The following is a 55542-nucleotide window of genomic DNA, read 5'->3' as shown; positions in this document are numbered from 1 at the left end:
ATTCCGAACCATGACTACCGATAAGTTGCACCTCGACCGGAAGTCGCGACAATGCCGCGAGATCTCGCAGTGCACGGCCGGAGATCACGGCGGCGGTCGTTCCGGTGAGACCGGCAAGCGCTCGTAGCGCGCTTACCGATTCCCGATGTGGAAAGGCTTTCGCCGGGTCGGACACGATGGGTGCGATCGTCCCGTCGTAGTCCGATGCGACCAAAAGCCGTGGCACGCGCGCGACCGTCGACAGTGCACGGCGAAGTTCCAGTGGCAGATCCTGTGCGCTCACGCATCCAACCTAGTGATCGGAGGAGTTTTTTCGGGGGCACGCGTGACAATACTGTGTTGAATTTGCCGCACCGAAGCGCGCCGCGTGGCGTGCGCAGTGTTGGATTTGCAGCGCCTGCGGCGCTGCGTGTTCGCGGCCCCCTGGTGGCTTGCGTCTGAGCAGCCGAGACTCGCGACTTCGTCGCATGCGCTTCGGCTGCTCAGACGCAAGCCGGGCCGCGAACGTCGCTCGTAGGACTCGCTCCGTGGTAGCTCGGTGCGCAGGAATGTGACCGAAATTATGGTGTACCGCGCTGTCTCTGTCAGAGAATTTTCCTGGTATACCGATCGTCGGCCTGTGGGATGGCTGGCTTTTGACCTTTTCGAGCGACCGGCAAGCGGTCGCTAGCGGCTACCGTCGCCGTTGTCGCCGAGCAGTAGATCCACGGTGAGTTCCAGTCGCTCGGTCACATCGGTGGCCGAGGCGCGTCTGGTCAGCCAGGCGACCAGATTCGACAACCAGACATCGCTTATCACCCGCGCGATCGCCAACTGGCGTTCGGTGGGCTCGCCGTCGTTCATGGCCCTGGCGAATACTCGGTCCATCACCTTGCCGACCCGGTCGACCTCCGCGGCGGCCGAGGCGTCGGCGAACATGAACGCGCGCGTCATCGCCTCGGTGAGCAAGGGGTCGCGCTGCATCATTCGGGTGATCTGGGTCAGCAGCAGATGCATGCGCTCGTTCGGCGTCTGGCCGGCAAGCGGTTTGCGTTTGCCCTCGATCTGCTCGAATTCCCGCGACAGCGCGGAAACGAGCAGATGCACCTTGGACGGGAAATACCGGTACAGCGTGCCGACCGCGACATCGGCGCGTTCGGCCACCGCGCGCATCTGCACCGCGTCGTAACCACCCTTGGAGGCCAGTGCGAGCGTCGCGTCCAGAATTCGCTTACGCCGTTCCCGCTGCGCGGCCGAGCTGAGTTCGTCCTCGGTCAGCGTCGTGACCGTCGCGGTGGCCGATGCTTGCCCGGCCGCATTCGAATCGGCTGGCTGCGATCGGGAGGGACTGGCCATTGATGAGAGTCCTTTCCTGCATTCCGGCAACGGGCATCGGTCGTCTCTTGACTTCCGCCCAGCTAGGATATTAGAACATGTTCTAGGTGTGGGAGTCACGCCGGAAAGGCGGTACGGACTGTGACCATCGCCACCACTGACGAGCATAAAGCCGTTCAGGAGTCGATGCGCGGATGGGCCGGATCGGTACGTCCTATTGCAACAATGCGGGATGAGCCGACGGACTTCTGGCGCGCTTATTGGCCGGGGTTGGCGGACTTCGGAATTTTCCGGGTCGCCATTGCCGAAGCGGCCGGTGGCCACGGTGGATCGGTCGCCGACCTCGCGGTATTGGTCGAGCAGGCGGCGCACGATCTGGTCGGTGGGCCGGTGCTGTCGACCGCATTGGCGAACCTGGTCACCGCGGGCGCGCTCGCCGAGGATATGCCGTGCGGTGTCGCGCTCGACTTCGTTGTCGGGGACATGGTGAGCTTACCGGCTGCATCCGATGAGTTGTTGCTCACGGGTGTCTGGGAATCGGTGCTCGGCGCCGCGCCGGGCACCTCGGTGCTGTTGCCGGTGCAGACGCCGGATGGGTTGCGCTGGTGCGTGATCGGACCCGATGCCGAGGGTCTTCGCATCGAGGCGCTGGCACCTGCTGACCTGAGTACGCCACTGGCGCGGGTGCACTGTGCAGAGGTGCGAGTGCCCGCGGACCGGGTGTTCGAGTCGCCGCATGCGGTGGAAGATCTTCTCGCGGTACTGGTTTCGGCCGAGCTCGCCGGTGTGGCCGGCTGGTGTCTGGAGACGGCCGTCGAATACGCCAAGGTGCGTGAGCAATTCGGGCGCAAGATCGGCTCTTTCCAAGCTCTCAAACACATTTGCGCGTGGATGCTCTGCCGGGCCGAGCTGATCCGTTCCGTCGCGGCCGATGCCGCGGCCGCGGTCGACGAGGGCGGTGCGGAACTGCCCATCGCGGCCGCCATCGCCGCTGCGATTTCGCTGGACGCCGCGGTCGAGACCGCCAAGGACTGCATTCAGGTGCTCGGTGGCATCGGTTTCACCTGGGAGCACGACGCGCACTTCTACCTGCGCCGGGCCACCGCGCTGCGGCAACTGCTCGGCGGATCGGCGCGCTGGCGGGCCAGGGTCACCGAACTGACCAGGGCCGGGCAGCGCCGGACCACCGGTGCGGACCGGGTGTTCGCCTCTGCGACGCGAGCGACGGCCCCGGAGGAGGCAGCGCAGCGCAGCGAATCGAACATAGCCGGCGTCGAGGTCGACGACGGCAATGCGAACGAGCTGGCCGCCGAGGTGGCCGCGATCGCCGCGCTGCCTGCCGATCAGCGGCGCGATGCTTTGGTCGACGCCGGGCTCGCCATGCCGCACTGGCCCGCACCGTACGGCCGTGGCGCGAATCCCATGACGGGCCTGGTGATTTCGGAGGAACTGCGGCGCGCGGGCCTGGAGGCGCCGGATCTGACGATCGGCGGCTGGGCTGTTCCGACCCTGCTGCAGCACGGCACCCAGGAGCAGATCGACCGCTTCGCGTGGCCGACGCTGCGCGGCGAGGTGCTCTGGTGTCAGCTGTTCAGCGAGCCGGAGGCCGGTTCGGATCTGGCCGCGCTGCGCACCACCGCCAAGAAGGTCGACGGCGGTTGGGTGCTGCGCGGACAGAAGGTGTGGACGTCGCTGGGTGATCGGGCGAATTGGGCGATCTGCCTGGCCCGCACCGACCCGGACGCACCGAAGCACCGCGGTATCAGCTACTTCCTCGTTGATATGCGCAGCGCCGGACTCGAGGTGCGTCCGCTGGTGCAGATCACCGGGGAGGCGCGCTTCAGCGAGGTCTTCCTCGACGATGTGTTCGTGCCCGAGGACGGTCTTGTCGGCGCGCTGAACAACGGCTGGAAGATCGCCCGCTCGACCCTGTCGACCGAACGAGTCGCCATGGGCGGCAACGGGATCGGGCCGGTACTGGAGGAGCTCATCGCCAAACTGCCCGCCACCGGGCCGGGTGCGGAGCTATTGAACGATCGGCTCGGCGGCTTCGTCGCCGATGCGATCGCTGGACTGTTGCTGGAACAGCGGGCCGCGGTTCGGATGCTGGCGGGCGGTGATCCGGGAGCGCAGAGCAGTGTGCGCAAGCTCGTCGGTGTCCGGCACCGCCAGGCAGTGGCCGAATTCGCGGTGGAAACGGCAGGTCCAACCGGTGCGCAGGACTCAGAGGTGGTAAAAGAGTTCCTGCTCACGCGCTGTTTGTCGATTGCTGGTGGAACCGAGCAGATTCTGTTGACCGTGGCCGGTGAGCGAATCCTCGGACTGCCTCGCGACGCGGACAACTAGTCGACCAACCAACTGGGAGTAAAGCGTGGACTTCACCCGGGACGAGGGCCAGGACGCCGTGGCCGAGGTCGTCGTGAGTTTGCTGGAGCGTGAACCGGCACGCGATATCGAGCTGTGGCCGAGTCTGATCGAGACCGGACTGCTCTCGCTCGCGCTGCCGGAGCGGTTCGGCGGTGACGGCATGGGCCTGCCGGAGGTCTCGGTCCTGTTGACCGAACTGGCCGCCGATGCGGTGGCGGTGCCCGCCCTGCCGACCCTCGGCTTCGGCCTGCTGCCGCTGCTGGCCGGCTTGCCGGACAGCGTCGCCGAGCGGGTCTATCCGGAGGTCGCCAAAGGTGCGGTGCTCACCGCCGCGCTCAGCGAGCGTGCGAATCCGTTCGTGGTCAAGCCGGAGACCACCGCGGTTTCCGACGGCGACACCGTGCGCATCACCGGTCACAAGGTGGCGGTGCCGTATGCGGAGCAGGCGCGTTGGCTCTTGATTCCGACGAATTCCGGTATCGCACTGGTTGAATCGGATTCGGCGGGGCTCACCCTGACGCCGTCACCGGTTTCCGGCGGGATTCCGGAATGTTCGGTGCGCCTGGACCAGGTCGAGATTCCGGCCGAACAACTGCTGCCCGGCGGCATCGGTGAACTGCACCGGTTGGCCATCGCATCGATCGGCGCGACCGCGGACGGACTGCTCAAAGGTGTGCTTCTGCTCACCGCCGAACACCTGCGGACCCGGCGGCAGTTCAATCGGCCGCTCGCCGAATTCCAGGCAGTCGCACAGCAGATCGCCGATGTGTACGTCATCTCGAGGACCCTGCACGCCGCCGCCGTTTCAGCGAACTGGGCACTGGCACAGTCCGATTCGACCCCGCTGCATCAAGAGCGCATCGATGACGACCTCGATGTGCTCGCCTACACCGTGGCCTCGGAACTGCCCGCCGCCATGCAGAAATGCCATCACCTGCACGGTGGCCTCGGGGTCGATATGACTCATCCGATGCACCGCTACTACTCGCAGGCCAAGGACATCGCCCGCTGGCTCGGCGGCGAATCGTTCCGACTCGATCGATTGGGGGCCAGATGTTCATCGATCTGACCGCGGAGCAGCGCAAGCTGCGCGATGAATTGCGTGCGTACTTCGCCGATCTCGTCACTCCCGAGGAGGAGGCCGAGATGGCGATCAACCGCCACGGCGACGCCTACCGTGCGGTGGTGCGCCGCATGGGTGCGGACGGTTGGCTCGGTGTCGGTTGGCCGAAGGAGTTCGGCGGCCAGGGTTTCGGGCCGATGGAACAGCAGATCTTCTTCAATGAGGCGGTGCGCGCGGATGTTCCGCTGCCGCTGGTCACCTTGTTGACGGTCGGGCCGACGCTGCAGAGCTTCGGCACCGACGAGCAGAAGGCGAAGTTCCTGCCCGGAATCCTTTCCGGCGATGTCCATTTCGCAATCGGCTACTCCGAACCGGAGGCGGGCACCGACCTCGCCGCGCTGCGCACGAGTGCCGTGCGCGACGAATCCGGCGATTGGATCGTCAACGGGCAGAAGATCTTCACCACCGGTGCGCATGAGGCCGACTATGTCTGGCTGGCCTGCCGCACCGGCTCGGTCGAGTCACGGCACCGGGGCATCACGATCCTGATCGTGGATACCACCGATCCCGGTTACTCCTGGACGCCGATCATCACCTGCGACGGTGCGCACCACACCAACGCCACGTATTTCGACAATGTCCGGGTGCCCGCCGACATGCTGGTGGGCGAGGAGAACAAGGGGTGGCGACTGATCACCACCCAGCTCAACCACGAGCGGGTGAGCCTCGGCCCGTCCGGCAAGATCGAACAGCTCTACGACCGGGCGCGGGAATGGGCCCAGTCGCGCGGTGTGCTCGCCGAGGCCGATGTGCGCCGTTCGCTCGGGCGCATCCACGCCATGGCTCGGCTCAACGAACTGTTGAACTGGCAGGTCGCGGCGACCGGCGACGGTGACCAGGCCACCGTGATCGCCGATGCCTCGGCAACCAAGGTGTACTCCACCGAATCGCTGCAGGAGGCGGGCCGGTTGGCCGAGGAGATCGTCGGGCATTACGGCGATCCGGCCGATCCGGACACCGCCGAACTGCTGACCTGGCTGGACCGCAGAACCAAACAGAATCTGGTGGTGACCTTCGGCGGCGGCGTCAATGAGGTGATGCGTGAACTGGTCGCCTCCTCCGGGCTGAAACTGCCTCGGGTGCCTCGATGAATCCGCGCCGATGCGCGGTACGGACGACAACAAGGAGCCGCGCGTGCCGGAAACCATGACTCCGGAAGCGATTACCGAAGCCGCCGAGAAGATCATCGCGGCGGGTGATTGCGCGCCACGCCTCGGGCGTGACCCCGTGAATCAGCCGATGATCAACAACTGGGTGGAGGCGCTCGGGGATCGGAATCCGATCTACGTCGACGAGGAGGCCGCGCGGGCCGCCGGACATCCCGGCACCGTGGCCCCACCGGCCATGGCGCAGGTGTGGACCATGTTCGGGCTCAACGGTTCTCGTCCGGCCGATGATCCGATGGCACAGGTCACCGAGCTGCTCGACAGCGCGGGCTATACCTCCGTGGTCGCGACCGACTGTCAGCAGACCTATCACCGGTATGTGAATGTCGGTGAGCAGATCTCGGTGACCAGCCGGCTTTCCGAGATCCGCGGGCCGAAGAAGACCGCGCTCGGTGATGGCTGGTTCGTCACTTTCCAGACCAGCTGGCACGTCGGTGACGAAGTCGTCGCCGAAATGCTGTTCCGGCTACTCAAATTCGCGCCCGGCAGTGTTGTTTCGAGCGACCTGCAAGCAGTCGCTAGCGGTGGCACCGCACCGAAAGCGCCCGTTGGCGACCGGGTCAAACCGCTGGTCTCCTGGGATACCGAATTCTTCTGGGAGGGCACCAAGGTCGGGGAGCTGCGGATCCAGCGGCTGCCGGACGGCACGCTGCGGCATCCGCCGATTCCGGCGCTGTGGCAGGACAAGTCGGAGCAGACCGACTATGTCGTCGCCTCCGGCCGCGGTGAAGTGTTCAGTTACGTCGTGCATCACGCGCCGAAAGTGCCTGGGCGGCAACTGCCTTTCGTGGTCGCGCTGGTCGAATTGGAGGAGGGTGTGCGGATGCTCGGTGAACTGCGCGGCGTCGATCCGGCCGATGTGAAGATCGGCCTGCCGGTGCGGGTGGAGTTCGAGAAGCTCGACGACGAGGCCGTGCTGCCGGTTTGGCGGGTTATCTCATGACCTACGTCGAACCGGCCACGATCGAGGTCGGCACCGCGCTGCCCGAGTTGGTCATTACCGCCGATCCGACCTTTGTCATCAGTACGGCCTTGGCCACCAGGGACTTTCAGGATGTGCACCACGACAGGGACAAGGCGGTCGCCCGCGGTTCCAAGGACATCTTCGTCAATATCCTCACCGACACCGGGCTGGTGCAGCGCTTCGTCACCGACTGGGCCGGACCACGCGCCATCGTCAAATCGGTCGCGCTGCGCCTGGGGGTACCGCTGTATGCCGGTGACACCCTGACACTTTCCGGCACCGTCTCCGCGATCCACGGCGACGACATCCACATCGATATCGTCGGCCGCGACAGCCTCGGTGACCACATCACGGCGAAAGCCGTCATCGCACTGCGGAGGCCATGATGACCGCTGACAGCAACACCGGGATTTCCGGCCGCGCCGCCATTGTCGGCATCGGCGCCACCGACTTCTCCAAGGACTCCGGCCGCAGCGAATTGCGTTTGGCCGCCGAGGCGGTCACCGCGGCGCTCGCCGACGCGGGCCTGACACCCGCCGATGTGGACGGCCTGACCACCTTCACCATGGATACCAATACCCAGGCGGCCGTGGCCCGCGCCGTCGGTATCCCGCAGCTGAAGTTCTTCAGCCACATCGGATATGGCGGCGGTGCCGCCTGCGCCACCATTCAGCAGGCCGCCATGGCGGTCGCCACCGGCGTCGCCGATGTGGTCGTCGCCTACCGCGCCTTCAACGAGCGTTCGGTATCGCGCTTCGGCCAGTTCTCCACCGCGCTGGCCACCGCGCCGACCTCCTCGGGCATCGATGCGGGCTGGTCCTATCCACAGGGGTTGGGGACACCGGCCGCGCAGGTGGCCATGGTCGCCCGCAGGTATATGCACGTCTACGGCGCGACGAGCGCGGACTTCGGCCGCGTCGCCGTCGCCGACCGCAAACACGCCGCGGTCAACCCGGCCGCCTTCTTCTACGGCAAGCCGATCACGCTCGAAGATCACCAGAATTCGCGCTGGATCGCCGAACCGCTGCATCTGCTCGACTGCTGCCAGGAGTCCGACGGCGGTGTCGCGATCGTGGTCACCAGCGTCGAGCGGGCCCGGGATCTGCCGCAGCGCCCGGCCGTAATCGCCGCCGCCGCACAGGGTTCCGGTGCGGACCAATATGTCATGACGAGCTATTACCGCGATGCCCTCACCGGTCTGCCGGAGATGGGTCTGGTCGGCGATCAGCTCTGGGAGCAGAGTGGTTTGCGTCCGGAGGATATGCAGGCCGCCATCCTCTACGACCACTTCACCCCGTTCGTCCTCATGCAGCTGGAGGAACTCGGCTTCTGCGGACGCGGTGAGGCAAAGGACTTCATTGCCGACGGCGCGATCGAAGTCGGTGGGCGCCTGCCGCTCAATACCCACGGCGGACAGCTGGGCGAGGCCTATATCCACGGCATGAACGGGATTGCCGAGGCGGTCCGGCAGATCCGCGGCACCTCCGTCAACCCGGTGACGAACCTGGAGAACATCCTGGTTACCGCGGGCACAGGAGTCCCGACCTCAGGGCTGGTGCTCAGCGCGAACTGACGACTTCGGCGTAGGTTGGAGCGGCGCAGGAGTGGGAGGAGTCCGATGGCCGAGCGACATCTTGTCGACGTGCACATCTTGCTCGTGCGCGACGGTGAGCTGTTGCTCAGCAGGCGGCGCAGTGCGGACGAGTTCGATGGGCTGTGGCATCTGCCCGCGGGGAAGTTGGAGTCCGGCGAGTCCGCGACGGCTGCTGCCGCGCGTGAGGCGGGGGAGGAGATCGGGGTTGTCATCGACCCGGCGGATCTGCGGCTGATTCATACCGCCCACGTGATCGGCTCGGGGCGGGAAGCCCGGCTCGGGCTGTTCTTCCATGCACTGCGCTGGGTGGGTGAGCCGGCGAATCGGGAGCCGGATAAAAGCTATGGGCTGCAATGGTTTTCGCTCGACGCGCTGCCGGAAGAGTCGCTGATCCGCTATTCCGATGCCGGAATCCGCGGGTTCGCGACGGGCACGCCCTATAGCGAGTGGGGCTGGGTGAGATAGCGGGACAACACGGCCGCGAGCTGGTCGACGCTGTCCCGGGTGCCCGCCGGAAGGTGCGCCCGCGCGCCCGCGAATCTATCGAAGACCGCGCCTTCGACCACCGCGATGAAGTCTGCGGCTGATGCATCGGGATCGGGAAAACCCAAGGTGTGGAATAGTTCTCGCGCCCGATCGGTCGAGAACAGGCTGTGTGTCAGCCGCCGGTGCAGTTCCGGGTCGCCGAGCAGATCGATGATCAATGCATGCCGGACGATCAGGTGATTGCGACGGTCGACGAGTAGGCGGTCGAGCCAGCCGGCTGTGGCGTTCGCGATGTCATCGGGGTCGATGGGGGTGGACGGGGCGAGCCCGGCGGCGGCGAAGTCGTCGCGGGAGCGGGTGGTGATCCGGTCCGCGATCGCCTCGATGAGCGCGCGTTTGGTGCGGAAGTAATAGGAGGCCGACCCGCCGGGCAGCGTGAGTGCGGTATCGAGGGCGCGGTGGGTGAGCGCTCGAATGCCCTGGGTGGCAATCACATCGATGGCGGCGTCGACGAGTGCCGCGCGTCGGTCGGTTGTGGACATCATCACCTTCTCTGGCGGCCGCATCCGCTGATCCTCTACAACTGTAGAGGATCAGGAGGGTGTCATGGAAGACAACGTCGCACTGGATGCCGACCAACTCCGGGCTCGCGCACGCTTGCTCGAACTGCTCGACCGGCACGGCAGGCCGATGAAGCGACATCGCGGGATCTACCTGCACGGCAGACCCGGTCGCGGCAAAACCATGCTGATGGACGACTTCTTCGCGGGCACAGCGTCGAACCGCAAGCGCCGCTTCCACTTCCACAGTTTCTTCGCCCAATTGCACACCGCGGCACACGAATCGGGCTCCATCGACAAAGCCATAAACAAGCTGCTCGGTCATGCCGAACTGGTCTGCTTCGACGAATTCCACGTGCACGATATCGGCGACGCCATGCTGATCGCGCGCATGCTGGACGCGCTATTCGCCCGCCGCATCGTCCTGGTGGTGACCTCGAATTACCCGCCGGAACAACTGCTGCCCAACCCGCTGTTCCACGACCGCTTCCTGCCGACCATCGCGCGCATCCGCGCGCACCTGGATATCGTCTCGGTCGACGGCCCACTCGACTACCGCACCCGCGCCGCGCACAGCGGCACCGGTTTCGCCTCCGGGTGTTACCGCATCGACGACGCGGTAGGCGTCGGCACCTCAGTGGTTGTTGTCTCGGGTGCCCGCGAGATCCACGCCGGCGCCGTCGACGGCTCCGCCATCACTTTCGACTTCGCCGCCCTGTGCGGCACCGCCACCGCCGCCTCGGACTACGTCGAACTCGCACAGCGCTTTCGCCGCTGGACCTTGCGCGACGTCCCACCCCTGCGCGAGGTACCGCCCGACTGGGCCATGCGCTTCGTCAATCTGGTCGACGTGCTCTACGACGCCGATCTCCAGCTCGTCCTCGAGGCCCGCACCTCGCTATCCGACCTGGTTGCCGACGTCCCTGCCGTCCCCGACCTGGCCCGGACCGCAAGCCGCCTGAGTGAACTCCGTCAGCCCGAATCCGCCGCGGTCACCAGCTGCGCACCCCGGTAAATGCACGGCCGGTTACGGATAAAAAGGAGGCGATCCTAAGTATTCGATTCACTCCCGAGCGGACCACTCGGCATGTAACTATGTGCCTGTTCAGAGCTGTACTCAGATGTGGTGGTAGCAAGTGGCCAGGGCGGGAGCGCCGATATGGCGCGTGATCGTGCTGATCACGCTACTGGCGTGTGCCGCGATCGCGCTGCGCGGCCACATTCCCGGGGCCCATGATTCCGGCGATCACCGCACGGTGCCATCGGCGATTTCGGTGGTATTGATGCCGGTACTGCTCACGGTATCGGTGGTGATCCTGATCGCCGGGGTGATCGCCAGCCAGCATCGACTGCCGCTGGCCATGCCGGAGGTGGATCGTGATTCCGAGCGCAGAGATGGACTGCTCGGCCGTACCGGACTACTGGTGCTGGCCGCGCTGGCGGTCGTTTCCTTGATCGTCGCGGCGGCGTCGGCGGTTTTCTTCGTCGGATTCGGTCGCGAGGGTGAGCCTGTGCCGTCGTCGGGGCCGCGCGGTAGCACCACCCGCACCCCGCAGGAGGCGGTCACCGGCCCGCCGACCCCCGACAGTGCGCCCACGCAGCACCTCACCGGGACGGCACTACTGGTGGCCATTGTCGCTGCCGCCGTGCTGGTCGGCGGGGCATTGATCGGGCTGATCGTGGTCGCGGTGGCGGGGCAGCGCAAGCCGCGTGCGGTGCCGGTCCCGGTGCCCCCGGCCCCGCCGACGGTCGCGGGTTCGCTGGCCAGGGCGGCCGAGATGGGTCTGGCCGCCATGAATGTGCCCGGTCAGGATCCGCGCGAGGCCATCATCGCCTGTTATGTCGCGATGGAACGTGGGCTGTCCTTCGATCGCGCCGCCGCACCACTGGCTTCGGATACCCCGATGGAGGTGCTGGCCCGTGCCTTCGAGCGCGGCGCACTGCACGACGCGTCGGCCAGGGAATTGGTCGCGCTCTTCGAGGAGGCCAGGTTCAGTCCGCATTCGATGCTGGAGTGGCAGCGGATGCGGGCCGAACAACTGCTGCGTATCGTGCTGGCCGATCTGCAAGGGGAGATGGTATGAACCGCGCGATCGTGATCGGTGCGCTGATCCTCATCGTGCTGATCGAGCTCATCACCCTCGGCAAGGCCCGCGGCGCATTGCTCATCGCCGCCGCAGTTCCGGTGGCGCTGGCCATGATTCAGCTCATCTGGTCGTTGACCGGCCGTTCGGCCATCAAAACCGATGCCGAATCCGACGATATCGATAACGGTCCCGCCGAGATGCTGCGGCACTGGCATGCCAGAGCGGAGATGCTCGCCGATCGCGCGGACGGCACCAGGGCCGATTGGGATCGGCATCTGCGTCCGCTGCTGGCCAAGGAGTTCGAGTTGTCCACCGGCTTGCGGGTCGCCAAGAACCGAAAGGCGACCGAGGCCGCCGGAATTTTGCAATTCGGCCCGGAGCTGTGGCGCTGGGTCGATCCGGCGAACTCGGCACTGCGGGATCAGACGACTCCCGCACCGGGGCGGGCGGCGCTGGATGAAATCCTGCGCTGCCTGCAAAAGATGTAACCGACCCGGCATGAGCGAACGAAGTGAGCGAATCATGACACAGCGCGCAACGCGCATGCCGGAGCCGAGCGCCGGCGAGGCGCAGGCATGAGCGGTCAGGCCCGGAGGAGGCAGCTTGCGTAACCAGGTAGGCCCCCGATCATGCCGAAGTGAATACGGTCTTAGGAGAATGGGTTTGAGGCAAGTGCGAGTAGACATATGACGATGCCGATGGATACGACCATCCAGCGCAGCGAGGCGGTGCTCCGGGAACTGTCCCGGGTGATCGTCGGCAAGCGGGATGAGTTGCAGCTGATCATGATCGCCGTACTCTCCGGCGGTCACATCCTGATCGAGGATCTGCCCGGCCTCGGCAAGACGCTCATCGCCAGGTCCTTCGCCGCAGCGCTCGGCCTGGACTTCACCCGCGTGCAATTCACGCCCGACCTGCTCCCCGCCGACCTGCTCGGCTCCACCATCTACGACATGTCCACGGGCCGGTTCAATTTCCGGCGCGGACCGGTCTTCACCAATGTGCTGCTGGCCGACGAGATCAACCGCACCCCACCGAAGACCCAGGCCGCGCTGCTGGAGGCGATGGCCGAGGGCCAGGTCAGCATCGACGGCGAAACCTTCCAGCTGCCCCAGCCTTTCGTCGTGCTCGCCACCGATAACCCGATCGAATACGAGGGCACCTATCCGCTGCCGGAGGCGCAGCTGGACCGGTTCGCCATGCAGCTGCGGCTGGGCTATCTGTCCGAGAACGACGAACGTCAGATGATCCGCCGCCGCTTGGAGCGCGGTTCGGCGACACCGCAGGTGGTGCAGGTGGTCGATGCGAACGGACTGCTCGAGATGCGGCAGTCCGTCGAATTCGTCACGGTGCATCCGGATGTGGTCAGCTATGTGGTCGCGCTGGCCGGTGCGACGCGTGCGCATCCGCAGGTCGAGGTGGGTGCGAGTCCGCGCGCCGAACTCGATCTGGTGCAGATGTCGCGGGCCCGTGCGCTGCTGCTCGGGCGCGACTATGTGATTCCCGAAGACGTCAAGGCGCTCGCGGTTCCGGCCATGGCACACCGGATCACCTTGCGGCCCGAGATGTGGGTGCGCCGGATCCGCGGCGAGGACGTGATCACCGAATTGCTGCGCCGTCTGCCGGTTCCGCGCGCGTCGGTGACATGACCCGGTGGGAAAGGGCATGACCCAGCCGGACACCACGGCCCCCGTCATCCAAGGGATCGCGGCGGCCAATGCCGCGGCGGCGCGACCGCCGACCCGGGACGAGCCGATGGCGGGCGGGCCGCGGCACCGGGATATGAGTGCCGCCGTCGAGGCCGAATTGCGCTGGCGTCCAGCACCGTTGGTGTTCATGCTGGCGGTGAGCGCGGCCGTGGCGCTGCTTATCGCGGTGGTGCTCGGTCGCTGGCAGTTGGTCGTCTTCGCGGCTCCACTGCTCGGCGTGCTGGCCACCGCGCCGTGGCAGCAGTCCAAGACCCGGATCCAGGTGGACGGCGGCGGCACGCTGCGGTGTTTCGAGACGGAGGAGGTCGTGACGACGATCGGTGCCTTCGTAGAATCGGGTCACGCGTTGCTTCGGTTGAAGCCGGAGAAGTTCGCGGGACTCGGGATCGACATGGAGGAGGCGATCGATTCCGGGACGGCGCCCGCCGGGCTGCGGTTGGCTCTGACGGCGGACCGCTGGGGTCGCTATCCGCTGTCGGTGCGGGTCACCGCGCTGAGCCCGGCGGGACTGTCCGTGGCCTCCGCGGTGCTGCCCGCGGGGCAACTGTTCGTCTACCCGATCACCGACCCGCAGCGAATGAAGTTGCCGCGCACCGAACTTCCCGAACGGCTCGGCACCCACCTCACCCGCAAGCACGGTCCCGGAGTGGAGTACGCCGATATCCGCGCTTACGCGCCCGGTGATCAGCTCCGCATCGTGAACTGGCCGGTGAGTGCGCGGCGCGGGCGCCTATACGTCACCGAGCGGCTGACCAACCGATCCGCGGATGTGGTTGTGCTGGTGGATACTTCGCAGCAGGCGCCGGGCCCGGCCACCGATTCGCTCGAGCTGTCGGTGCGCGGTGCGGCGCAGGTGGTGCAGTCGACGCTGCAGGCCGGTGACCGCACCGCGGTGGTCTGCCTCGGCCAGTCCCCGCGCTGGCTGCGCCCGGATATCGGCCGGCGGCAGTTCTATCGGATCGTGGATACCGTGCTCGATGTCGGCGATGAGCACATTCCGACCACCGGCACCTTGGCGCCGCATGCGGCCGTGCCACTCGGTGCGATCATCGTCGCGTTCTCCACACTGCTGGACACTCAGTTCGCGCTCGCACTGATCGATCTGCGCAAGCGCGGACATGTGGTGGTGGTCGTCGATGTCCTGCGCGGCACCCCTTTCCACGAACATCTCGATCCGACCCTGGCGCGGATGTGGAATCTGGAGCGCGCCTCGATGTATCGGGATATGGGAACCGTCGGCGTCGATATCGTGGCTTGGACCGAAGACGCCCGACTGGATCAGGTCATGCGATTGATCCCGGACCATCGCCGAACCGTAAGGGTGCGCCGATGATTCGATTCCTCGCCATTCTGTCCGGGGTCCTGCTGGTGACCTCGGTGACGTTGATGACGCCATGGGCCGGGATTCCGGCGGTGGCGCTCGTTGTGGCGGGCTGGTGGTTCCGGCTGCCTGCGGTCGGCGCGGTACTCCTGGCGATCGGGGTGCTTGCCGCAGCGGATACGGGCGTACTGGCCGCTGCCGCAACCGGTTTGGTGGCCACGGCCTATCTGCTGAATACCGCGACCGTGTCCGCGCCGGTTGGGGTTGTCCCCACCACGGTTCCGTCCGTCATCGGTGCGGTGGCATTTTCTGCGGTGGCTGTCGGTGCGGCGCTGCTTCCGTTGCGCTTGGCCTGGGTCCCGATCGCCGCCCCGATCCTGGTGATCCTGCTGTACGCCCTGGTCATTCAGGGCGTCGCAATCAAACGGGCACGCAACGACGGGACCACGAGCGTGCCCAGCTGAGGTCCAGGTCGCATCCTGCGACCTGGACACCGAGGCTCCCCACGCCTCGAGGATGCATTGGCGCAGGGTCCCTCGGCCGACGCAAAGCGGCCCGCCCAGGCCTCCCTTGTCCCGAAAATGTACTGGTGGAGGGGTGCTCTCGGCGTTTGCCTCCACCAGTACATCGTGATCAGACGTCCAGTGCTCAGGTGAAGCGCAGGCTGACGTCGGCGAGGACGGGGGCGTCGGCGCGGTCGGCGACGGTGGCGCTGATGATGAGCTCGCCGTCGGTGCGCCAGATTCGGGTGCGGATGGTTTCGCCGGGGTAGAGGACACCGGCGAAGCGGGCGCGGAAGCCGGTGACGCGGCTCGCGTCCGAATCGAGCACGGTGTCGGTGGCGGTTTTGCAGACGATGCCGTAGGTACACAGGCCGTGCAGGATCGGGTCGGGGAAGCCTGCGGCGCGGGCGAATTCGGGATCCGAGTGCAGGGGGTTGCGGTCGCCGCACATGCGATAGAGCAGGGCCTGCTGCGGGAGGGTCGGGGTGTTGACGTCGAAATCCGGTGCGCGCTCGGGGAGTTCGGCCTTGGTGCTCGGGCCGCGCTCGCCGCCGAAGCCGCCCTCACCCTTGGCGAAGATGGATGAGCGTGCGGTCCACAGCGGTTCGCCGTCGGAGCCGGTGATCGTATGCTCCTGCACCACGACGGCGGCGGAGCCTTTATCCCAGAGTTCGGTGATGCGCCTGGTGATGGTCGCCTTGCCCGCGGCCGGAATCGGGCGGTGCACTTCGATCTCCTGGTGGCCGTGCACAACCTTCGCCAGATCGATATCGATGCCGGGGAACTGCACTTTCGGCGGCTCGGTGTCGTGGAAGGTGGGTGCCACGGTCGCGAAGGTCGGCAGCACCTGCGGGGCGCGGTCGTCGACGTAGCGTAGTTCGGCCGGATCCGTCCAGCGTCCGCCCGCCCCGAGACCCAGGTGGTACAGCTGCACTTCGGACGGCGTCCAGGCGAACTCCCCGCTGGGAAGTTCCGCACCGAGTGCGATTTTCGGGTCGATGGGCATCGAGTTCTCCTTGTGAATGCTTGTGGACAGATCGCCCGGGCATGCGGGCGACCTGTCGTGGGCGTATCCCAGCGATCCGAGGCCGCGGCGGCAACTGCCTCGGATCGATCGTGCGGCGGCGGCGCCGCGGCTGGCAAGGTGGCGTCCGCTGCGTGAGACGCCAGGCCACGCCTACGCCTCGGCGGTGGCCTTGGCCGACTGCTGCTTCTTGCGCTCGGCGATATCCAGTACCGCCAGGTAGCCGAAAGTGATCGCGGGGCCGATGGTCGCGCCCGGACCCGCGTACGTATGACCCATCACGGGGGTCGCGCTATTGCCGGAGGCGTACAGACCCTCGATCACGGTGCCGTCCTCGCGCAGGACCCGCCCGGCGGTGTCGGTGACCAGGCCACCCTTGGTGCCGAGGTCGCCCGGCACGATCTTGGCCGCGTAGAACGGACCCTGCTCCAGCCCGGCCAGGCACGGGTTCGGCTTCACGGTCGGATCGCCGTAGTACCGGTCGTAGTGGCTGTTGCCGCGGCCGAAGTCCTCGTCCTTACCGGTCTCGGCGAACTTGTTGAACCGCTCGACGGTCGACGTCAGATTCTCGGCGGGCACGCCGATCTTGGTGGCCAACTCCGCGAGGCTGTCGGCCTTGACAATCAGGTCGTTTTCCATCCAGCGGGACGGAAACCGCTGACCAGGCTGTAGTCCGGCGAAGATGTAGCGGTTCCGGTAGCGCTGGTCGAACACCAACCATGCGGGGATGTTCTCGCCCGGACCCTCACCCTGCCCGTATTCGCCGCCGTACATGGTGTGCACAGCCTCGACGTAAGGAGCGGACTCATTTCCGAATCGCTTACCGTCGGCGTTGACCATGATGGTGCCGGGCAGATTCCGCTCGGCCAGCGCGAACCACGGCTTTCCGCCCTTGAAGATGGTCGGCCCCCACCAGGAATCCTCCATGAAATCGACCGCGCCGCCGGCTTGCATACCGGCATTGATGCCGTCGCCGGTATTGGCAGCCGCGCCCGTGGTCCACTCGGTGGTGATGGGCTGACGCTGGTATTTGGTCCGCATCTCGGCGTTGTGCTCGAATCCGCCGCTGCCGAGCACCACACCGTATCTGGCGGTGAACCGCACGGTCTCGCCGTTGTGCTCGGCTTCGACGCCGGTGACCACGCCGTTCTCCACTACAAGTTCGGTCAGCGCAGTGTTCAGCAGCAGCGGCACGTTCGCGTCGATGAGCCCCTTGCGCATGGCGGCGATAATCGCCTGCCCCATGCCGAGGATGTGCTTACCGGTCCACTTGGCGAAGTAGGTACGGGCGCCGACTCGAATGGCCCGCATGATGCCCTTGGGATGGCGGCGGATCAGGTTGAGCCGGACGAAGTCGGCCTGCATGACGACGACATTGAGCGGGGCCTTGGCATACGGCGGCTCCAGGTTGAACCGCTCCTCGCCGAGGATCTTGGCGTTGAACGGCGCGGGCTCGCACGAGCGGCCCTGGCCGAGGCCGCCGGGGGCCTCCGGGTAGTAGTCGGAGTAGCCGGGCACCCACTTCATCTTCAGCGGGGTGTGGTCGAGGACGAAGTCGAAGGCCTCCGCACCGCGGTCGATGTAGGTGTCGATCCGGTCCTTGGGCACCACGTCGCCGATGATGCTGTGCAGGTAGGTACGGGCGTCCTCGCGATCATCGGGACGGCCGGAGGCCTTCAGCGCCTTGTTGCCGGGGATCCACACGCCACCACCGGAGCGTGCGGTCGACCCGCCGTAGTGCGCGGCTTTCTCAATGATCACCGCGCTCAGCCCGTGGTGGGCCGCGGCGAGGGCGGCGGTCATTCCGGCGGCACCGCTGCCGACCACCACCACATCGTATTCCCGATCAGTCATGTAGAACACGTTATAGAATGGGACCGCATTTGGTCTATGTTGAGTGGCAGAAGACGCGCTCGACGTTCCATTCGTCGAGAAAACTTGTTTCAGTTTCTGACCGGAGTGATGTACATGGGCGGTGTTGTTTCGAGCGACCTGCAAGCAATCGCCAGCAGCGAATGGGACCTGACCGCCGACGTGGTCGTCGTCGGATACGGCGCGGCGGGGGCAGCGGCCGCGCTGGAAGCGACCGAGGCGGGTGCGCAGGTGCTGGTGCTGGAGCGTTTCGCTGGTGGCGGGGCGTCGGCGTTGTCCGGCGGCATCATCTACGCGGGCGGCGGCACCTCGGTGCAGCACGAGGCCGGGGTGCGCGATACACCGGAGCAGATGCTTGCCTATCTCGAGCGTGAAGTCGGCACGGCCGTCACGCCCGAGACGCTACGGCGGTTCGTGGACGAGAGTCCGGCGCTGATCGAATGGCTGAAGGGACACGGTGTGCCGTTCGAGGCCTCGCTGTGTCCGTACAAGACGTCGTATCCGAATGACAGCTATTACCTCTACTACTCCGGTAGTGAGGTCTCCGGTTACGGCCGCGAGGTCGCGACGCCCGCGCAGCGCGGGCACCGGGTCAAGGGCAAGGGCACGTCCGGGAAGAAGCTCACCGGTCCGCTCGCCGCCTCGGCGTCGCGACGCGGGGTACGAGTGGAAACCCTCACGCAGGCAACGCGATTGATCACCGATGACAACGGCACCGTGATCGGCGTCGAATGTGAGTCACTGCGCGACGCCCCCGGGCGGGTCCGGGATCGCTACACCCGCATGGCGAAAATCGCTGCCAAGCCGGGCATTTACTATCCACCGCTGCGCAAGGCGATGGAGCGTCAGCTCGCGAAGCTCGATCGCAGGTACCGCACGACAATTCGGATTCAGGCCCGTCGCGGTGTGGTGCTCAGCGCGGGTGGATTCATCGCGAATCGGGAGATGCTGCGGGAGTACGGGCCGCAATACCGTGGCGGACTCGCGCTCGGCACCACCGGTGATGACGGCAGCGGCATCCGGATGGCCGAGCAGGTCGGTGCGGCGACGGATCGGATGGGCAATATCTCGGCATGGCGATTCATCTTGCCGCCCAGTGCTTTTACCGGTTCGGTGCTGGTCGATGCGCAGGGGCGCCGGGTCATCGATGAGACCCGCTACGGTGCCGCGGTCGGCCACGCACTGATCACCGAACACGGCGGAAAGGGTTGGCTGCTCGCCGACGACGGACTCATGCGCACCGCGATCTCACAGATTCGGACGCAGTCGGCCTGGTTCCAGCGCGGACAGTTCGAGGCGATGCGGCGCAATGCCGTGCGCGGCGAAACTCTGGATGCCGTTGCGGCGAAGGCCGGTATCAATGCCGACGGGTTGCGCGCCACCGTCGCCGAGCACAATGCCGCGATCGCGAACGGTGCGCCCGATCCGGTCGGCAAGCCCGCCGAATTCACCAAAACGGTTGGGGCCGGGCCATTCTGGTTGTTGGACGTGGGTATCAAACCGAGCGTTGTCAATCCGTGCCCGATGCTCACCCTCGGCGGAGTCGTCGTCGATGAGGACACCGGGGCGGTGAAATCCACTGCCGGAACCGATATTCCCGGCCTGTACGCGGCCGGCCGGACGGCGGTCGGTATCTGCTCGGACTCCTATGTCAGTGGATTGTCCCTGTCCGACTGCATTTTCTCCGGTCGGCGCGCGGGCAGATTCGCGGCAGGCGCCGAAGTGCTTTCGCGGGCAGCGGTGCCCGAAGCGACAACAGTGGAAGGAAACTAGCGTGCTGTCCGACGCGGTACGAATCGAATTGGCCGATGAACTCGAGGCCGCCGAACGCGATCGGGTCGGCATCGACCCGCTCATCGCCAGGCATCCCGATATCGATGTCGTCGACGCCTACCAGATCCAGCTGATCAATATCCGGCGCAAACTCGACAACGGCGCGAAGGTGGTCGGGCACAAGGTCGGACTTTCGTCGCTGGCCATGCAGCAGATGATGGGTGTGGACGAACCCGATTACGGTCATCTGCTCGCGGATATGGAGGTCTTCGAGGATGTTCCGGTCGAGACCTCGCGCTATCTGATTCCACGAGTCGAGGTCGAGGTCGGATTCGTGCTCGGCGCGGATCTGCCCGGCGAAGAATGCACCGAGGCCGATGTGCTCGCCGCGACGGTCGCCTACGCGCCGTCCATCGAGCTGATCGATTCGCGGATCAAGGATTGGCAGATCGGGCTGGCCGACACCATTTCCGATAACGCGTCCTCGGCCGGTTTCGTGCTGGGTGCGGCGCGGGTTGCGCCGAAAGACCTGGATATCAAGGCCATTGACGCCGTGCTCACCCGAAATGGTGAGGTAATCGCGGAGGGTCGCAGTGATGCGGTACTCGGCGATCCGGTGATCGCGGTGGCCTGGTTGGCGCGCAAGGTCGCCGGTTTCGGGGTGCGGTTGAAGGCGGGCGACATCGTGCTGCCCGGTTCCTGCACCCGCGCCATCGATGCCCGCGCGGGCGATTCGTTCCACGCCGAGTTCGCCGGACTCGGTTCTGTCCGTTTGCAATTCAAATAGGAGGCTTGCCGTGTCCGAAACGGGGACCGTCACCGCCGCGATCGTCGGATCCGGCAATATCAGCACCGATCTGCTGTACAAACTGCTGCGCTCCACCACGGTGGAACCGAAGTGGATGATCGGAATCGACCCGGAGAGCGAGGGTTTGAAGCGCGCCCGCGGGCTCGGGCTGGAAACCTCGCACGAGGGCGTGGACTGGTTGCTCGCGCAGTCGGAACTGCCGGATCTGGTATTCGAGGCGACCTCGGCATATGTGCATCGGGCGGCCGCTCCGAAATACGCCGAGGCCGGAATTCGCGCGGTCGATCTCACGCCCGCAGCGGTCGGGCCCGCCGTGGTGCCGCCGGTGAATCTGGTCGGCGCCAATCTCGATGCGCCGAACGTCAATATGATCACCTGCGGTGGTCAGGCCACCATTCCGATCGTCGCGGCGGTATCGCGCGTGGTGCCGGTGGTCTACGCCGAAATCGTCGCCTCGGTCTCGTCGGTGTCCGCCGGACCGGGCACCCGCGCCAATATCGATGAGTTCACCAAGACCACCTCGCGTGGTGTGGAGACCATCGGCGGTGCGCAGCGCGGCAAGGCCATCATCATTCTGAACCCGGCCGAACCGCCGATGATCATGCGCGACACCATCTTCTGCGCGATCCCGGAGGATGCCGATACCGATGCGATCGCGGATTCCATCCATCGGATGGTCGCCGATATCCAGAAGTACGTGCCCGGCTACCGGCTGCTGAACGAGCCGCAATTCGACCCGCCGTCGGTGGTTTCCGGTGGGATGGCGAAGGTTTCGGTGTTCGTGGAGGTCGAGGGTGCCGGCGATTTCCTGCCGCCCTACGCGGGCAACCTCGACATCATGACCGCGGCCGCCACCCAGGTCGGCGAGGTCATGGCATCCCAGATTCTGTCGGCCCGGGTGTAAAGGAGCTCAACCATGGCATATTCCGCAGAACTCGACATCCGCGTCACCGACACGTCGCTACGTGACGGTTCGCACCACAAGCGCCACCAGTTCACCGCCGACGATGTGCGCAATATCGTGACCGCGCTCGACGGCGCCGGTGTGCCGGTCATCGAGGTGACGCACGGCGACGGCCTCGGCGGCTCGTCGTTCAACTACGGCTTCTCGCACACTCCCGAGCAGGAGCTGGTCAAGATTGCCGCGGAGACGGCGAAGCAGGCCAAGATCGCGGTGCTCATGCTGCCCGGCGTGGGCGTCAAAGAGGACATCAAGATCTCCCAGGACAACGGTGCGTCGATCTGCCGCATCGCCACGCACTGCACCGAGGCGGACGTATCGATCCAGCACTTCGGTCTCGCGCGGGAGCTGGGGCTGGAAACCGTCGGCTTCCTGATGATGTCGCACACCCAGCCGCCGGAGGCGCTGGCCAAGCAGGCGCGCATCATGGCCGATGCCGGATGCCAGTGCGTCTACGTGGTGGACTCCGCGGGTGCGCTTGTGCTCGAACAGGTTTCGGACCGGGTGGCAGCGCTGGTCGCCGAACTCGGCGACGACGCCCAGGTCGGCTTCCACGGGCACGAGAACCTGGATCTGGCGGTTGCCAACTCGATCTATGCGGTTCGTGCCGGTGCGAAGCAAATCGACGGCAGCGCAAGGCGCTTCGGCGCGGGTGCCGGTAATACGCCGGTCGAGGCGTTCGTCGGTGTCTGCGACAAACTCGGTATCAAGACCGGTATCGATTTCTTCGCGATCGCCGATGCGGCCGAGGATGTGGTGCGTCCCGTTATGCCGCAGGAATGCCTGCTGGACCGCCAGTCTCTGATGATGGGCTATGCGGGTGTGTACTCCAGCTTCCTGAAGCATGCCGAGCGGCAGGCCGAGCGCTATGGGGTTTCGGCGGCCGAAATGCTGGTGCGTGCGGGTAAGCGCAAGCTGGTCGGTGGGCAGGAGGACCAGTTGATCGATATCGCGCTGGAGCTCCAGCGCGAGGCCTCCGTCTCCGTCTGACCCCTGGACCGCAAGGCCGCGATCGGTTTGGTCGCGGCCTTTTGCGCGAGGGTGGCGCATATCCGATGAACGCCTCGCAGACGTTGCGGCTTGTGTGCGGTGCCCACTGGGTTTGCGGCAGGTGAACATTCGAATTCGGGGGTCGCGGAGGGGTGGGGAAATCGGCGATCATGAATCGTGATCTGTCCGCATTGCAATGCGAATCTGCTGCGCAAGCAGCGCGGCGGTCGGCGCTGTTCGACGTGTAAGCGGGAATTCGCGCTCGAACCGAAGGAAAGTCCGCTCGGACTGCACGATATCCGGATGCGCAAGCTCGCCGAGCGGCTCGGTGACGGGCGTGCGCTGCGGTACACATCATTGCAACTCTGGTACGCGGCCGGGCGCAAGAAGGTTTCGGATCCGCTGCGCGAGTTCCAGCGGGCGCGCTTCGGACTCGGGTCGGCCATCGTGGTGGTCGCCATCATCCTGATGGTGCTGCGCGTGGCATCGCCAGCGGTGGTGATCCCCCTCGGTGTATTGATTTTGGTGCTGGCCACCGTCGGAATCGGCGCGGCAAAGCCCTGGTTCCTGAGCCGCGCCACAGTTCGAATGCCGGGCTTGTACAGCAACTTTCGTCGGGATGTGGTCGGTCGGTGGATATCGGTTTACGGCGGCCCGCCGCCAGGATCGGTCGACGAGGGGCAGGTGTGGCCACCGGCCGTGGACCGGCCGCGTTTCGCGGTGTTGTGCCCGGATCGCAGCGTGCTCGCCTGTCTTGCTGCCAACAATGTGTCGCAGACCTGGTCCATGGCGTTGTCCGGCCGCATCGATCAGCTACCGCCTGATGTGCCGGTGATCGTGCTGCACGATGCCAGCATGCCGGGAATTGCGATGGCAGGGAAGGCCCGCGCCGCACTCGGGAGCCGGGCCGTGGTTGTCGGCCTGTCGCCGCGTGCGGTATTGGCCAATGCGTCGGCGCTGCGTTTGCGGGATCCGCGCCCGCAACCGCAGGACACCGAATTCCTGCATGGGGAACCGTTGTCGGCGGCGGAGATCGAATGGCTTGCCGAGGGGTGGTGGTCGCCGATCGCCGCGATTCCACCCGCGAAGCTGCTCATGGTGCTGGAACGGGCGGTCGAGCGGATCGAGGATGCGGCCGATCCGGATCGACGCCGCGCCCGCGAGGTAGGTTTCCTCACGTGGCCGACCCGGTGAAGCAGCACATGCTCGATCGGCTGCTCCGCATCGCGGCCGACCGCGCCGCCGCCCCGAGCGGCATCCGATTCACCGAGCGTCAGCTCTATTACGAGGTCTGCCGTCTACTCACACCGGCGCATCGAGCGCCGCGCCGGTTCGCCTTCACGGTCCCCGCGCCACTGAGCTACGCCACATTCCGCACCGCTCTCGACCGCCATGAGTTCCCAGGCCTACTGACCCCCACCCCACCCCGAACCATCCGCGCCGGACTCCACACCCCCGAACCCGACCTCTTCGACTACGGCCTACCTCGCCTACTCGTCTGCGAGTCCGATGCAATCGCACAAATGCTGCGCGCCAACGGATTACCCATGGAATCCGCCTGCCCGGTCCTCAGCGCATCCGAACTCCCGCTCGACCCCGGCATCGCCGAAATGCTCGCCCGAGTCGACGGCACCATCTACCTCCTGCACGACGCGAGCTCCCACGGCCTCGCCTTCCCAGCCCGGCTGGCGGACCTGACCGAGATTCCGCCGGGCGTACGAGTTGTCCCCTTGGGCCTGCGCCCGCGTCAAGCAGGCACCCTGCACCTGCCCCACCTCCGCGCCCCGATGCCGAGCGCCGTTGCCGCGCACATGGATTCCTGGGAACGCGCGTGGTTACGCCGCGGCCGGTTCGTCGAGGTCGAAGCGGTGCGCCCGGCATCGTTGCTGCGCACCGTGCACCGACTCGTCCGTGCGGTTCGCCCACTCCGCACCGGCCTGCCCGAACTGCGTCGCGCCAGAACCACGGGCTTCATGACTTGGCCCGCCGCATGAGGTTTCGCAATCCCGGGCGCCCGCCGCGTGCAGCAATGACCGAGGTCGATCGCTGGGAGCGCGCGGTTGCCGCATCGCCGCGGCGTGGCCGCTGTGCGCCGACTGGCTCACGAGGCGTGCGCCGCGAACACTCGATTGAACTGGGTTGTGCCCGGTACGCGGGCTTTCCGACTTGGCCCGCTGCATGAAAGGGAATTGCTGTGCCGGAGCATCGGCAGATTACGTATACCGATGAGTTGCTTGCTGACGGGTCTGTGCATCGGCGGTATGCCGACGGGCGTCAGGAGTGGCGCACGCGTGGTGCACAGGGGGTGGTCTCCTGGCGCGACGATCGGGGTAAATCGGGGACCGACGAGGGGCTCGGGCCGAAGATCGTGAAGCGCACGTATGGCAACGGATCCGTGGTTTATGGCAGGGAGGCGGGTTTCGGGCGGACGCTCTGGGGTGACGGAGCGTTGACAGTCAATCGGTCCTCGTTCGGTGGTCGGCTCGGCGGCATTCTGGCCGCGGTGGCGGGCGGTGCGCTACTCGGCGCGCTGGTCATGCCGCCGAGTGTGCTGAGTGCCGAGGAAGAGGAGCAGTTGCGCCGCCAGGCGGCCGCGCAGTCGTCCGGTTCCAGCGACGGGGGCGGCGATTACGGTGGTTGGGACGATGACGGCGGGGACGACGGCGGCGATTTCGGCTGAGGGGAAAGATGTCTCGATGGTGTGCGTTCCTGACGCCGGACGATCCGGCCGGTCAGGTGCGGGCGGTCGGCGGCGATCCGGTGTCGGTGACCGGTCGTCGCGCGCTGGGGTTACTCGATGGCCCGGGCATTGCGGAAGGTCCCTTCACTGTTGGTGAGCTGACGGCCGTAGGTGAGGTCACGCTGTTCAACGCGGCACAGCTGCGCGCCCGGCTCGGCACGGACGGGCCGCCGGACTGCGCCGACGCCGAACTGTTGTTGCACTGCTACGCCCGTCTCGGACTCGACGGAATCGCCGCCGCCGATGGTATGTTCGCACTCGCCATCGCCGACGGCGACGATCTGGTACTGATCCGCGATCACGTCGGCACCCGCACGCTATTCCACGCACGCGCGGGCAAAGGCTGGGCCGCGTCTACATCGCTACGCGCATTACACCGATGGCCCACCCTGCGGACCGGTCTGCATCTGCCCGCGGTTCGGTCCTTCCTCACCTTCGCCTACCTGCCGGGAACCGAGACGCTGCTGCGCGGCATCCACGAGGTACTGCCGGGACGCTGCGTCCGCCTGCACGGCGACGGCTCGATGACCGAGGAAACCTACTGGGAGCCGATCGAAGTCGAGGACGACCGATCGGCCGCCGACCACGCACTCGAACTCCGCGAACTGCTCGAGGATGCGGTCGCCCGCCGACTGCCCGCGGGCGAGCAGGTCGGTGTCCTGCTCTCCGGCGGCATCGACAGCAGTCTGGTCACCGCCCTCGCCGCCGAACTGCACGATCAGCGTGTGCGCTCGTATTCCATCAGCTTCGGCGGGACCACGCCGAACGAACTCGCGTACGCCGGACTCGTTGCCGCACACTGCAATACCGAACATCGAGTGCTCACGGTGCCAGGTGAAACGGTCGCGTCGCGATTGGCGGAGACTGTGTCGTTGTTGGACTGCCCGGTCGGCGACCCACTCACGGTGCCCAACTTGATGCTCGCGGAGGCTGTTGCCGCAGACGGTATTCGGGTCGTGCTCAACGGCGAGGGCGGCGATCCGGTCTTCGGTGGCCCCAAGAACCTGCCGATGCTGATCTTCGAGTTGTCCCGCGACGACCCATCTCCGGACGCCAGGGCGCTGGCCTATCTGGACAGCTACCGCAAGTGCTACAGCGACCTGCCGGTACTACTGAGCCCCGATGCCCTGACCGCATTGGCAGACGCGCCGCCACTGACCGAACTGCTCTCGCCCTACCTGCGCCAGGGCAGGATGACCAGCCTGCTGAACCAACTGCTGCACACCAACCTGCGCACCAAAGGCGCGCATCACATCCTCACCAAGGTCGAACGACTCACCGCCGCGAGCGGTTTGGAGGGTCGTGCACCGTTGTTCGACCGCGCCGTCATCGACCACGCCTTCCGTGTTCCAGGCAGGCTCAAACTGGCCGGTACCAGCGAGAAATGGATCCTCAAACAGGCTGTGCGCGATCTACTTCCGGCAACCATCGTGGAGCGCCCGAAGAGCGGTATGCGAGTTCCGGTGCAGCAGTGGCTCTCCGGGCCGCTGCGCGAACTCGGACACGACCTGCTGCTCGGCTCGTCCGCGCGGGCGCGCGGCCTGTTCCGTGCGGACACCATCCGCTCGTGGCTGCGCGGTGACGGTGCGCTGCTGCCGCGGCAGGGCGGCAAGTTGTGGCTGGTGCTGTCGTTGGAGCTGTGGTTGCGGTCCTTCGAAGTCGGGCCGTGAGCGAGCGTCAGCGAGTGAACCAAAGGCACAGCGCGCCCGCGGCGCACGGCGGAGCCGAGCGCCGACGAGGCACAGCCGGGAGCCGCAGTCGTACGTTGAAGTAGGAGCCGAATGTCCGACCCCCGAATCAAACACCACGCCGACGACGAGAACGAGATCCACGACCTGGCCGAATTCGTCGATGCTGGGCGCAATGTCGTTACGCCCGTAGCACAATTCCCGCCGGAGGTCGCCGCGGTCGTCGTCGAGGCCTTCGCCCAGATCGTCCGGAATGCGAAGGCGAGCCGTGCCGCAACCGCACCCGACGCGGATGGCGTCATCCGTTCTCAGACCTTCGAAGAGGGCGACGTCTACATGATCGAGTCGCCCTTCGACGGCTTCTTCGCCGACCGTTACATCATGGATTTCTACAATGCCGAGGAACGCGGCATCTGCTCGCGCATGCATCTGCACACCGGCCTGCGCTTCGTCCGCATGATGACCGGTCCGGACACTCACATCCGGGTGAGCAGCCTCTCGCCGTTCCGCGTAACCGACGTCGAAGGCGTAACACCCTTCGCGCCCAACCAATTCGAGGATGATCTTCCCGACACCCCGCCCGGTCTGCACCGCACCAGATACAACCTGATCGTCCCCCCCTGCTCCTTCGTCGATATGCAGATCCCCCGTGGCGTGAGCCATCAGTTCAACGCCATCGGCCCCCACGCCGTCATCGACTCGGTCCATCCGGAAGAGTCCATCGAGGTCTTCCGCGAACAGATGTCCGGCATCAAGATGATGGCCCAAACCGTCTTCCTAGCAAAGGAATTGCCGGATTCCGCCACCTGCACACCGCTCACGTAGTGGGCTCGACCATGTGGTCTGTCCGCGTGGTCGCGTCGCACGCCTGATGGGGCGCTCGCATATCCAGTGGACACCTCGCAAAGGGCGCAACCTATGCGCGACGGCCACGCGATGTGCGACAGCCTATTTGGGCGATTTAATTCGGTTGCGGTCTCGCGGAGCTGTGCATACCTTGGATATACCGAAGTTCACGGGAAGGACCGGCAATGACCACCAAGACGAAATTCGAGAAGCGTCCGCGCTTGTTCGATGCTGCCTTGGAAAAGGGGTCCTCGCAGAGCATTTCGTCGTATGACATTTCCAGCGCCGCGTGCAGTCCGTGACATAGCTCTTGTGTCGCAACGGGTCGCACCAGGCAAACGCCAGGGAGCGGCCCTTCTTGATTTTGCGGCCCCCCGTTCAACCACACGTATCGCCTTCGAAAACTCAATAGGAACAGCATATTTCACGCTGGGGGATGATGGGCCTGGTGGCTCACCCTGACTGTAAATCAGGTGCTTCGGCAGGTAGGTTCGATCCCTACCGTCCCCACTGCGGCGCAGTTGCTCTGTTGGTATGGGCAACCTGACTTTCATTCAGGGACCACGTCGGTTCGATTCCGATCTGCGTCACACCCGTTTGGCTCAATGGTGGAGAGCGCCTCTCTGATACGGAGGAGATGGGAGTTCAATTCTCTCAACGGGTATCCATGGCCTCGTGCTCTGCTGGTTGAGCACTCTGATTGTCGATCAGAACGACGCGGGTTCGATTCCCGTCGGGGTCGCGATGCGCCTGTAGCTCAGCTGGTAGAGCTGCGGACTTTTAATCCGAAGGTCGTAGGTTCGATCCCTACCGGGCGCACCACCGGGAAAGTCGACCAGACGGGCGTCTGGGATCGCTTGCTAAGCGAATCGAGGCCCAACGGCCTTGGGGATCGTGCCCTCGTCTTTCCGCCACGCTCACCCTGGAAAGTCATGCGGACCGGCGTCCGTCACCGTCTTGAAAACGGCTGGTCCCATGCGAATGGGATGGGGATCGACACCTCGGCTTTCCGCCATCTGCTCAGTTCGGCGCGCGCATACCGTCCAGCGTCACATCGACCATGCGACCGGCGGCCTCGGGGACCGTTTCGCAGGCGACCCCGATCCCGTGGCCGAATCTGAGCAGATCGCGCGGCTCGATATCGCGGCGGATATCGCCGGAAGTCTGTGCCGCGTGTAGCAGCGCGGCCGCCGCATCGGTGATCATCGTTCGACACAGGGTGAAAGTCGGCGAGCCCTTGTCCATACCGGCCTTCATGGTGGTCGCGAGGCTGCGATTGTCCATCACCCACTGCACTTGTTCGCGCAGCCACGTCTCGAAAGCAGCGGCGGCCGAGTGGGTTTCGAGCAGTTCGTGCGCGCGGGCGCTCAATTGTTCGATGCTGGAACGGTATACGGCTTCGATCAGCACCTCGCGGCTCGGAAAGTGCCGGTAGAGCGTGCCGATGCCGACTCCGGCGCGGCGGGCGATCTCTTCCAGTGGGGCGTCGGGTCCCTGATCGGTGAATGCCTCCTGAGCGGATGCCACGATCCGCTCGTAGTTGCGCCGGGCGTCCGCGCGCATCGGCCGTCCCGTCGACGGTGCTGCCATATTCCCTCCACTGGAAAACGGAAGGACCCTCCAGATAGGCTTGCGTAACTGGAGGAACCCTCCATATGATAGCTCTATCGGAAGCGGAGGCTCCCTCCGTTTGAGTCCCATTCGATGGAGCGTTCTTTGTCTACCACCATGTCCGCGGACACCCGTGTGCCCGCAATCTCCGGTGCCGGTCGGCTCCGATCCGGCATTGTGCTGGTCACGCTGCTGACCTGCCAATTGATGATCATCCTCGACATCACCGTGATGAATGTGGCGCTGCCGCGCATCAGCACCGACCTGCACTTCAGCGCGACCAACCTGTCCTGGGTGATGAACGCTTACACCCTGGTCTTCGGCGGTCTATTGCTGCTCGGCGGTCGCGCCGGTGATCTCTTCGGCCGTCGCAACCTGTTCATCGCCGGTACGGCACTGTTCACCCTGGCCTCGCTGGCCGGCGGGCTGGCGCCGTCGGCCACCTGGCTGCTCATCGCCCGTGTTGTGCAGGGAATCGGCGGAGCCATGGCCGGTCCCAGCACCCTCGCACTGCTGACCACCACATTCAGTGAACCCAAGGCCCGGATGCGGGTGCTCGCACTGTTTTCCGGCATGTCCAGTGCGGGCTTCGCAATCGGACTGATCGTCGGCGGCCTGCTGACCGAATGGCTGAGCTGGCGCTCGGCGCTGTTCATCAATGTGCCCTTCGGCCTGGTCGTCGTAGTGCTCGCGCTGCGTTATCTGCCGGATGCTGGGTTGGATTTGCGGCGCTCGCGGGTCTTTCCGTGGTCACGCTCCGCTGCCGCCTCCGAGCCCGTCGCTCCCGCCGCGGCCCGTCAGCCCGCCCGCCTCGACCTGCCCGGTGCGGTGACCGCAACCGGGGGTGTTGCCGCCCTGGTCTATGGCTTCATCAGCGCCGCATCACACGGCTGGAGCGATGCCGGCACCGATATCTGGCTGGCTGTCGGCGCGGTATTGATCGCTGCCTTCCTGACCATCGAGGCGCGCACGGCCCAGCCCCTGCTGCCGCTGCGGCTGTTTGCCGATCGCAATCGCGCCGCGGCCTACGCCAATATGTTCCTCGGCCCGATGGCCGGTATGTCGATGTTCTTCTTCCTCACCCAGTACCTGCAGGAAGTGCGCGGATTGAGTGCGCTGGCAACAGGTTTCGCCTTCATGCCGACGGCGCTGATGATGTTCACCATGATCCGGCTGATCCCGCGGCTGCTGCCGCGCTTCGGTCCGAAACCGGTGACGGTAATCGGCACACTGCTGATGGGATCCGGTTTGGTGCTGCTGACCCGACTGACGGTCGACACCGCCTACTTCCCGATGCTGTTCATCGCCATGATCCTGATGGGAAGCGGTATCGGCCTCGCCTTTTCGCCGCTCAATGTGATCATCATGTCGAGCGTTGCGCCGACCGAGGCCGGTGCCGCAGGCGGCGCGCTGCAGACCCTGCAGCAGACCGGCTCCTCCCTCGGCCTCGCCATTCTGGTCACCATCTTCGGCACCGCCGCCCGCGATGCCGGAGGTTCGGCACACCACGCCCTGGTCAGCGGCATCACCACCGCCTTCGCCGGCGCCGTGGTCATCGCCGCGCTGACCTTCGTCGTCGCTCTCACCTTCCGCAGCACGCGTCCTGCGAAGTGAAATATGGCCCCGCCCAGGTGATTCCCGGGCGGGGCCACATTTTCTACAGCCAGGTGTCCAGCGTTGTCGTGGTGAGGAAATGCTCCAGGTCGTGCCGCCAGGGGGCCGGGACGGTCTTATCCGGTTCGATGGCGGTGTACTGGCCGCGGTAGAACAACAGCGGCCTGCCGGAGCTGGTCGACTCCGACAGGGCCAGCACCCGGCCGATCACGATGTAGTGATCGCCGCCGTCGACGACGCTGTCCACCTTGCACTGGATGGTGGCCAAGGCGTCGTCCAGGAGCGGGAGCTCCAGTTCCGAGGTGTGCCACTTGGTTTCGGCGAATTTATCGGGTTCGCGGGAACCGAAGCGGGCACACAGTTGCTGCTGTTCCTCGGCAAGGACATTCACACAGAAGCCTCCGGACTGTTCGATTGCCGCCCAGGACCGGGAGGTCTTGGTCGGGCAGAACAGCACCAGGGGCGGGTCCAGGGACAGGGCGGCGAAGGATTGGCAGGCGAACCCGATCGGAGCAGCGTCGGCATCGAAGGTGGTGATCACCGTGATGCCGGTGCAGAACTGCCCCAATACATTTCGGAACTGTCGCCCGTCGATCGCCGGGTATTCGTCGGTGGTCATCGTCTCCCCGCTCGCCCTGTCAAGCATTACTGCTGCCGCTGTCCAACCGTGAAGTCGTGACCCCACAGGCTGACCGCGGTGGATTCCCGTGCGATCCAGTCGGCGTCGTCGACTTCCAAACCTTCACAACCGAATTCGACGTCGAAGCCGCCCGGTGTCTTCATGTAGAACGACAGCATCTTGTCGTTGACGTGCCGGCCCAGCGTCGCCGACATCTTCACCTTCTTGCGCAATGCGCGATCCAGGCAGAGCCCGACATCGTCGGAGCCCTCCACCTCGAGCATCAGGTGCACGATGCCGCTCGGGGTCGGCATGGGCAGGAAGGCCAGCGAGTGGTGGCGCGGGTTGCAGCCGAAGAAACGCAGCCAGGCCGGTTCACCGTCGGCGGGCCGTCCGACCATCTGCGGTGGCAACCGCATCGAATCGCGCAGCCGGAAGCCGAGCACATCGCGGTAGAAGGTCAGCGCCGCCGCATCGTCCTTGGTGCTGAGCACCACATGGCCGAGTCCCTGTTCGCCCGTGACGAAGCGGTGTCCGTAGGGGCTGACCACGCGCCGATGTTCCAGTGCCGCACCGTGAAACGCCTCCAGGGTGTTGCCCGAGGGATCCTCGAACGAGATCAGCTCGTGGACCCGGCGATCGGCCTTCTCCTGTGCGGTGCCTTCCTTGAACGGCACCCCGGCCGCATCCAGCCGGTCCCGAATATCCTGCAGCTCAGCCGCATTGGCGGTCTCCCAGCCGGAGACCTGGAGCTGATCCTTCTCGCCCGGCGAGATGACGAGCCGAGCCGGGAAGTCGTCCATGCGCAGATACAGCGCCTCGGGATTGCTGCCCTTGCCCTCGACCATGCCGAGTACCTTGAGCCCGTATTCGCGCCAGGCCGCCATATCGGTGGCCTCGATGCGCAGATACGCCAGTGATCGAATGCCCATCACTTCTCCTTCACACCGGCAAGGAAATCCGTTGCCAGCCGGTTGAATTCGTCGAACTTCTCCAGCTGGGCCCAGTGCCCGCAACCACCGAAGACGTGCAGCTGCACCCGTGGAATCATCTTCGTCGCGACCAGCGCTCCGTCGAGTGGATTCACCCGATCTTCCCGGCCCCAGATGAGCAGCACCGGCTGGCGCAGCCGGTAGGCGTCCCGCCAGATCATGCCCTGCTCGAAATCGGCTCCGGCGAAGGACTTTCCCATCGCCCTGGTCGCGGCCAGCGCCTCGGGCGTGCTCGCCGAGGCGAAGCGCTCATCGATCAGCTCATCGGTGATCAGCGACTGATCGAAGACCATGATCCGCAGGAATGCCTCCAGGTTTTCCCTGGTCGGCTCGTAATTGAACTTCGCGAGGTTCTTCACACCCTCGGTCGGATCCGGTGCGAACAGGTTGACGCTCAACCCGCCCGGACCCATCAGCACCAGCTTGCCCGCCCGATCCGGATAGTCCAGCGCGAATCGCACCGCGGTACCGCCGCCGAGCGAATTGCCCAGCAGGTGTACGCGTCCGGTGATCTCCAGCGCATCGAGCAGATCCTTCAGCGCCGAGGCGCTGTGCACGAAGTACTGCGGATGCTCGGTCGGCTTATCAGAGAGCCCGAATCCCGGCTGATCCACGGCGAGCACGTGGAACTCGCGTGCCAGCACCGGGATATTGCGGGCGAAGTTCGACCACGAGGAGGCGCCGGGCCCGCCGCCGTGCAGCAGCACGATCGTCGGGCCGTTGCCGACTCCGGCCTCGTGATAGTGCAGGCGCAGATCGGGCCGCGCCTGCGCATATCGCGAGGTCGATTCGAAGGTGAGTTCGGTTGTCGCCGTCACGGCTAGACCATGCCGTCGGTAACCGGAAGCCCGAATTCGTGCGTGCCGTACATGACATAGGCGCGCTCGGGATCATTGGCGGCGTGCACCCGACCGGCGTGTGCGTCGCGCCAGAAGCGTTGCAGCGGAGTGCCGTTCACGAGTGCGGTGGCGCCGGAGGCTTCGAAGAGCTTATCGATCGAGGCGATCGCCCGGCCGGTCGCGCGCACCTGGTCGCGGCGTGCTCGCACCCGCAGGTCGAACGGAATCTCCTTGCCCGCCACCAGCAGTGCGTATTCGTCGGCGACATTGCCCGACAGTTGACGCCAGGCCGCATCGATATCGCTGGAGGCCTCGGCGACGCGCACCTTGGTGAACGGATCGTCCTTGGCCTTCTCGCCGGCGTAGGCCGCGCGCACCCGCTTGCCCTGGTGCTCGACATGGGCGGCATACGCGCCGTAGGCCATACCGACGATCGGTGCGGAGATGGTCGTGGGATGGATTGTGCCCCAGGGCATCTTGTACACCGGATCGGTGTTCTGCGCCAAGCCGGGGGACTTCAGCTCACTCATCGCGCGGAAGCTCAGGAACCGGTGCGACGGCACGAAAACGTCCTCCACCACAACGGTATTGGAGCCGGTGCCGCGCAGGCCGACCACATTCCACACATCATCGATGCGGTAGTCGGTGCGCGGGATCAGGAAGCTGCCGAAGTCGACCGGCTTGCCGTCCTTGATCACCGGACCGCCGAGCACCGCCCAGGTGGCGTGATCCGAGCCCGAGGACCAGGCCCACGCGCCCTTGACGATATAGCCGCCGTCGACGACCGTGCCCGCGCCCATCGGGGCGTACGACGAGGAGATCCGGACCTCGTTGTCCTCGCCCCACACATCCGCTTGCGCCTGCTGGTCGAACAGCGCGAGGTGCCAGTTGTGCACGCCGACGATGCCCGCCACCCAGCCGGTGGAGCCGCATGCGCTGGCGAGCTTGCGAACTGTGTCGTAGAACACGACCGGATCGGCTGCATGGCCGCCCCACTGCTTGGGCTGCAGCAGGCGGAAGAAGCCGGTCTCCTGCAGTGCCTTCATCGATTCGTCGGGGATGCGCCGCAGGTCCTCGGCCTCCTGTGCGCGCTCGCGCAGCGTCGGCAACAGTGCTTCGACCCGTTCGGTCACTTCTTGCGTCATCGCGGGACCCGCTCCTGCCTGGTCGGATTGGTAACCGGTACTCATTTGCATCTGAGACTAGAACAGGTTCTTATTTCTGTCGAGAACGGGTGACCGTAAGGGGCATTCGTCACCGATTCGCAGGTGGTCGCCGGAATCGCTGGCGTGGAACGCGACATTTTTGTAACGTGTTCTAGTATAGAAGGAGGAGGAATCGCGATGGCAGTTACCCCACCGCCGCCGAGCGACGGGCCCGGAGGCGGCAGCGTGCGTAACCCCGGAGGGACCCGGGAGGCGGCAAATCCGACACCGCGGAGCGGTGCGAAGGTTCGCGAGCTCGATGTGGGCTCCGCGCCCACCCGATACGCGCGGGGATGGCATTGCCTCGGGTTGGCGAAGTCGTTCCGCGACGGCAAGCCGCACGCGGTCGAAGTGTTCGGAACCAAGCTCGTCGTCTGGGTCGACAGCAATGACGAACTCAGGGTGCTGGACGCCTACTGCAGGCATATGGGTGGCGACCTGAGCATGGGCGAGGTCAAGGACGGCGATATCGCCTGCCCGTTCCACGACTGGCGCTGGTCCGGTACCAACGGCAAATGCACCGCGATTCCGTATGCGCGGCGTGTGCCGCCGCTGGCGCGGACCCGCAAGTGGACCACGCTGGAGCGCAATGGGCAGCTGTTCGTCTGGCACGATGTCGAGGGCAGCCAGCCGCCGCCGGAGGTGACCATTCCGCACATCGTCGGCCCGTACACCGACGCGGATGGCAACCCGAGCGAACAGCTCGACAGCGGGTGGACCGAATGGACCTGGAACTCGCTGCTGATCGAGGGCGCGAACTGCCGCGAGATCATCGACAACGTGGTGGACATGGCCCACTTCTTCTATATCCACTTCGCCTTCCCGACGTACTTCAAGAACGTCTTCGAGGGGCATATCGCCACCCAGTTCCTGGAGACCAAGGGTCGTCCCGATATCGGCATGGCCTCCAAGTACGGCGGCGACACCCTGCTGAAGTCCGAGGCGTCGTACTTCGGGCCCTCCTACATGATCAATCCGCTGGTCAATATTTACAGCGGATACGAGGTCAAGAGCGTCCTGATCAACTGCCACTACCCGGTGACGCAGGATTCGTTCGTGCTGCAGTGGGGCGTCTCGCTGGAGAAGCCGAAGGGCGTCGACGGTGAGATGGCCGACAAGTTGGCCGCGAAGATGACCGAAGGCATCAGCGTCGGGTTCCTGCAGGATGTCGAGATCTGGAAGCACAAGTCCAAGGTCGAGAATCCGCTGCTCTGCGAGGAGGATGGTCCGGTCTACCAGCTGCGCCGGTGGTACGACCAGTTCTATGTGGATCTGGCCGATGTGACCGACAAGATGACCCAGCGCTTCGAATTCGAGGTGGATACCAGCAAGGCGAACGAGGCGTGGGAGGCCGAGGTCGCCGAGAATCTGCGGCGCCAGCGGGAAACGGAAGCGGAAGCAGGCGTCTGATGGCGGCAACCTGGGCGAAAGCACCCGACTTCGCCGACCAACCGGCGCGGCGGGCCGCGGTGCAGGCCCAGACCGTGGTCGACAAGCAGCGCTATCTGGAGGAGGGGCTGACGCCGCTGCGGTGTCAGTCGTGCCAGAGCGAGGTGCTGGTGCGCAAGAGTTCGTCGCACCAGACCTCGGTGCAGTGGACCGAGAATCCGGCCGCGCGCTGCCCGGTTTTCGCCAGACTCAGCGCTCAGGGTTACGGGCCGGGACGTCCGGAAACCTGTGCGCAACTGGAGAAGACGATCAAATGGGCCGTCGACGAGGGTGTGCTGGAAATCGACTGATCAGTCGAGGGTGAAGTCGGCGAAGTCGAATCCCGGTGCAACGATGCAGCTCACCAGCACATATTCATCGCCAGCCGGCCGCGCGGCCTGACTGACCCCGCCGGGCACCACCGCCTGCAATACCTGACCGTGCTCGACATCGGGCCCGAGGATAATCTCCTCGCCCCCGATGTCGAGCGCCAGCGCCCCACCCCGATGCCACAACCACATCTCGTCCGACCGCACCGTATGCGGCGCTGACCGCTCACCAGGCATCAACAAGAAATAGATCGCGGTCCCACTGGCGCGCGGCCCCGGGTAGCCCTCCGGCGTGAATTCCACCGCACTACGCCAGGTTTGCCGATACCACCCGCCCTCCGGATGCGGCTCCAAATCCAATGCAACAGCCAGCGCTGGTCGGTCATCGCTCATGCTCCGACTATGCCCGATCGACGGTTTCCTGGGAGCCCAGCCACTGATGCGGCTGACCGGTCACCGCTGCGATGCAGTGGTCAGAAGAGGGTGGGTTCGCCGAAGCCGGGGGTGCGTTCGATTTCCAGCAGGCGTTGTTTGGTGGTGATGCCGCCGGGGGCGGAGAAGCCGGTGAGGGCGTGGTCGGCGGCCAGGACTCGATGGCAGGGGATGATCAGGGGGATCGGGTTGCGGCCGAGGGCCTGTCCGACGGCTTGGGCCGCGCCTGGTGCGCCGATCCGGTCGGCGACCTGGCCGTAGCTGAGGGTGTGGCCGGGATCGATCGCACGGGTCACTTCGTAGACGGCGCGGTGGAATTCCGGAATTCCATTGGTGGTCACGGGAATCCAGCGCAGGTCGTCGAGTTCCCCGGCGAGGTGGTCCTGGATGCGTGCGATGGCTTCGGCGATCGGGCCGGTGGGTTTCGCCTCCGGAATTTCCTCGGCGTCCGGAATTCGGCTGCTGTGACGCATGATCCGGGTCCGCGTCGCGGCGGGGCTCGCCTCGGGCAGTCCGAATCGGAATACGCAGTCGTCGGTCCAGGCGATCGCGCAGGTGCCGATCGCGGTTTCGAACAGCGCCGACCCGGTGACCGGGCGAGCGGAAGCACTCATACGGTCAGTGTGCACGCCGGGTCCGACATCTTCGAGCAGACCAGTCCAGTTCTCAGAAACTGGCCTGGATGCCACCGACGGTCGGCCGCACCGCTGCGCAACTGGGGTTCGAGATCCGGCGCTGCGCGGCCCGTTCGGGATGCGCGAGGGCGGGCGCATCGGGATCGGGCACATCGCCGCGGCCGTAGATCGCGGCGAGATCCGCGTATTGGCGCTGGTTTTCGTAGTAGGACGGCGACCAGTCGGTCAATGGTCCCGGCGCGTGGAACCGTTCGAGGCGGAAAACCTCGCTCGGGGGCCGCGGTGCGAACCGGTGGACGAGATAGGCGAAGGCGGCGATGACGAGCAGGGTGGCGAGGGCGGTCATAGAAGTCAGCGTGCGCGCACTGGCCTTGCCATTAAATATCCACTTGGCTAATACTGGACTTTATGTCGACGAGAGTTATCGGTGCCGCCAGCCTTGCCCGCGATCTGGGGAGTTGGCGCAGTGCGGACGAGAACGGCGAACCGGGGGAGCGCCGGTCGGCGCGTCCGGCCTATCTGGCTCTCGCCGAAGGCATCCGTCTGCTCATCCACGATGGTCGCGCACCGCTCGGTGTCGCGCTGCCCAGTGAGCGCGACCTCGCCACCACGCTCGGCGTCAGTCGCACGACCATCACCTCCACCTACAGCCTGCTGCGCGAACACGGCTATCTGATCAGCCGTCAGGGCTCGCGCAGTACCGTCGCCCTCCCGCGTGACGTGCAGCACGACGGCACCAAACCGGCCCGCAGCATCCTGGCGATGATGGCGCAACCGGAACTGCCGACCATCGATATGACCTACGCCGCGATGGCCGCGCCCCTGGAGATGCAGGAGGCGTACTCCGTTGCGCTGCAAGGTCTTCCGGCCTATCTCGGGACGCACGGTATGGATCCGGTCGGTGTCCTCGCACTGCGCGAGGCACTGGCCCGCCGCTACACCGAACGCGGCCTGCCCACCGAACCGGACCAGATCCTGGTCACCCTCGGCGCCCAGCACGGCCTGCGCCTGCTGCTCAATGTGCTCACCGCGCCCGCGGCCCGGGTGCTCATCGACCACCCGACGTATCCGAATGCCATCGAGGCGATCCGCGATGTCGGCGCCCGCCCGGTGCCGGTGCCGCTGCGCCCCGAAACCCCGGAATCCGGCTGGGATCTCGACGGAATCCGCAGTGCCGCAAGGCAAACCGCGGCCACCCTGGCCTACCTGGTGCCGGACTTCAACAACCCGACCGGCCTGCTGCTCGACGCCGACGGTCGCGCCGAACTGACCGCCATCGCCCGCGAGACCCGGATGACCGTGGTGATCGACGAGTCGATGGTGGACCTGAGCCTGACCGACCGGACCGCGCCCCCGCCGGTCGCGGCCTTCGCCAAGGGCAGCGAGATCATCACCATCGGCTCGGCTTCGAAATCCTTCTGGGGCGGTCTGCGCGTCGGCTGGATCCGCACCAACCAGTCGCTGATCACCAAACTGCTCGGCATCCGCTCCACCGTCGACCTCGGCACGCCCGTCATGGATCAGTTGGCCACCATCCACCTGCTGGAGAATGCCGACACCATCCTCACCCGCCGTCGCGATCAACTCCGCGCCCAGCGTGCGGCCCTGCTCGCCACACTCGGCGAGGAGCTCCCGGACTGGCGCACGATCGTCGGCGACGGCGGCATGTCCGTCTGGGCGCAGCTACCGGCGCCGGTCTCGACGGCACTGGCTGCCACCGCCCCCAACCACGGTGTATTGCTCGCCGCCGGACCGCGATTCGGTGTCCAGGGCGCCTTCGAACGCTTCATCCGCCTGCCCTTCACCCACCCCGAACCCGAACTCCGTTTGGCGGTGAAGTCCATCGCCGCCGCCTACGAAGCCCTCACCCCCCGCGCCGCCGACCCCCTCCAACCGCTCACCTGCTACTGACCCGGTAGTGCAATATCGAGGGTATGGATCTCATTTCGGGACCGCGTGTCCCCGATAGTGTTGACGGCTTCCGTGAGTTGGCGGGCGCGCGGTTGGGCGGATTTCCGCATACTGAGGTTGCCGACGCACCGGGTCTTCGTCGGGCGGCGGTGTTGCTGTGCGTGGTGGCAGTGGACGGTCCGCCGTCGGTGATGGTCATCAAACGCGCGTATCGCGGGCGCAATGCCGGGCAATGGGCGCTACCGGGTGGGCGGGTCGACGACGGAGAAACCGTTGAGCAGGCGGCAATACGTGAATTGCACGAGGAACTCGGACTGACCGCGAGCCCGGCCGATCTGCTCGGCAGGCTCGACGACTTTCCCGCCGCATCGGGTTTCGTCATCACGCCGATCGTGGCGGCTCTCGCCGACGTATCCGAGTTGCGGCCCAGTCCGGACGAGGTCCACTCGGTCCATCAAGTGGATCTCGCCCGGCTGGCCGCCGACGATGTCCCGCATTGGGTGCATCCGAACGAGGCTGTGCGGCAAAAGGATCTGCGGTCCGACGCCCCTTCGGTCGCCTACGACGGCCCCGGTCTACTGCAGATGCGCCTCGCCGAGAACATGACCATCCACGCACCGACCGGTGCCATGCTCTGGCAGTTCCGCGAAGTGCTGCTGCTCGGCCGCGACCCGGCCGCCGCTCGAATCGCACACTTCGCCCAGCCGGACTGGACGCGCCACTAGCGAATTATCAATCTGCCCAAACGGATTCGATCGGCGTCGCCGCGCTGGGCGGCGGGGTGGGCGTACCGGCAGGGGTGCGCGAGAAGCGTGGGGCAGGCGCGTGCTGGACGACACCGTCGATTTCGATCAACCCGGTGCGGGCGACAATGTGCGAATTCTGTTCCGCCTCGGTGAAAGTCAGCACCGGCGTCGTGCACGCATCGGTGCCGTCGAAGATCGCGGCCCACTCGTCCCGGGTCTTGGTCTTGAACTTCTCCGCGAACAGTTTCTTCAGCTGATCCTGTCCATTCGGATCGAGCTGCATCGGCAGGCCCTCGGGATCGATTTCCAAGCCCTGCAACAGTTCCGCGTAGAACTGCGGCTCGATCGCCCCGACCGCCATGTACTTGCCGTCCGAGGTCTCGTAGGTGTCGTAGAACGACATACCGGTATCGAGCAGGTTGGTGCCGCGCTCGTCCGACCACAGGCCCATGCCGCGCATGCCCCAGATCATGTGCGAAAGGGCAAGCGCCCCATCGATCATCGCCGAGTCGATGACCTGACCCTTACCCGAACTCTGCCGCTCCACCAGCGCCGAGAGAATGCCGAACACCAGGAACATCGAGCCGCCACCGAAGTCGCCGACCATATTCAGCGGCGGCACCGGCCGCTCGCCCTTGCGGCCGATGGCGTGCAGCACACCGGTCAGCGAAATGTAGTTGATGTCGTGTCCGGCGCGTTCGGCCAGCGGACCGTCCTGACCCCAGCCGGTCATCCGGCCGTAGACCAACCGCGGATTGCGCGTGAGCACGGCATCCGGGCCGAGGCCCATGCGCTCGGTGACGCCGGGCCGGAAGCCCTCGATCAGCACATCGGCCTTCTCGGCGAGTGCGAGCACCTTCTCGATATCCGCCGGATCCTTCAGGTTGGCCTCGACGATGGTGCGCCCGCGCCACTGCGGCCGCTCCATGAAGCCGGGCAGCATGCCGGGCCGCTGTACCCGCACCACATCGGCGCCGAGGTCGGCCAGCAGCAGCGCCGCATGCGGACCGGGGCCGATCCCGGCCAGCTCGATGACCTTGATGCCCGCGAGCGGGCCCTGCTTGGCGGTGGATGGTGTGCTCACGCCCTACCTCGGTTCGTCGTTGATCCAGCGCTCCCCGGGGCGACCCGAGGCTGTATTGACAGTATGACAATAACGTTGAAGCTATATGCGAGATGGGTTCGCGAGCCCTAGGGCGGAGTTGAGTCGAGAAGCCCCGCCGCGGCCGTGGAATACCGCCATCAGCAGCGCGCCCACCAAGGCGGCGCCGATTCCCGCGTAGACATGCGACGGCAGGTCGGCCCAGTATCCGATGACTGCCGCGAGTGCGAGTCCGAATGTGCCTGCCACCGCATTGCGCAGCGGATCGTTACCCCACACATTCGGGAACTGTTCGCCGACCATGCCTTTGACGAAATGCGGTACCGCATTCGCGCCGAACAGTCCGGCCAGTGCGGATAACAGAATTGTGTGCCACATGACGAGCCACCTATTTTTCGGTCAACGGTTGTTGACCGAAACTAGCATAGCGCCCGGCTTCGGTCAACGCTCGTAGACTGAGCTCATGAATTCTCGCCCTCTCAGCCGCGCCGAGCAACGGCAGAGCACACAATCCCGGATCCTGGACGCGGCCCGGCGGTTGTTCGCGGAGGTCGGCTACGACCGGGCCACCATTCGCGCGATCGCCGCCGAGGCGCAGACCGATCCCGGACTGGTGATGCGCTATTTCGGGTCGAAAGACAACCTCTTCGCCCAGGCTTCCGGTTTCGAACAGGAAGACCTCGTGACCGGCACGCCCGAAGAGGCAGCCGGCCAACTGCTCGCGGCCCTCGAAACCAAGCTCGCCCAGCAGCCCACCGACGCGCTCGCCGCGATCCGGTCCATGTTCACCCATCCCGACGCCGCCGCCGAAGTGCAACTCGCCATGGTGTCCCGGCAGCGGCAGGCTGCACAGCACCTGGCCGACGACGATGCGGACCTGCGCGCCGGGCTCATCGGCGCGATCACCATCGGCACCGTTATCGGTCGGCACTTGCTCCAGCTCGACGGACTGCGCGACGCCCCGCCCGAGCGAATCACCGCCCTGCTCCGCGAAGCCTTCCTCGACATCGCCTGCGGCCCAACGGCCGAACCCTCGGATGGCTCGACTGGTCGTAGGTAGTGGCCGCGGACCGATGTCCGCGTCCCGGCTTGTCCGCCGTGACCAGGTCGAACACCGTGTCAGTGGACGTGTCAGGTCGGTGTCAGGTCAGTGTCAGGCCGGCCGATGACAGTCGTCGCATGACAACTTCAGCAATTGCAGCTTCCGGGCTGCGGAAGGCCTACGGGGACAAGGTCGTCCTCGATGGCATTGATTTGAATATCGGTGCCGGGACGATTTTTTCGCTGCTCGGTCCGAATGGGGCGGGTAAGACGACGACGGTGAACGTGCTGACCACGCTGTTGAAGGCCGATGGCGGCACGGCGCATGTCGCCGGGCACGATATCGCGTCCGAGACCAAGGCGGTGCGCGCGGCGATCGGGGTCACCGGTCAGTTCGCGGCGGTGGATGATCTGCTGACGGGCGAAGAGAACCTCCAGTTGATGGCGGATCTACACCGTCTGCGGGGCGCCGAGGCCAAGCGGGTGGTCGCCGAGCTGCTGGAACGGTTCGATCTGGTGGAGTCGGCGCGAAAGCGGGCGACGACCTACTCCGGCGGTATGCGCCGGAAGCTGGACTTGGCGATGACGCTGGTCACCAGGCCGGAAATCGTTTTTCTGGACGAGCCGACAACGGGACTGGATCCGCGTAGCCGTCGCACGATGTGGGAAATCGTGCGGGATTTGACGGCCGATGGTGTGACGATCTTCCTCACCACCCAGTATCTCGAGGAAGCCGATCAGCTGGCCGACCGGATCGCGGTGCTCGACCAGGGCCGGATAGTCGCCGAGGGCACTCCCGACGATCTCAAGCGCCGGGTACCGGGCAGCCACATCCGGCTCCGGTTCACCACTGTCGTGGAATTGGATGCGGCGGCGGGGATCCTGCCCGGCTCCACCCGGGACGACGAGGCTCTGACCTTGCGGGTGCCGGGCGACGGCGGCACGAAATCACTGCGCCAGCTGCTGGATCGGCTCGCCGAAATCGCGATCGAGGCCGCGGAGGTCTCCGTCCATACCCCCGACCTCGATGATGTTTTCCTTTCCCTGACCGGTCACGCGACCACGGAGGCCAACGCATAATGAGCACCATTTCCGCACCGCTGGCCGATTCGACGATCATGCTGCGGCGCAACTTCAAACACATCGCCCGGACTCCGGTCACGGTATTCAACGCGGCTCTGATGCCGGTCGTGATGATGTTGATCTTCGTGTACGTGTTCGGCAGCGCCTTCGATGTCGGCGAACACTACATCGATTACGCGACGCCGGGCATGATCCTGCTGGCCATCAGCTACGGGTTGTCGGGCACCGCGGTATCGGTGAGCTCCGACATGGCGAAGGGCATCATCAACAGGTTCAAGGTTATGGATGTCTCCCGTAGCGCCGTACTGACCGGTCACGTCGTGGCCACCATACTGACCAATGCGGTAGCCATCGCGGCCGTTATCGGTGTGGCCTTCGCGCTGGGGTTCCGGCCGCCCGCGACCGCGCTCGACTGGCTCGGCGCGATCGGCATCATGGCGGCGACGTCCTTCGCGGCCTCGTGGCTCACGGTCGCGTTGGGTATGGCTGCGAAAACTCCGGAATCCGCGGGCATGGGCGTGGTACCGCTGATCATGCTGCCCTTTGTCAGCAGCGCGGTCGTGCCTGCCGACAAGATGGGACAGGGCGTCCGGCAGTTCGCGCAGTATCAGCCCTTCACGCCGATCATCGAAGCGTTGCGTGGATTTCTCAACGGTCACCCGTCGGGCGGCTACACGGCCGCCGCGCTGGCCTGGTGTGCCGGGTTCGCCATCGTCGGATACCTGTGGTCACGTGCCACGTTCAACAAGCGAGCGTAGTCGCGACCAGTTCACGCCAGTCCGCCTCCGCACCCTCGGTCATCGCCTCGGTGAAGCGCGCTTCACCGAGGCGATGGCGTGCTGTCTGTTCGATGCGGGCCGCATCCGGTTGGGAACGATCGGGCAGTCCGCGTACTCCGGCACTCGCCGCGAGCAGGCGCACGGCCTGCTCGATTTGGTCGGCACGCAGAGCCAGGTCCGCGATTCCGACGAGTACCTGGGCGAGCAGGGGCGCGTATCCCGCCTCGGACGCCGCCTGGAAGGCCGCTGCGTATTCTTCGCGGGCTTCGTCGAGACCGTCTGCGAGGTAGCCGAGCAGATTGTGTGTCACCGCCCTGATCTGCGCCTGCTCCGCATCGCTGCCCAGCGCCGCTGTCGCGACGCCGATCTGCCGGTATGTCTGCTCGGTTTCGCCGCTCCAACGGGCCAGCTCCGCCTTCTCCAGGGCCAAAACAGCCAGTGTGTTCGGCCAGGCGGACTGATCCGCGCACCGCTGCGCCTCGGCCATGGCCGCCGCGCTCGCCTCCGCATCACCCAGTAGCCAGTACAACTGCGCCTGGCGCGAGCGCATCCGGACGACATCGTCGATCGTGCCCACCTCGGTGACCACCGCGATCGCCTGATCGAAATACCCGCAGGCAGTGGCGAATTCGCCGCGCACGGCGATTCGATCCGCCAGCTCGGTCAGCGCGAACGAAATCCCCCAGCGCTCGCCGATGGCCCGGAACTCGGCGAGCGCAGTCTCGAGACATTCGTCCGCCTCCGGCCCATCCTGGCCGAGCACGATCCGCATCCTGCCCAGGAGCAGTCGGGCCAGTGCACGCACCCAGGGGTCTTCGTCGGTGAGCAGCGGTTCGAACGCGGACAGATACTGATCCGGCCCCTGCAACATGTGTTCCAGCGCGGCGGTGAACGACAGCAGCGGGTAGCGGGAGCGACTTTGCAAGCTGAACCGGTATGCCTTGTGGATCCATTCGTCCACCTGGCGCTCGTCATTGGGTCCCGAGGACATGAAGTGCACGATCAGTCCGTACACGATGGCCAGGGTCTCGTCGTCCACCTCGCCGGGCAGGTCGGCGGCCGCGGTGATCAGCTCCATGCCCTCGGCCTTGTGCCCGCTGAGCCACCAATACCAACCCGCGGCCGCCGCGAGCCGCATCGCCCCGGCCGCGTCCCCGGCCGCGAGCGCCTCACGCATCGCGACGGCGATGTTGTCGTGCTCGGTCTCGAGCGTGGCGAGCCACTCCAGCTGGTCGGCGCGGCGCAGGTGCGGCTCCGCGGTCGTGGCGAGTTCGGTGACGTACGAAAGATGCTCTCGGCGTACAAGATCCGATTCCCCTGACTCCATGAGCCGGTCCCTGGCGTACTGCTTGATCGTGTCGAGCATCCGATAGCGCGGCCAACCGGGCGAGCCGACGGGAGAAGTACTGTCCTCCACGGAGAGCAGCAGCGATTTCTCGGTCAGCGCGGTCAGCAGCTCCAGCACCTCCCACCGCTCGACCGCTGTGCCCGTCTGCCCTTCGGGGCCGCCCGTGTCCGCGCAGACCTGCTCGGCCGCCGCCAAACTCGCGCCGCCGGAGAACACCGCGAGCCTGCGCAGCACCATCCGTTCGGCGTCGGTGAGCAGCTCCCAGCTCCAATCGACCACCGCTCGCAACGTCCGGTGCTGCGGAATCGCGGTACGGCTGCCGCCGGTCAGCAGGCGGAACCGATCGTCGAGGCGGTTGGCGAGCTGATCCAGGGACATGGTGCGCAGTCTGGCCGCGGCCAGCTCGATCGCCAGCGGAATCCCGTCGAGCGCCCGGCAGACGCGCGCCATGGTCGACAGTGTGCGGGCATCGGCCGCGAGATCCTTGTGCACCGCACCGGCCCGGTCCCGCAACAGCTGAACGGCGGCGGAGGACTCGATCTCGCCGGGGTCCGCGTCCTCGGCGGGCAACGCCAGCGGCACGACCTGCCATAACGCCTCGCCCGTGATGCCGAGCGGTTCCCTGCTCGTCGCGAGGATCCGCAGCCGCTGACATTCCCCGAGCAGCCGGTGGGCGAATGCCGCCGCGGCGTCGATCACGTGTTCACAGTTGTCCAGGATCAACAACGTCTCGCGCTCGCGCAGCGCCGCGATGAGCCGGTCCATCGGTTCCGCATTCGGTGCGGCGCCGAGCAGCGCATCCCGGAGCCCGATTGCGGCGAGCGCCGATTGCGCCACGTCACCACTCGCGCCGACGGACGCCAGTTCGACCAGCCAGGCCCCGTCCGGCAGGTCGTCGAGCAGGGTCCGTGCGGTTTCCAGGGCCAGCCTGGTTTTCCCCGAGCCACCTGGCCCGGTCACCGTGGTGAGCCGGTGTGCCGCAATGAGTTCGCGCACTGCGGCAATGTCCCCGTTCTTGCCGACGAAGCTGGTCAACTCGGCCCGCAGGTTCGTCTTGCGGTCGGTCTCCTGCGCTCCGATTTCGCCGCGCAGCAACGCGACGTGCAGTGCGGCGAGTTCCGGTGCGGGATCCACGCCCAGCGTGTCGGCGAGTGCTTCCCGGGCATGCTGGTACACGACCAGTGCTTCGGCGCCTCGACCCGCGGCGACCAATGCCCGCATCAGCGCGGCGACGAGCCGTTCCCGCACCGGATGCCGGGCCACCAGCTCGGTCAGCTCGGCGACCAGCTCCGCACCCCGGCCGAGGCGGATCTCGGCTTCGTACAGATCCTCCATGGCGGCCAGGCGCAGCCCCTCGAGCCGGGTGATCACCACGTCGACGGCCGCACTGTCCTGCACACCGATGTCCTGCATCAGCGCACCGCGCCACAGGTCGAGGGCCTCGCGCAGCTGTTCGGCCTGTCGCGTGTCGTCACGCCCGCGGGCCTGGTCGAGCAGCTGTTCGAACCGCACGGCGTCGACAGCGTCCGATTCCACCGTCAGCCGGTATCCGCCCGCCTGCACGTCGAGCGACCCGTCCGGCAGCACCCTGCGCAGCCGGGAGACCAGGGCCTGCAGGGCGTTCGCCGCGTCGGAGGGCGGCTGTTCACCCCAAATCCAGTCGACCAGGGTCGCTTTCGGGACCGCGCGGCCGGGTTCGAGCGCGAGGGCGATCAACAGCGCCCGTAACCGGGTGCCCGGTACCTCGATCGATCCGCCGCCATCTAGTCGGATTTCGAGCGGTCCAAGCATCCCGATCTGCACCCGGACCATTCTGCCGTGGACGACAGGTCGGCGCGGCCCGCCCCTCGGATGACAACGCTCCGATGGCGGAGCATGTTGCCGGGCAGGCGATTCGAAGCCGCCGACCGCGCGATATGCGGCGCTGTCGCGAGTGGCTCGGTGCCTGTTCGTCATTCCTTTGTGCGCTGTGACCAGGCCGAACACCGTGTCAGTGCGCGTGTCAGACCGGTGTCAGGTCGATATCAGCCGGGCTCGCGACAGTGTTCATGTCAACAACACAGCACCACCGGCTGGGTCCGCTGACCTGGCCTTCCAATTCACACACCACGCTGAAGGAGTAACAGCCATGACTACGTTCCAGACCCCGGAACCGATCGCCGTCACCGTCGAGGTGCTCTCCGGCAACGTCACGGTCATCGCCTCCGACCGCACCGACACCATCGTCGAGGTCCGGCCGGCCGATGCGTCCAAGAAGGGTGACGTTCGCGCCGCCGAGCAGACCGAGGTCGAATTCGTCGCGGGCACCCTGACCGTGAAAACGCCGAAAGACTGGCGGACCTACACACCGTTCGGCGGCAACCCCTCGATCGAGGTGACCATCGAGGTGCCCACCGGCTCCCGGCTCGAGGGCACCGCCGGTGTGGGCCGATTGCAGGGCACCGGCGAACTCGGCCAGTGCGACCTGGAGATCGCCGCCGGAGACATCATCGTCGAGCGCCCGCGCGGTTCGGTGACCGCGAAAGCCGCCAAGGGCAATATCCGCATCGGCGAAGCATCGCGCGGCGTGCTCCGGCTGGAAACCTCCATGGGCGAGCTGGAGGTAGGCATCCATCCGGGCAGCGCGGCCCGACTGGAAACCAACGCCCAGTACGGCACCGTGCAGAACCAGATGCAACCGGTCGACCGGGCGGACCGCAATGCCGACACCGTGCAGGTGTACGCGCGAAACTCATACGGCAACATCATCATTCGGCACGCCATCGCCGCCTAGTGCACCAGTGCTTATGCAAACCGCCACCGACTGCACGACGCCACATCAGCGTCGTGCACCGGGTGGCCGCCAGCCCGCCGTCTGACCAGGTCGAACACCGTGTCAGTTCGGTGTCAGGTCGATATCAGCCGAGCTGGCGACAGTCTTCATGTGAATAGTTCAGCAATTTCAGCTTCTGGACCGCGGAAGGCATACGGGGACAAGACGTTCCCCGATGGCATCGAGCTGCGCACCGACGCGCGCAGCTACGGCGCGCGCTCCTTCCCGGTCACTTGGAAGAAGGGGTAACCGATGGAACTCAGAGTGGACCGGGAGCGCTGCATCGGCGCCGGCATGTGCGTACTGACCGCCCCCGGAGTATTCGACCAGGACACCGCGGACGGCCGGGTGGTGGCGCTGGACCTCACACCCGGGCCCGAGCGGGAGCCGGCCGTCCGCGAGGCCGCCGAGGTGTGCCCGTCCGGCGCGATCACCATCGTCGCCGGCGACTAGCGCCGGCCGCTTTCCCACCTCCGCCCGCAACGACGCTGCGCGCTTCTCCGGCCTGTCGGCCGGTCAACTTTTCGCTACAACCTGAATAGGAAAACCCGATGAGTGAAACGGTTCCCGTCCCCCACGGCCTCCCCATGGAACGCAATGCAGGCCCCTTCGACCCGCCTCGCGAAATCACCCGGCTGCGCGAGGCTCGCCCGGTCAGTCCGCTCGTCTTCCCCGACGGTCACAAGGGCTGGTTGGTCACCGGCTACGAGGAGGTCCGCCAGCTCATGGCCGACACCCGATTCAGCTCCCGCCAGGACATCGGCATTGTCCACGTGCCGTACGAGACCCCCGGCATGCCGGTCGCTACCGAACCGTCCCCGCAGATTCCGGGCTTGTTCGTCGCCATGGACCCGCCGGACCACACCCGGTTGCGGCGCAAGCTCACCGGCGCCTTCACCGTCAAGCGCATGAAGCAGCTCGAAGAGCACATCATCGACATCGTCGAGCGGCAACTGGACGAGATGGCGCGCCTGACCCCGCCGGTCGACCTGGTCAAGGCGTTCGCGCTGCCGGTGCCCTCACTGGTGATCTGCGAACTGCTCGGCGTCCCCTACGAGGACCGGGACAACTTCCAGGTCAACTCCGCCAAGTTCCTGATCAAGGATCAGGCGCTCGAGGAGAAGATGGCCGCGTACGGCGCAATGACCATGTACCTGGCCGGACTTGTCACGGGCAAACGCGCCGAACCCGGCGAGGACATCCTGTCCGACCTGGCCCGCGATGACGACCTCACCATCGAGGAACTGACCGGCATCGCCTTCCTGCTGCTGCTCGCGGGGCACGAAACCACCGCCAACATGCTGGGACTCGGCACCTTCGCGCTCTTGGAGCACCCCGAGCAGCTGGCCGAACTGCGCGCCGACCCGGAGTTGGTGCCCGATGCCGTCGAGGAGCTCATGCGCTACCTGTCCGTTGCCGACATCTTCTATCGCTACGCCACCGAGGACATCGAACTCGGCGGCGAAACGATCGGCAAGGGATCGACCGTCGTTATCTCGCTGCTGGCCGCCAACCGCGACGGCCGGCGCTTCCACAACCCCGACACCCTGGATATCCACCGCCGGGCCCGCGGTCTGGTGGCCTTCGGTCACGGCATCCACCAATGCCTCGGCCAGCAACTGGCCCGCATCGAAATGCGCGCCGGTTTCGACGGACTGCTGCGTCGCCTCCCGACCCTCGAACTCGCCATCCCCGCCGACGAGGTGAAACTCAGGACCGACATGAATATCTATGGCGTCCACGAACTGCCGGTCACCTGGTGACCTTGCCCTTCACGCCTGTCATGACCATCGGCGCCGCCGCGCTGAACCGAACGCGGCGACGCCGATGGCATGAGTTGAACGGGCTCAGTGCCGGATCGGTATGGCGCGCATCGGCATCTCCCCAGCGGTCAGACACGATTCGTTCGTGACGCCTGCGGGAGTTGCTCGAGTCCGTCGGGGGTGTACAGACGTACCGCTCGAACCGCGGCGGCGACCGCTACGAGCGGAGGTATGCGATGGCCGTATCCGCCGTCCGCCGACCATGCGAGGCCGAGTCCCGAAATGGGGCGTAGGGGCCATACGGCGCGGCCGACGTGGAGCACCGCCCCGCAGTGTTGGAGGTACTCGATGGCCCGATCGGCTTTGCTGATGCCGGTGACGAGCCGGATATGGCGCCCGACCGGACCACCGATCGCGATGGTGGGTCCCGAGAGGCCGTTGTCCTGGAAGAACAACTCCACCCCGATTCGCAGCGGAGCGGGTAGCTCGATTCCGGCCCGTTCCACTCCGAACGTCACCACGAGTGTGTCGTCGGCGTGGCTGATCGACCAATCGAACCGGTTGGCCGTGAACGTCATTGGATTCGTCGGTGTCGCAATCAGTGTGTACTCCCCTTTCGAGTATCGACAGTGTTCGCGCAACGCACATATGCCCAGGCGTCGGTGGTGGGACGCCACATCGTTACGCTGGCCGATCGATTGGGGGAGGGCATCGGGCATTCGCCTTGCCCGAGGTCTGCTAGCGGGGTCCAGGTCTTGTGCGAGCGGATGTCGTGGACCGGAAGACCGTTTCCGCTGATGTCCTCGAAATCGAGCAAGAGGTAGCTACGAATCGGTCGCTCAGATTTAGCTAATTGATAGCTATCAAAAGGTGTTCTTGGAAGAAATTTAATTAAGATCGATCCGGTAAATCTGTGAACTGGAAGTATCTCCCAGCTAGAGTCCATGGCTATGACTGATTTACAAGTAAACGGCGGAGCGTATGCCTTTGCGCGCGATATGTGGGCAACTGAACGGTTATGGCTGTCGCGGTCCGTGCGGACCATCCTCGTCGGACTCGCAGGCCAACTGAGCGGGCTCGGACCACAGGCATGGACACGCTACGAAGACGGTGAGCTGGAATTCGTGCAGGCGCGTGAGTTCCAACTAGCCCTGCTGCGAGTGCACAGTGTGCTCGCGAACGAGATCGACGCCGGGATGATGGAAGCTGCTGCCGCCGCCCTCGACCATACGGCGGGGCTGGGCGACGTCGCCTCCGTCACGGGCCTGGACCGGGCGCATACCTATCAGCGCTGGGGCACCCTCACCGCGGTCGGTGAACGCATCGCGCTCATCATCTCGCAGCCGTGGCCGGATGCCGGGCCGTCTGCCCTCCGGTCTCCCGACGCGCTCTACGAGCGAGATCGGCGATGGTGGCGGGTGAGCAGCGCCGCGAGACGCAACGCCCATTACGCCATCGTCGTCGTCGACCGACTGGTCCAGCGGGTATACGCGATCGACCCGGACGGTTGGCAACCGGATTCCACGGGAACACGGTGGGAGTTCCGGGCACTCGGTTCCGAACCGCTATCGCAGATCCACGTGGACCGTGCATACCGGAAGGGCCACCTACCGGTCCGATTGGGCGACCCGTATCCCGCCCGGCTGGATCGCGCGTGCGTCCCCAGTTACTTCTCGGATGGGCACGATGGCGGCTGACGCGCCTACATCGATGCCATCCCCCGCTTCGAGCTGATCGAGGCCTTTCCCGACTTCTTCGGTGCCGAACCCAACTGGCTCGGGACCGGAATGCCCTGCAATGAAACGACGATCGGGATGCGCGGGTCCGTCTCGCATGCCTGATCCATGAAATAGAAAAGGACATTTCGTGATCGAAACCTCGCGCATCGCGGCGATCGGTATCGCATGCGTTGCGGCAATCGCGCCGGTAACCGCCCACGCGGAAGCATCCGCCGAACATGACATCGAGTACAAGGTCACCTCGGTGGAACGTGTTGTGACAACCACGCTATCGGGAGGGACCTTCGTACTCGACCACGATCACAGCTCGTTCACGATTCGCGATGAGAGCGGTGCACCCGTGCTGGTCGTGCCAACGCGAATCACCGTGGGCGACAAGGTGCTCACGGTCGACTCCGCACTCAGCAAAGACGCCACGGAGTTGCGGTTGACACCCGGTGAGCTGCGACCCGCCGTCGCGCCGGTCGCATCGCCCGTCGAGAACCAGGCTGCGATGGCGGAGTTCTCGACCCGATTGGGGCTCGCCGCCACGCTCGGCACATTCGTCGGCACCGTGATCGGCCTGGTCGTCGGAGGCGTTACCGGATGCATTGTGGGTTTGCCGCTGCTCGCGGTGGGCTGCATACCTGCCGCGATCGCCGGTGCGGGGATCGGCGGCATCCTGGGGACAATTGTTGCCGGGGGACCGGTCCTGGTGCTTTCGGCCGTGGAGCTGATCGACACGCTCAACGCGCCCGACGGTACGACTAAATGGGCGCAGAACTCTCTGAAACCTGCGAATTAGGTGATCAGCAATGCGACGCGATAGAGCGCACCGCATCCCCGATGGCGGCGGCCGGCGCCGGAAACCAGCCACCACCCAGCCGACTCCACACCGGCGTTACCGACATCACAGCCTCATACATCTAGCTGAGCGCATGGTCCAGATCTCCCAGCAGATCCTCGACGTCTTCGAGCCCCACCGAGATGCGGACCACACCGTCGGACAGGCCGATGGTGGCGCGGCCTTCGGGGCCCATGGCGCGGTGGGTTGTGGTGGCGGGGTGGGTGATGAGGGTTTTGGAATCGCCGAGGTTGTTGGAGATATCGATGATGCGCAGGCGGTTGAGGACCTCGAAGGCGCGCTTCTTGGCCTCGGCCTCCGGCGCGTTCAGTTCGAAGGTGACCACGGTGCCGCCGCCGCTCATCTGACTGGTCGCCAGGTCGTACTGCGGATGTGACTCCAGGTACGGGTAGCGCACCCACGAGACGGACTTGTTGCCCTCGAGGAAGCGGGCGATGCGCAGTGCGGATTCGGTCGAATGACGCACGCGCAGCGGCATGGTCTCCAAACCCTTGAGCAGGGTCCATGCGTTGAACGGGCTCAGCGCCGGACCGGTATGGCGCATAAGGGTTTTCACCGGACCGTCGATGTAGTCCTGATCGCCGAGGATCGCACCGCCGAGTACCCGGCCCTGACCATCGATGTGCTTGGTGCCGGAATACACCAGCACGTCCGCACCGAGTTCGAAACCGCGCTGCAGCAGCGGCGTGGCGAAGACGTTGTCCAGCACCACTTTCGCGCCGGCGGCATGCGCGAGTTCGGTCACCCGGCGCACGTCGACCAGCGTCTGCATCGGATTGGCCGGTGTCTCGAAGAAGACGGCCTGGGTCGGCACCGAAAGCGCCTGCTCCCACTGATCCAGATCATCGCCGTCGACGAAGACCGTCTCCACACCCCAGCGCGGCAGAATCTCGTTGCACACGACGAAGCACGAGCCGAACAGGCTGCGCGCGGCCACAAGTCGATCGCCCGCGCCCAAAAGCGCACCGAGCGCGGTGAATACGGCCGACATGCCGCTCGCGGTCGCGAAACATGCTTCGGCGCCGTCGATCAGACGCAGCCGCTCCTCGAACATGGCGACCGTCGGGTTCCCGTAGCGGGAGTAGACGAAATGCTCGATATCGCCGGTGAACGCGGCTTCGGCCGCCTCGGCGCTCTCATAGACGAAACCGGAGGACAGATACAGCGCCTCGGCGGTTTCCTCGAATCCCGAGCGGCGCAGGCCACCTCGCACGCCGAGCGTCGCGGGACCGACACCCTCGGGCAGCGGCTTGTCGAACGCACCACCGGTGATCATGACTGCCGCCAGGGCAGGCCGATGGCGCGCCAGCCGGAGCCGCCACGATGTCCGAGCTCGTCGATCGGGCCTTCGAAGCCCTCCAGCACATTGAACGACGGGGCGATGCCTGCCCCGGTCGCGGCGACTGCCGCACCGATGGAACGCTGTCCGGAGCGACAGAGGAAGACGACGGGCGCTGCCGGATCGCGCCCCTCCAGCGCCTTGGTCAGCTGCTCGACGAACTCACCGTTGCGGGCGCCGTTGCTGTCGACCCATTCGATCAGCACCGTCGGCCGTTCGATCGAAGTCGTATCCGGCACACCGACGAAACGCCATTCGGCCTCGGTGCGCACGTCCACCAGGACAGCTTCGGGATTGTCCTGCAACAACTCCCACGCCTGCTGTGGGGTGATGTCACCGGCATATGTCATGCGATCCTCCTGTGAATCCACGCTTGCCGCACCTGGGTTTCGGTGCGCGGCCAGGTCGTCACCCGGAGCACCCCACCGCGGAGGAGGGTTGCCGACCAGCCAGCCGGGGCTTGGCGCTGGTACTCATGACCCGAAAATGAGATTGCCTGGGCAGGGGCCGCCATGTCAAACCCCAGTTCGCACCGCGCATAAGGAATCAACCGCAGACGATCCATCGGTCTTGGGAACGGGTCAGATTCCAGGTCGCCGGGGTCTCCCGGCCGTCGACCGCGATGGTCACCGTCGCCTTGGCCTTATCGCCGTCGACCATCGCATTCTCAATCTTGGTGACCTTGATCGACTTTCCGGCCGCGGCCCCGCCGAACTGACCCGCGAGCGACGTCTTGCTCTCGTCGAAGCCCTGACAGGCCACGCCCGGCGGCGGCGTGCTGTCGGTGGTGGCGCGGGCCTCCGCGTAGCGCTGCACCGCGGCCGCGATCTTGTCCGATTCTGTGACATTTTTCTCAGCGGGCGAAAGCACCGCACCGAGGACGATCGCGACCAGCACGACAGCGGCGAAGACGGCCGCCGCGATGAACGGCGCGATGGAGCGACGATCGGTCTGATCGACCTCGATTACGGGTTCTTCATCGGTGCCCTGCTGCTCTGTCATGGGTCGATCATCCCTGGTGGACGGCGGTATCCGGCATTCGGCCCCGGAACCTGCGCCGCCAGGATTTGATAGATGTCGGTAGAGCGGGTAGTCACGGTAGGTGGGCCGGGGCAGCAAACACCCGGTGTACGCACCGCCGCAGGGTGCGCGCTGTGCCACCGATAGAATCGCGAGACTGCGGCCTGCTGTCATAGCCGAGATGGCCGCCTGTCCGCATCAGCAGATGCGACCGAGAGGGTGCGTCAAGTTAGCCTAAGCTAAGACTGACGCCGTAATTGTTTCGACCATAAGGGTGCGCGTAAAAGATGACCGAACACAGTGCAGCGACTCGCCCGCTTCGCATCGCGATCGTGGGCGCGGGACCGGCCGGTATCTACGCCGCCGACGCGTTGATGAAGTCCGATGCCGAGGTGAGCATCGATCTGTACGAGCG

The 55542-nt window shown here is 65.8% G+C and carries 57 protein-coding genes, 6 tRNA genes and 1 riboswitch (1 of these 64 only partly in view); of the genes, 43 read left to right on the top strand and 20 right to left on the bottom strand.

Annotation, left to right across the window (positions count from 1 at the left end; translation table 11 throughout):
• Together otsB and kstR are read right to left on the bottom strand one after the other, a co-directional pair.
• A protein-coding gene (otsB, locus tag ACIBW7_RS41870) for a trehalose-phosphatase (RefSeq protein ID WP_397056495.1) crosses the window boundary here: on the bottom strand, positions 1–283 show its beginning. Its footprint begins 2288 nt before the window's first position; only the first 283 of its 2571 coding nucleotides appear in the window; the start codon lies at positions 281–283; its stop codon lies off the left edge, out of view.
• Positions 284–666: 383 nt separating this feature from the next.
• On the bottom strand, positions 667–1335 hold the full coding sequence (gene kstR / locus ACIBW7_RS41865) for a cholesterol catabolism transcriptional regulator KstR (RefSeq protein WP_397056493.1): 669 nt from the start codon (positions 1333–1335) through the stop codon (positions 667–669).
• A 120-nt stretch (positions 1336–1455) separates the two neighbouring features.
• Between kstR and ACIBW7_RS41860 the strand changes: the two genes are divergently transcribed.
• From ACIBW7_RS41860 to ACIBW7_RS41830, 7 genes are read left to right on the top strand one after another with little or no spacing between them, the layout of a single operon-like run.
• On the top strand, positions 1456–3660 hold the full coding sequence (locus ACIBW7_RS41860; protein WP_397056491.1) for an acyl-CoA dehydrogenase family protein: 2205 nt from the start codon (positions 1456–1458) through the stop codon (positions 3658–3660).
• A 25-nt stretch (positions 3661–3685) separates the two neighbouring features.
• On the top strand, positions 3686–4750 hold the full coding sequence (locus ACIBW7_RS41855) for an acyl-CoA dehydrogenase family protein (protein ID WP_397056489.1): 1065 nt from the start codon (positions 3686–3688) through the stop codon (positions 4748–4750).
• On the top strand, positions 4735–5895 hold the full coding sequence (locus tag ACIBW7_RS41850; protein WP_397056487.1) for an acyl-CoA dehydrogenase family protein: 1161 nt from the start codon (positions 4735–4737) through the stop codon (positions 5893–5895). The genes ACIBW7_RS41855 and ACIBW7_RS41850 overlap by 16 nt, the downstream gene beginning before the upstream one ends.
• Before the next feature lie 55 nt (positions 5896–5950).
• Positions 5951–6913, top strand: coding sequence for a bifunctional MaoC family dehydratase N-terminal/OB-fold nucleic acid binding domain-containing protein (locus ACIBW7_RS41845; RefSeq protein WP_397056517.1), 963 nt, complete (start codon positions 5951–5953; stop codon positions 6911–6913).
• The gene (locus ACIBW7_RS41840) at positions 6910–7320 is read left to right on the top strand and encodes a MaoC family dehydratase (protein ID WP_397056485.1); all 411 of its coding nucleotides are present in this window, start codon (positions 6910–6912) and stop codon (positions 7318–7320) included. Before ACIBW7_RS41845 ends, ACIBW7_RS41840 begins: the two co-directional genes overlap by 4 nt.
• Positions 7320–8507, top strand: coding sequence for a lipid-transfer protein (locus ACIBW7_RS41835; protein ID WP_397056483.1), 1188 nt, complete (start codon positions 7320–7322; stop codon positions 8505–8507). Before ACIBW7_RS41840 ends, ACIBW7_RS41835 begins: the two co-directional genes overlap by 1 nt.
• Positions 8508–8552: 45 nt before the next feature.
• Positions 8553–8993, top strand: coding sequence for an NUDIX domain-containing protein (locus ACIBW7_RS41830; protein WP_397056481.1), 441 nt, complete (start codon positions 8553–8555; stop codon positions 8991–8993).
• Here the strand turns inward: ACIBW7_RS41830 and ACIBW7_RS41825 are convergent.
• Positions 8966–9580, bottom strand: a complete 615-nt coding sequence (locus ACIBW7_RS41825) for a TetR/AcrR family transcriptional regulator (RefSeq protein ID WP_397056479.1) — start codon at positions 9578–9580, stop codon at positions 8966–8968. The two genes, ACIBW7_RS41830 and ACIBW7_RS41825, sit on opposite strands and share 28 nt — an antisense overlap.
• Positions 9581–9620: 40 nt before the next feature.
• On the opposite strand from ACIBW7_RS41825, the gene zapE reads away from it, so the two are divergent.
• From zapE to ACIBW7_RS41795, 6 genes are all read left to right on the top strand, one after another.
• Positions 9621–10589, top strand: a complete 969-nt coding sequence (zapE, locus tag ACIBW7_RS41820) for a cell division protein ZapE (RefSeq protein ID WP_397056477.1) — start codon at positions 9621–9623, stop codon at positions 10587–10589.
• 121 nt (positions 10590–10710) lie between these two features.
• On the top strand, positions 10711–11658 hold the full coding sequence (locus ACIBW7_RS41815) for a DUF4129 domain-containing protein (RefSeq protein ID WP_397056475.1): 948 nt from the start codon (positions 10711–10713) through the stop codon (positions 11656–11658).
• A complete protein-coding gene (locus ACIBW7_RS41810; protein WP_397056473.1) occupies positions 11655–12149 on the top strand; it encodes a hypothetical protein in 495 nt (164 codons plus the stop codon). The genes ACIBW7_RS41815 and ACIBW7_RS41810 overlap by 4 nt, the downstream gene beginning before the upstream one ends.
• A gap of 198 nt (positions 12150–12347) precedes the next feature.
• Complete coding sequence (locus ACIBW7_RS41805) at positions 12348–13310, top strand: AAA family ATPase (RefSeq protein ID WP_397056471.1); 963 nt, start codon at positions 12348–12350, stop codon at positions 13308–13310.
• A gap of 133 nt (positions 13311–13443) precedes the next feature.
• Positions 13444–14703: a DUF58 domain-containing protein gene (locus ACIBW7_RS41800; RefSeq protein WP_397056515.1), complete on the top strand. Its 1260-nt coding sequence runs from the start codon at positions 13444–13446 to the stop codon at positions 14701–14703.
• Positions 14700–15155: a hypothetical protein gene (locus tag ACIBW7_RS41795; RefSeq protein ID WP_397056469.1), complete on the top strand. Its 456-nt coding sequence runs from the start codon at positions 14700–14702 to the stop codon at positions 15153–15155. The genes ACIBW7_RS41800 and ACIBW7_RS41795 overlap by 4 nt, the downstream gene beginning before the upstream one ends.
• 184 nt (positions 15156–15339) lie before the next feature.
• Here the strand turns inward: ACIBW7_RS41795 and ACIBW7_RS41790 are convergent, their stop codons facing one another.
• Both ACIBW7_RS41790 and kstD read right to left on the bottom strand, forming a co-directional pair.
• Positions 15340–16200: a MaoC/PaaZ C-terminal domain-containing protein gene (locus tag ACIBW7_RS41790; RefSeq protein ID WP_397056467.1), complete on the bottom strand. Its 861-nt coding sequence runs from the start codon at positions 16198–16200 to the stop codon at positions 15340–15342.
• 171 nt (positions 16201–16371) lie between these two features.
• Positions 16372–18081 carry a 3-oxosteroid 1-dehydrogenase gene (gene kstD, locus ACIBW7_RS41785; RefSeq protein WP_397056465.1) on the bottom strand — a complete coding sequence of 570 codons (1710 nt, stop codon included), beginning with the start codon at positions 18079–18081 and terminating at the stop codon, positions 16372–16374.
• 105 nt (positions 18082–18186) lie between these two features.
• Between kstD and ACIBW7_RS41780 the strand changes: the two genes are divergently transcribed.
• The 15 genes from ACIBW7_RS41780 to ACIBW7_RS41710 all read left to right on the top strand — a co-directional run bounded on the left by ACIBW7_RS41780 (position 18187) and on the right by ACIBW7_RS41710 (position 28911).
• Positions 18187–19863 carry an FAD-binding protein gene (locus ACIBW7_RS41780; RefSeq protein WP_397056463.1) on the top strand — a complete coding sequence of 559 codons (1677 nt, stop codon included), beginning with the start codon at positions 18187–18189 and terminating at the stop codon, positions 19861–19863.
• 1 nt (position 19864) lies between these two features.
• Positions 19865–20650 (top strand): 2-keto-4-pentenoate hydratase, encoded by a 786-nt coding sequence (locus ACIBW7_RS41775; RefSeq protein ID WP_397056461.1) that lies wholly within the window; start codon positions 19865–19867, stop codon positions 20648–20650.
• A 10-nt stretch (positions 20651–20660) separates the two neighbouring features.
• The gene (locus tag ACIBW7_RS41770; RefSeq protein WP_397056459.1) at positions 20661–21575 is read left to right on the top strand and encodes an acetaldehyde dehydrogenase (acetylating); all 915 of its coding nucleotides are present in this window, start codon (positions 20661–20663) and stop codon (positions 21573–21575) included.
• Between the two features lie 12 nt (positions 21576–21587).
• On the top strand, positions 21588–22622 hold the full coding sequence (gene dmpG, locus ACIBW7_RS41765; RefSeq protein WP_327094303.1) for a 4-hydroxy-2-oxovalerate aldolase: 1035 nt from the start codon (positions 21588–21590) through the stop codon (positions 22620–22622).
• A gap of 177 nt (positions 22623–22799) precedes the next feature.
• Positions 22800–23816 carry a hypothetical protein gene (locus tag ACIBW7_RS41760; protein ID WP_397056457.1) on the top strand — a complete coding sequence of 339 codons (1017 nt, stop codon included), beginning with the start codon at positions 22800–22802 and terminating at the stop codon, positions 23814–23816.
• Positions 23801–24616 carry a hypothetical protein gene (locus tag ACIBW7_RS41755; RefSeq protein WP_397056455.1) on the top strand — a complete coding sequence of 272 codons (816 nt, stop codon included), beginning with the start codon at positions 23801–23803 and terminating at the stop codon, positions 24614–24616. Before ACIBW7_RS41760 ends, ACIBW7_RS41755 begins: the two co-directional genes overlap by 16 nt.
• 200 nt (positions 24617–24816) lie before the next feature.
• Positions 24817–25302, top strand: coding sequence for a hypothetical protein (locus tag ACIBW7_RS41750; protein ID WP_397056453.1), 486 nt, complete (start codon positions 24817–24819; stop codon positions 25300–25302).
• An 8-nt stretch (positions 25303–25310) separates the two neighbouring features.
• A complete protein-coding gene (locus ACIBW7_RS41745; protein WP_397056451.1) occupies positions 25311–27032 on the top strand; it encodes an asparagine synthetase B family protein in 1722 nt (573 codons plus the stop codon).
• Between the two features lie 111 nt (positions 27033–27143).
• Positions 27144–27875: a hypothetical protein gene (locus ACIBW7_RS41740; RefSeq protein ID WP_397056449.1), complete on the top strand. Its 732-nt coding sequence runs from the start codon at positions 27144–27146 to the stop codon at positions 27873–27875.
• 453 nt (positions 27876–28328) lie between these two features.
• Positions 28329–28406: transfer RNA gene (locus ACIBW7_RS41735), tRNA-Tyr, on the top strand.
• Positions 28407–28410: 4 nt separating this feature from the next.
• Positions 28411–28486: transfer RNA gene (locus ACIBW7_RS41730), tRNA-Glu, on the top strand.
• Between the two features lies 1 nt (position 28487).
• A tRNA-Ile gene (locus ACIBW7_RS41725) sits at positions 28488–28560 on the top strand.
• Between the two features lie 5 nt (positions 28561–28565).
• A tRNA-Asp gene (locus ACIBW7_RS41720) sits at positions 28566–28638 on the top strand.
• 4 nt (positions 28639–28642) lie between these two features.
• Positions 28643–28718 (top strand) — tRNA-Lys (locus ACIBW7_RS41715).
• 102 nt (positions 28719–28820) lie between these two features.
• A tRNA-OTHER gene (locus tag ACIBW7_RS41710) sits at positions 28821–28911 on the top strand.
• Between the two features lie 5 nt (positions 28912–28916).
• On the opposite strand, the gene ACIBW7_RS41705 is transcribed toward ACIBW7_RS41710, so the two are convergent.
• The gene (locus ACIBW7_RS41705) at positions 28917–29486 is read right to left on the bottom strand and encodes a TetR family transcriptional regulator (protein WP_397056447.1); all 570 of its coding nucleotides are present in this window, start codon (positions 29484–29486) and stop codon (positions 28917–28919) included.
• 126 nt (positions 29487–29612) lie between these two features.
• On the opposite strand from ACIBW7_RS41705, the gene ACIBW7_RS41700 reads away from it, so the two are divergent.
• Positions 29613–31121, top strand: coding sequence for an MFS transporter (locus tag ACIBW7_RS41700; RefSeq protein WP_397056445.1), 1509 nt, complete (start codon positions 29613–29615; stop codon positions 31119–31121).
• A 43-nt stretch (positions 31122–31164) separates the two neighbouring features.
• Here ACIBW7_RS41700 and hsaB read toward each other — a convergent pair whose 3' ends face one another.
• From hsaB to hsaA, 4 genes are read right to left on the bottom strand one after another with little or no spacing between them, the layout of a single operon-like run.
• A complete protein-coding gene (hsaB, locus tag ACIBW7_RS41695; RefSeq protein ID WP_397056443.1) occupies positions 31165–31740 on the bottom strand; it encodes a 3-hydroxy-9,10-secoandrosta-1,3,5(10)-triene-9,17-dione monooxygenase reductase subunit in 576 nt (191 codons plus the stop codon).
• 26 nt (positions 31741–31766) lie between these two features.
• Complete coding sequence (gene hsaC / locus ACIBW7_RS41690) at positions 31767–32672, bottom strand: iron-dependent extradiol dioxygenase HsaC (RefSeq protein ID WP_397056441.1); 906 nt, start codon at positions 32670–32672, stop codon at positions 31767–31769.
• The gene (hsaD, locus tag ACIBW7_RS41685; protein ID WP_397056439.1) at positions 32672–33550 is read right to left on the bottom strand and encodes a 4,5:9,10-diseco-3-hydroxy-5,9,17-trioxoandrosta-1(10),2-diene-4-oate hydrolase; all 879 of its coding nucleotides are present in this window, start codon (positions 33548–33550) and stop codon (positions 32672–32674) included. Before hsaD ends, hsaC begins: the two co-directional genes overlap by 1 nt.
• A gap of 2 nt (positions 33551–33552) precedes the next feature.
• Positions 33553–34716 (bottom strand): 3-hydroxy-9,10-secoandrosta-1,3,5(10)-triene-9,17-dione monooxygenase oxygenase subunit, encoded by a 1164-nt coding sequence (gene hsaA, locus ACIBW7_RS41680; protein WP_397056437.1) that lies wholly within the window; start codon positions 34714–34716, stop codon positions 33553–33555.
• 198 nt (positions 34717–34914) lie between these two features.
• On the opposite strand from hsaA, the gene ACIBW7_RS41675 reads away from it, so the two are divergent.
• Both ACIBW7_RS41675 and ACIBW7_RS41670 read left to right on the top strand, forming a co-directional pair.
• Positions 34915–36186 carry a Rieske 2Fe-2S domain-containing protein gene (locus tag ACIBW7_RS41675; RefSeq protein ID WP_397056435.1) on the top strand — a complete coding sequence of 424 codons (1272 nt, stop codon included), beginning with the start codon at positions 34915–34917 and terminating at the stop codon, positions 36184–36186.
• Positions 36186–36515: a hypothetical protein gene (locus ACIBW7_RS41670; protein WP_084508664.1), complete on the top strand. Its 330-nt coding sequence runs from the start codon at positions 36186–36188 to the stop codon at positions 36513–36515. The genes ACIBW7_RS41675 and ACIBW7_RS41670 overlap by 1 nt, the downstream gene beginning before the upstream one ends.
• Here ACIBW7_RS41670 and ACIBW7_RS41665 read toward each other — a convergent pair whose 3' ends face one another.
• The 3 genes from ACIBW7_RS41665 to ACIBW7_RS41655 form a co-directional block, all read right to left on the bottom strand.
• Positions 36516–36926, bottom strand: a complete 411-nt coding sequence (locus ACIBW7_RS41665; RefSeq protein WP_397056432.1) for a cupin domain-containing protein — start codon at positions 36924–36926, stop codon at positions 36516–36518.
• Between the two features lie 80 nt (positions 36927–37006).
• On the bottom strand, positions 37007–37579 hold the full coding sequence (locus ACIBW7_RS41660; protein WP_397056430.1) for a methylated-DNA--[protein]-cysteine S-methyltransferase: 573 nt from the start codon (positions 37577–37579) through the stop codon (positions 37007–37009).
• Positions 37580–37631: 52 nt separating this feature from the next.
• Entirely contained in the window at positions 37632–37946 is a 315-nt protein-coding gene (locus ACIBW7_RS41655) for a hypothetical protein (protein WP_397056428.1), read from the bottom strand.
• Between the two features lie 62 nt (positions 37947–38008).
• Here ACIBW7_RS41655 and ACIBW7_RS41650 point away from each other — a divergent pair, with 62 nt between their 5' ends.
• Both ACIBW7_RS41650 and ACIBW7_RS41645 read left to right on the top strand, forming a co-directional pair.
• The gene (locus ACIBW7_RS41650) at positions 38009–39511 is read left to right on the top strand and encodes a PLP-dependent aminotransferase family protein (protein WP_397056426.1); all 1503 of its coding nucleotides are present in this window, start codon (positions 38009–38011) and stop codon (positions 39509–39511) included.
• Between the two features lie 23 nt (positions 39512–39534).
• Positions 39535–40236, top strand: a complete 702-nt coding sequence (locus ACIBW7_RS41645; RefSeq protein WP_397056424.1) for an NUDIX hydrolase — start codon at positions 39535–39537, stop codon at positions 40234–40236.
• Between the two features lie 7 nt (positions 40237–40243).
• On the opposite strand, the gene ACIBW7_RS41640 is transcribed toward ACIBW7_RS41645, so the two are convergent.
• A complete protein-coding gene (locus ACIBW7_RS41640) occupies positions 40244–41341 on the bottom strand; it encodes a CaiB/BaiF CoA transferase family protein (RefSeq protein ID WP_397056422.1) in 1098 nt (365 codons plus the stop codon).
• An 81-nt stretch (positions 41342–41422) separates the two neighbouring features.
• On the bottom strand, positions 41423–41737 hold the full coding sequence (locus ACIBW7_RS41635; RefSeq protein ID WP_397056420.1) for a hypothetical protein: 315 nt from the start codon (positions 41735–41737) through the stop codon (positions 41423–41425).
• 85 nt (positions 41738–41822) lie between these two features.
• Here ACIBW7_RS41635 and ACIBW7_RS41630 point away from each other — a divergent pair, with 85 nt between their 5' ends.
• From ACIBW7_RS41630 to ACIBW7_RS41620, 3 genes are all read left to right on the top strand, one after another.
• Positions 41823–42419 (top strand): TetR/AcrR family transcriptional regulator, encoded by a 597-nt coding sequence (locus ACIBW7_RS41630; RefSeq protein WP_397056418.1) that lies wholly within the window; start codon positions 41823–41825, stop codon positions 42417–42419.
• Between the two features lie 119 nt (positions 42420–42538).
• Positions 42539–43480 (top strand): ATP-binding cassette domain-containing protein, encoded by a 942-nt coding sequence (locus ACIBW7_RS41625; RefSeq protein ID WP_397056416.1) that lies wholly within the window; start codon positions 42539–42541, stop codon positions 43478–43480.
• The gene (locus tag ACIBW7_RS41620) at positions 43480–44241 is read left to right on the top strand and encodes an ABC transporter permease (protein ID WP_397056414.1); all 762 of its coding nucleotides are present in this window, start codon (positions 43480–43482) and stop codon (positions 44239–44241) included. The genes ACIBW7_RS41625 and ACIBW7_RS41620 overlap by 1 nt, the downstream gene beginning before the upstream one ends.
• Here the strand turns inward: ACIBW7_RS41620 and ACIBW7_RS41615 are convergent.
• Positions 44225–47422 carry a BTAD domain-containing putative transcriptional regulator gene (locus tag ACIBW7_RS41615; protein ID WP_397056412.1) on the bottom strand — a complete coding sequence of 1066 codons (3198 nt, stop codon included), beginning with the start codon at positions 47420–47422 and terminating at the stop codon, positions 44225–44227. The two genes, ACIBW7_RS41620 and ACIBW7_RS41615, sit on opposite strands and share 17 nt — an antisense overlap.
• Before the next feature lie 316 nt (positions 47423–47738).
• Here ACIBW7_RS41615 and ACIBW7_RS41610 point away from each other — a divergent pair, with 316 nt between their 5' ends.
• The 4 genes from ACIBW7_RS41610 (at position 47739) to ACIBW7_RS41595 (ending at position 50185) form a co-directional block, all read left to right on the top strand.
• Positions 47739–48383: a hypothetical protein gene (locus ACIBW7_RS41610; RefSeq protein WP_397056410.1), complete on the top strand. Its 645-nt coding sequence runs from the start codon at positions 47739–47741 to the stop codon at positions 48381–48383.
• Positions 48384–48533: 150 nt separating this feature from the next.
• Positions 48534–48671, top strand: a complete 138-nt coding sequence (locus ACIBW7_RS41605; protein ID WP_397056408.1) for a hypothetical protein — start codon at positions 48534–48536, stop codon at positions 48669–48671.
• 3 nt (positions 48672–48674) lie between these two features.
• On the top strand, positions 48675–48875 hold the full coding sequence (locus ACIBW7_RS41600) for a ferredoxin (RefSeq protein ID WP_397056406.1): 201 nt from the start codon (positions 48675–48677) through the stop codon (positions 48873–48875).
• A 98-nt stretch (positions 48876–48973) separates the two neighbouring features.
• Positions 48974–50185, top strand: coding sequence for a cytochrome P450 (locus ACIBW7_RS41595; RefSeq protein ID WP_397056404.1), 1212 nt, complete (start codon positions 48974–48976; stop codon positions 50183–50185).
• Between the two features lie 128 nt (positions 50186–50313).
• Here ACIBW7_RS41595 and ACIBW7_RS41590 read toward each other — a convergent pair whose 3' ends face one another.
• Positions 50314–50763 carry a hypothetical protein gene (locus ACIBW7_RS41590; protein WP_397056402.1) on the bottom strand — a complete coding sequence of 150 codons (450 nt, stop codon included), beginning with the start codon at positions 50761–50763 and terminating at the stop codon, positions 50314–50316.
• A 372-nt stretch (positions 50764–51135) separates the two neighbouring features.
• On the opposite strand from ACIBW7_RS41590, the gene ACIBW7_RS41585 reads away from it, so the two are divergent.
• On the top strand, positions 51136–51882 hold the full coding sequence (locus ACIBW7_RS41585) for a hypothetical protein (RefSeq protein WP_397056401.1): 747 nt from the start codon (positions 51136–51138) through the stop codon (positions 51880–51882).
• A 169-nt stretch (positions 51883–52051) separates the two neighbouring features.
• Complete coding sequence (locus tag ACIBW7_RS41580; RefSeq protein ID WP_397056399.1) at positions 52052–52708, top strand: hypothetical protein; 657 nt, start codon at positions 52052–52054, stop codon at positions 52706–52708.
• A 121-nt stretch (positions 52709–52829) separates the two neighbouring features.
• Here the strand turns inward: ACIBW7_RS41580 and ACIBW7_RS41575 are convergent, their stop codons facing one another.
• The 3 genes from ACIBW7_RS41575 to ACIBW7_RS41565 form a co-directional block, all read right to left on the bottom strand.
• A complete protein-coding gene (locus ACIBW7_RS41575) occupies positions 52830–54044 on the bottom strand; it encodes an O-succinylhomoserine sulfhydrylase (RefSeq protein WP_397056397.1) in 1215 nt (404 codons plus the stop codon).
• The gene (locus tag ACIBW7_RS41570; protein WP_040686280.1) at positions 54041–54457 is read right to left on the bottom strand and encodes a rhodanese-like domain-containing protein; all 417 of its coding nucleotides are present in this window, start codon (positions 54455–54457) and stop codon (positions 54041–54043) included. Before ACIBW7_RS41570 ends, ACIBW7_RS41575 begins: the two co-directional genes overlap by 4 nt.
• Positions 54458–54471: 14 nt before the next feature.
• Positions 54472–54588: riboswitch (SAM riboswitch) on the bottom strand.
• A gap of 65 nt (positions 54589–54653) precedes the next feature.
• Complete coding sequence (locus ACIBW7_RS41565) at positions 54654–55109, bottom strand: hypothetical protein (RefSeq protein ID WP_397056394.1); 456 nt, start codon at positions 55107–55109, stop codon at positions 54654–54656.
• A 305-nt stretch (positions 55110–55414) separates the two neighbouring features.
• On the opposite strand from ACIBW7_RS41565, the gene ACIBW7_RS41560 reads away from it, so the two are divergent.
• Positions 55415–55542: FAD/NAD(P)-binding protein (locus ACIBW7_RS41560; RefSeq protein WP_397056513.1), on the top strand; the 128-nt coding region annotated here is incomplete at its 3' end.

This window comes from Nocardia sp. NPDC049526, assembly GCF_044465765.1.
Lineage (GTDB): Bacteria > Actinomycetota > Actinomycetes > Mycobacteriales > Mycobacteriaceae > Nocardia.
The sequence above is the reverse complement of the archived record's forward strand: the minus strand, read 5'-3'. Positions and strand labels throughout refer to the sequence as shown.

Excerpts from the sequence above, each read along its gene's own strand:
- zapE (WP_397056477.1), top strand. The coding sequence starts at position 9,621 with ATGGAAGACAACGTCGCACTGGATGCCGACCAACTCCGGGCTCGCGCA.
- dmpG (WP_327094303.1), top strand. The coding sequence starts at position 21,588 with ATGGCATATTCCGCAGAACTCGACATCCGCGTCACCGACACGTCGCTA.
- ACIBW7_RS41780 (WP_397056463.1), top strand. The coding sequence starts at position 18,187 with ATGGGCGGTGTTGTTTCGAGCGACCTGCAAGCAATCGCCAGCAGCGAA.
- ACIBW7_RS41645 (WP_397056424.1), top strand. The coding sequence starts at position 39,535 with ATGGATCTCATTTCGGGACCGCGTGTCCCCGATAGTGTTGACGGCTTC.
- ACIBW7_RS41565 (WP_397056394.1), bottom strand. The coding sequence starts at position 55,109 with ATGACAGAGCAGCAGGGCACCGATGAAGAACCCGTAATCGAGGTCGAT.
- ACIBW7_RS41835 (WP_397056483.1), top strand. The coding sequence starts at position 7,320 with ATGACCGCTGACAGCAACACCGGGATTTCCGGCCGCGCCGCCATTGTC.
- ACIBW7_RS41595 (WP_397056404.1), top strand. The coding sequence starts at position 48,974 with ATGAGTGAAACGGTTCCCGTCCCCCACGGCCTCCCCATGGAACGCAAT.
- hsaB (WP_397056443.1), bottom strand. The coding sequence starts at position 31,740 with ATGACCACCGACGAATACCCGGCGATCGACGGGCGACAGTTCCGAAAT.
- ACIBW7_RS41635 (WP_397056420.1), bottom strand. The coding sequence starts at position 41,737 with ATGTGGCACACAATTCTGTTATCCGCACTGGCCGGACTGTTCGGCGCG.
- ACIBW7_RS41840 (WP_397056485.1), top strand. The coding sequence starts at position 6,910 with ATGACCTACGTCGAACCGGCCACGATCGAGGTCGGCACCGCGCTGCCC.
- ACIBW7_RS41740 (WP_397056449.1), top strand. The coding sequence starts at position 27,144 with ATGTCCGACCCCCGAATCAAACACCACGCCGACGACGAGAACGAGATC.
- ACIBW7_RS41610 (WP_397056410.1), top strand. The coding sequence starts at position 47,739 with ATGACTACGTTCCAGACCCCGGAACCGATCGCCGTCACCGTCGAGGTG.
- hsaA (WP_397056437.1), bottom strand. The coding sequence starts at position 34,716 with ATGACGCAAGAAGTGACCGAACGGGTCGAAGCACTGTTGCCGACGCTG.
- ACIBW7_RS41615 (WP_397056412.1), bottom strand. The coding sequence starts at position 47,422 with ATGGTCCGGGTGCAGATCGGGATGCTTGGACCGCTCGAAATCCGACTA.
- ACIBW7_RS41805 (WP_397056471.1), top strand. The coding sequence starts at position 12,348 with ATGACGATGCCGATGGATACGACCATCCAGCGCAGCGAGGCGGTGCTC.
- ACIBW7_RS41625 (WP_397056416.1), top strand. The coding sequence starts at position 42,539 with ATGACAACTTCAGCAATTGCAGCTTCCGGGCTGCGGAAGGCCTACGGG.
- ACIBW7_RS41660 (WP_397056430.1), bottom strand. The coding sequence starts at position 37,579 with ATGAGTGCTTCCGCTCGCCCGGTCACCGGGTCGGCGCTGTTCGAAACC.
- ACIBW7_RS41585 (WP_397056401.1), top strand. The coding sequence starts at position 51,136 with ATGACTGATTTACAAGTAAACGGCGGAGCGTATGCCTTTGCGCGCGAT.
- ACIBW7_RS41665 (WP_397056432.1), bottom strand. The coding sequence starts at position 36,926 with ATGAGCGATGACCGACCAGCGCTGGCTGTTGCATTGGATTTGGAGCCG.
- ACIBW7_RS41575 (WP_397056397.1), bottom strand. The coding sequence starts at position 54,044 with ATGATCACCGGTGGTGCGTTCGACAAGCCGCTGCCCGAGGGTGTCGGT.
- ACIBW7_RS41850 (WP_397056487.1), top strand. The coding sequence starts at position 4,735 with ATGTTCATCGATCTGACCGCGGAGCAGCGCAAGCTGCGCGATGAATTG.
- ACIBW7_RS41705 (WP_397056447.1), bottom strand. The coding sequence starts at position 29,486 with ATGGCAGCACCGTCGACGGGACGGCCGATGCGCGCGGACGCCCGGCGC.
- ACIBW7_RS41830 (WP_397056481.1), top strand. The coding sequence starts at position 8,553 with ATGGCCGAGCGACATCTTGTCGACGTGCACATCTTGCTCGTGCGCGAC.
- ACIBW7_RS41790 (WP_397056467.1), bottom strand. The coding sequence starts at position 16,200 with ATGCCCATCGACCCGAAAATCGCACTCGGTGCGGAACTTCCCAGCGGG.
- ACIBW7_RS41825 (WP_397056479.1), bottom strand. The coding sequence starts at position 9,580 with ATGCGGCCGCCAGAGAAGGTGATGATGTCCACAACCGACCGACGCGCG.
- ACIBW7_RS41630 (WP_397056418.1), top strand. The coding sequence starts at position 41,823 with ATGAATTCTCGCCCTCTCAGCCGCGCCGAGCAACGGCAGAGCACACAA.
- hsaC (WP_397056441.1), bottom strand. The coding sequence starts at position 32,672 with ATGGGCATTCGATCACTGGCGTATCTGCGCATCGAGGCCACCGATATG.
- ACIBW7_RS41670 (WP_084508664.1), top strand. The coding sequence starts at position 36,186 with ATGGCGGCAACCTGGGCGAAAGCACCCGACTTCGCCGACCAACCGGCG.
- ACIBW7_RS41590 (WP_397056402.1), bottom strand. The coding sequence starts at position 50,763 with ATGACGTTCACGGCCAACCGGTTCGATTGGTCGATCAGCCACGCCGAC.
- ACIBW7_RS41650 (WP_397056426.1), top strand. The coding sequence starts at position 38,009 with ATGTCGACGAGAGTTATCGGTGCCGCCAGCCTTGCCCGCGATCTGGGG.
- ACIBW7_RS41810 (WP_397056473.1), top strand. The coding sequence starts at position 11,655 with ATGAACCGCGCGATCGTGATCGGTGCGCTGATCCTCATCGTGCTGATC.
- ACIBW7_RS41655 (WP_397056428.1), bottom strand. The coding sequence starts at position 37,946 with ATGACCGCCCTCGCCACCCTGCTCGTCATCGCCGCCTTCGCCTATCTC.
- ACIBW7_RS41620 (WP_397056414.1), top strand. The coding sequence starts at position 43,480 with ATGAGCACCATTTCCGCACCGCTGGCCGATTCGACGATCATGCTGCGG.
- ACIBW7_RS41570 (WP_040686280.1), bottom strand. The coding sequence starts at position 54,457 with ATGACATATGCCGGTGACATCACCCCACAGCAGGCGTGGGAGTTGTTG.
- ACIBW7_RS41675 (WP_397056435.1), top strand. The coding sequence starts at position 34,915 with ATGGCAGTTACCCCACCGCCGCCGAGCGACGGGCCCGGAGGCGGCAGC.
- ACIBW7_RS41745 (WP_397056451.1), top strand. The coding sequence starts at position 25,311 with ATGTCTCGATGGTGTGCGTTCCTGACGCCGGACGATCCGGCCGGTCAG.
- ACIBW7_RS41845 (WP_397056517.1), top strand. The coding sequence starts at position 5,951 with ATGACTCCGGAAGCGATTACCGAAGCCGCCGAGAAGATCATCGCGGCG.
- kstR (WP_397056493.1), bottom strand. The coding sequence starts at position 1,335 with ATGGCCAGTCCCTCCCGATCGCAGCCAGCCGATTCGAATGCGGCCGGG.
- ACIBW7_RS41795 (WP_397056469.1), top strand. The coding sequence starts at position 14,700 with ATGATTCGATTCCTCGCCATTCTGTCCGGGGTCCTGCTGGTGACCTCG.
- ACIBW7_RS41800 (WP_397056515.1), top strand. The coding sequence starts at position 13,444 with ATGAGTGCCGCCGTCGAGGCCGAATTGCGCTGGCGTCCAGCACCGTTG.
- ACIBW7_RS41600 (WP_397056406.1), top strand. The coding sequence starts at position 48,675 with ATGGAACTCAGAGTGGACCGGGAGCGCTGCATCGGCGCCGGCATGTGC.